This is a genomic window from Alteromonas sp. P256 (genome assembly GCF_036864455.1).
GTDB lineage: Bacteria > Pseudomonadota > Gammaproteobacteria > Enterobacterales > Alteromonadaceae > Alteromonas.
On sequence record NZ_JAZETM010000016.1, the window covers coordinates 1 to 46,567 of the forward strand.

The 46,567-nt window shown below is 44.1% G+C and carries 35 protein-coding genes; 19 read left to right on the forward strand and 16 right to left on the reverse strand.

The genetic code is table 11. The annotated features are described in order from the left end of the window. Positions 1 to 153: 153 nt before the first annotated feature. Positions 154 to 2,394 carry a penicillin acylase family protein gene (locus V7R39_RS17130; protein ID WP_334032156.1) on the reverse strand — a complete coding sequence of 747 codons (2,241 nt, stop codon included), beginning with the start codon at positions 2,392 to 2,394 and terminating at the stop codon, positions 154 to 156. Positions 2,395 to 2,774: 380 nt separating this feature from the next. Between V7R39_RS17130 and V7R39_RS17135 the strand changes: the two genes are divergently transcribed. Then, on the forward strand, positions 2,775 to 3,173 hold the full coding sequence (locus V7R39_RS17135) for a DUF3718 domain-containing protein (protein ID WP_334032158.1): 399 nt from the start codon (positions 2,775 to 2,777) through the stop codon (positions 3,171 to 3,173). 444 nt (positions 3,174 to 3,617) lie between these two features. Here V7R39_RS17135 and V7R39_RS17140 read toward each other — a convergent pair whose 3' ends face one another. After that, entirely contained in the window at positions 3,618 to 5,588 is a 1,971-nt protein-coding gene (locus V7R39_RS17140) for a methyl-accepting chemotaxis protein (protein ID WP_334032160.1), read from the reverse strand. A 372-nt stretch (positions 5,589 to 5,960) separates the two neighbouring features. Between V7R39_RS17140 and V7R39_RS17145 the strand changes: the two genes are divergently transcribed. Next, the gene (locus V7R39_RS17145; protein WP_334032161.1) at positions 5,961 to 6,395 is read left to right on the forward strand and encodes a DUF3010 family protein; all 435 of its coding nucleotides are present in this window, start codon (positions 5,961 to 5,963) and stop codon (positions 6,393 to 6,395) included. A gap of 40 nt (positions 6,396 to 6,435) precedes the next feature. Here the strand turns inward: V7R39_RS17145 and V7R39_RS17150 are convergent, their stop codons facing one another. After that, complete coding sequence (locus V7R39_RS17150; RefSeq protein ID WP_334032162.1) at positions 6,436 to 6,591, reverse strand: hypothetical protein; 156 nt, start codon at positions 6,589 to 6,591, stop codon at positions 6,436 to 6,438. Positions 6,592 to 6,734: 143 nt separating this feature from the next. On the opposite strand from V7R39_RS17150, the gene V7R39_RS17155 reads away from it, so the two are divergent. Continuing rightward, positions 6,735 to 7,298: a DUF1439 domain-containing protein gene (locus tag V7R39_RS17155; RefSeq protein WP_334032163.1), complete on the forward strand. Its 564-nt coding sequence runs from the start codon at positions 6,735 to 6,737 to the stop codon at positions 7,296 to 7,298. An 80-nt stretch (positions 7,299 to 7,378) separates the two neighbouring features. Beyond that, positions 7,379 to 8,590: a saccharopine dehydrogenase family protein gene (locus V7R39_RS17160; protein ID WP_334032165.1), complete on the forward strand. Its 1,212-nt coding sequence runs from the start codon at positions 7,379 to 7,381 to the stop codon at positions 8,588 to 8,590. A gap of 85 nt (positions 8,591 to 8,675) precedes the next feature. Here V7R39_RS17160 and V7R39_RS17165 read toward each other — a convergent pair whose 3' ends face one another. The 3 genes from V7R39_RS17165 to V7R39_RS17175 form a co-directional block, all read right to left on the reverse strand. Next, a complete protein-coding gene (locus tag V7R39_RS17165; protein ID WP_334032167.1) occupies positions 8,676 to 9,830 on the reverse strand; it encodes an acyl-CoA dehydrogenase family protein in 1,155 nt (384 codons plus the stop codon). A gap of 182 nt (positions 9,831 to 10,012) precedes the next feature. Further along, positions 10,013 to 11,221 carry a M24 family metallopeptidase gene (locus tag V7R39_RS17170; RefSeq protein ID WP_334032169.1) on the reverse strand — a complete coding sequence of 403 codons (1,209 nt, stop codon included), beginning with the start codon at positions 11,219 to 11,221 and terminating at the stop codon, positions 10,013 to 10,015. A gap of 156 nt (positions 11,222 to 11,377) precedes the next feature. Then, entirely contained in the window at positions 11,378 to 11,911 is a 534-nt protein-coding gene (locus V7R39_RS17175; RefSeq protein WP_334032170.1) for a retropepsin-like aspartic protease, read from the reverse strand. Positions 11,912 to 12,213: 302 nt separating this feature from the next. Between V7R39_RS17175 and V7R39_RS17180 the strand changes: the two genes are divergently transcribed. Next, positions 12,214 to 12,579, forward strand: a complete 366-nt coding sequence (locus V7R39_RS17180; RefSeq protein ID WP_334032172.1) for a hypothetical protein — start codon at positions 12,214 to 12,216, stop codon at positions 12,577 to 12,579. A 32-nt stretch (positions 12,580 to 12,611) separates the two neighbouring features. On the opposite strand, the gene V7R39_RS17185 is transcribed toward V7R39_RS17180, so the two are convergent. Further along, positions 12,612 to 14,897: a winged helix-turn-helix domain-containing protein gene (locus V7R39_RS17185; protein ID WP_334032175.1), complete on the reverse strand. Its 2,286-nt coding sequence runs from the start codon at positions 14,895 to 14,897 to the stop codon at positions 12,612 to 12,614. Positions 14,898 to 15,136: 239 nt separating this feature from the next. On the opposite strand from V7R39_RS17185, the gene V7R39_RS17190 reads away from it, so the two are divergent. Further along, positions 15,137 to 15,598 (forward strand): hypothetical protein, encoded by a 462-nt coding sequence (locus V7R39_RS17190; RefSeq protein ID WP_334032177.1) that lies wholly within the window; start codon positions 15,137 to 15,139, stop codon positions 15,596 to 15,598. A 156-nt stretch (positions 15,599 to 15,754) separates the two neighbouring features. Here V7R39_RS17190 and V7R39_RS17195 read toward each other — a convergent pair whose 3' ends face one another. Next, a complete protein-coding gene (locus tag V7R39_RS17195) occupies positions 15,755 to 16,873 on the reverse strand; it encodes an adenosylhomocysteinase (protein ID WP_334032179.1) in 1,119 nt (372 codons plus the stop codon). A gap of 125 nt (positions 16,874 to 16,998) precedes the next feature. Here V7R39_RS17195 and V7R39_RS17200 point away from each other — a divergent pair, with 125 nt between their 5' ends. Beyond that, on the forward strand, positions 16,999 to 17,931 hold the full coding sequence (locus V7R39_RS17200; RefSeq protein ID WP_334032181.1) for an AEC family transporter: 933 nt from the start codon (positions 16,999 to 17,001) through the stop codon (positions 17,929 to 17,931). A 24-nt stretch (positions 17,932 to 17,955) separates the two neighbouring features. Here V7R39_RS17200 and V7R39_RS17205 read toward each other — a convergent pair whose 3' ends face one another. Then, positions 17,956 to 18,843 carry a LysR family transcriptional regulator gene (locus tag V7R39_RS17205; protein ID WP_334032183.1) on the reverse strand — a complete coding sequence of 296 codons (888 nt, stop codon included), beginning with the start codon at positions 18,841 to 18,843 and terminating at the stop codon, positions 17,956 to 17,958. Positions 18,844 to 18,941: 98 nt separating this feature from the next. Between V7R39_RS17205 and V7R39_RS17210 the strand changes: the two genes are divergently transcribed. Together V7R39_RS17210 and mmsB are read left to right on the forward strand one after the other, a co-directional pair. Next, positions 18,942 to 20,441, forward strand: coding sequence for a CoA-acylating methylmalonate-semialdehyde dehydrogenase (locus V7R39_RS17210; protein ID WP_334032185.1), 1,500 nt, complete (start codon positions 18,942 to 18,944; stop codon positions 20,439 to 20,441). A gap of 46 nt (positions 20,442 to 20,487) precedes the next feature. Continuing rightward, the gene (gene mmsB / locus V7R39_RS17215) at positions 20,488 to 21,363 is read left to right on the forward strand and encodes a 3-hydroxyisobutyrate dehydrogenase (protein WP_334032186.1); all 876 of its coding nucleotides are present in this window, start codon (positions 20,488 to 20,490) and stop codon (positions 21,361 to 21,363) included. 196 nt (positions 21,364 to 21,559) lie between these two features. Here the strand turns inward: mmsB and dld are convergent, their stop codons facing one another. Then, positions 21,560 to 23,293, reverse strand: a complete 1,734-nt coding sequence (gene dld / locus V7R39_RS17220; RefSeq protein ID WP_334032187.1) for a D-lactate dehydrogenase — start codon at positions 23,291 to 23,293, stop codon at positions 21,560 to 21,562. A 228-nt stretch (positions 23,294 to 23,521) separates the two neighbouring features. Here dld and V7R39_RS17225 point away from each other — a divergent pair, with 228 nt between their 5' ends. Next, entirely contained in the window at positions 23,522 to 24,397 is an 876-nt protein-coding gene (locus V7R39_RS17225; RefSeq protein WP_334032189.1) for a thioredoxin family protein, read from the forward strand. 16 nt (positions 24,398 to 24,413) lie between these two features. Here V7R39_RS17225 and V7R39_RS17230 read toward each other — a convergent pair whose 3' ends face one another. Continuing rightward, complete coding sequence (locus V7R39_RS17230; RefSeq protein WP_334032190.1) at positions 24,414 to 25,862, reverse strand: DEAD/DEAH box helicase; 1,449 nt, start codon at positions 25,860 to 25,862, stop codon at positions 24,414 to 24,416. A 650-nt stretch (positions 25,863 to 26,512) separates the two neighbouring features. Between V7R39_RS17230 and V7R39_RS17235 the strand changes: the two genes are divergently transcribed. Further along, positions 26,513 to 27,757 carry a mechanosensitive ion channel family protein gene (locus V7R39_RS17235; protein ID WP_438823561.1) on the forward strand — a complete coding sequence of 415 codons (1,245 nt, stop codon included), beginning with the start codon at positions 26,513 to 26,515 and terminating at the stop codon, positions 27,755 to 27,757. Between the two features lie 41 nt (positions 27,758 to 27,798). On the opposite strand, the gene V7R39_RS17240 is transcribed toward V7R39_RS17235, so the two are convergent. The 3 genes from V7R39_RS17240 to V7R39_RS17250 form a co-directional block, all read right to left on the reverse strand. Then, positions 27,799 to 28,284 carry a hypothetical protein gene (locus tag V7R39_RS17240; RefSeq protein WP_334032192.1) on the reverse strand — a complete coding sequence of 162 codons (486 nt, stop codon included), beginning with the start codon at positions 28,282 to 28,284 and terminating at the stop codon, positions 27,799 to 27,801. A gap of 256 nt (positions 28,285 to 28,540) precedes the next feature. Next, the gene (gene katG, locus V7R39_RS17245) at positions 28,541 to 30,841 is read right to left on the reverse strand and encodes a catalase/peroxidase HPI (protein ID WP_334032193.1); all 2,301 of its coding nucleotides are present in this window, start codon (positions 30,839 to 30,841) and stop codon (positions 28,541 to 28,543) included. 361 nt (positions 30,842 to 31,202) lie between these two features. Then, on the reverse strand, positions 31,203 to 32,945 hold the full coding sequence (locus tag V7R39_RS17250) for a PAS domain S-box protein (protein ID WP_334032194.1): 1,743 nt from the start codon (positions 32,943 to 32,945) through the stop codon (positions 31,203 to 31,205). Between the two features lie 251 nt (positions 32,946 to 33,196). On the opposite strand from V7R39_RS17250, the gene V7R39_RS17255 reads away from it, so the two are divergent. Together V7R39_RS17255 and V7R39_RS17260 are read left to right on the forward strand one after the other, a co-directional pair. Next, positions 33,197 to 35,404, forward strand: coding sequence for a VTT domain-containing protein (locus V7R39_RS17255; RefSeq protein ID WP_334032195.1), 2,208 nt, complete (start codon positions 33,197 to 33,199; stop codon positions 35,402 to 35,404). Continuing rightward, entirely contained in the window at positions 35,392 to 36,102 is a 711-nt protein-coding gene (locus V7R39_RS17260; RefSeq protein ID WP_334032196.1) for an endonuclease/exonuclease/phosphatase family protein, read from the forward strand. The genes V7R39_RS17255 and V7R39_RS17260 overlap by 13 nt, the downstream gene beginning before the upstream one ends. A 16-nt stretch (positions 36,103 to 36,118) precedes the next feature. On the opposite strand, the gene V7R39_RS17265 is transcribed toward V7R39_RS17260, so the two are convergent. After that, on the reverse strand, positions 36,119 to 37,093 hold the full coding sequence (locus V7R39_RS17265; RefSeq protein ID WP_334032197.1) for a LysR family transcriptional regulator: 975 nt from the start codon (positions 37,091 to 37,093) through the stop codon (positions 36,119 to 36,121). 667 nt (positions 37,094 to 37,760) lie between these two features. Here V7R39_RS17265 and V7R39_RS17270 point away from each other — a divergent pair. From V7R39_RS17270 to V7R39_RS17290, 5 genes are all read left to right on the forward strand, one after another. Next, positions 37,761 to 38,582 (forward strand): sulfite exporter TauE/SafE family protein, encoded by an 822-nt coding sequence (locus V7R39_RS17270; protein WP_334032198.1) that lies wholly within the window; start codon positions 37,761 to 37,763, stop codon positions 38,580 to 38,582. A gap of 47 nt (positions 38,583 to 38,629) precedes the next feature. Then, positions 38,630 to 39,811 carry a pyridoxal phosphate-dependent aminotransferase gene (locus V7R39_RS17275; protein ID WP_334032199.1) on the forward strand — a complete coding sequence of 394 codons (1,182 nt, stop codon included), beginning with the start codon at positions 38,630 to 38,632 and terminating at the stop codon, positions 39,809 to 39,811. Positions 39,812 to 40,104: 293 nt separating this feature from the next. Next, positions 40,105 to 40,470: a response regulator gene (locus tag V7R39_RS17280; RefSeq protein ID WP_334032201.1), complete on the forward strand. Its 366-nt coding sequence runs from the start codon at positions 40,105 to 40,107 to the stop codon at positions 40,468 to 40,470. Further along, the gene (locus V7R39_RS17285; protein ID WP_334032202.1) at positions 40,467 to 41,051 is read left to right on the forward strand and encodes a chemotaxis protein CheX; all 585 of its coding nucleotides are present in this window, start codon (positions 40,467 to 40,469) and stop codon (positions 41,049 to 41,051) included. Before V7R39_RS17280 ends, V7R39_RS17285 begins: the two co-directional genes overlap by 4 nt. Further along, positions 41,051 to 42,361 (forward strand): sensor histidine kinase, encoded by a 1,311-nt coding sequence (locus V7R39_RS17290; RefSeq protein WP_334032203.1) that lies wholly within the window; start codon positions 41,051 to 41,053, stop codon positions 42,359 to 42,361. The genes V7R39_RS17285 and V7R39_RS17290 overlap by 1 nt, the downstream gene beginning before the upstream one ends. Positions 42,362 to 42,449: 88 nt before the next feature. On the opposite strand, the gene V7R39_RS17295 is transcribed toward V7R39_RS17290, so the two are convergent. Further along, positions 42,450 to 43,466: an MBL fold metallo-hydrolase gene (locus V7R39_RS17295; protein WP_334032204.1), complete on the reverse strand. Its 1,017-nt coding sequence runs from the start codon at positions 43,464 to 43,466 to the stop codon at positions 42,450 to 42,452. A 284-nt stretch (positions 43,467 to 43,750) separates the two neighbouring features. Here V7R39_RS17295 and V7R39_RS17300 point away from each other — a divergent pair, with 284 nt between their 5' ends. Further along, positions 43,751 to 46,192 carry a DNA polymerase II gene (locus V7R39_RS17300; protein WP_334032205.1) on the forward strand — a complete coding sequence of 814 codons (2,442 nt, stop codon included), beginning with the start codon at positions 43,751 to 43,753 and terminating at the stop codon, positions 46,190 to 46,192. The last annotated feature ends 375 nt before the right edge of the window (positions 46,193 to 46,567 follow it).

Sequence of the window (46,567 nt, forward strand, 5' to 3'; positions counted from 1 at the left end):
ATCGGCACGCTGGCGTACCGTCCGAGTGTCGGCCCAGTCTAAGTCCGGCCTCTGGTACCATCTCTAAACCAACTATTTAGTTGGTTTTTTTGTATCTGCGGTTTGATTAATCGGCACTCTCGCGCGCCGTTCCTATGCAGTTCTCTAGTTTATTCAGCGCTGCCCTGGTTGATAAGTCTCTTCTGCGTTCGCAGCAATGTCGTCAGCATAAAAATACACATCACGCAATTTACCTGAGACATAGACTGCCGCTTGATCGTTGTAATGTGGAGAACTCGGATCGTTACTCAAGCCACCCGCGGTTATCGCCTTAGCCTTTAGCTTTTCGCCAAATTCAACTGCTGCCACAAAGCTATTTCCACGCGTGCCATAAATTCGTTTTGTTTCACCCTGGCCATAGTTTTGGCCGTAGGCCGCAAGAGCTCCCCACCGGCCAGACGCAAAACCAACGGGTAAGCTTGGTGCATCATCATCGAAATGCTGTCGAATATCGGGGCTAATGCGTTGGAAGCGATTAATTTCTCCCCATGGAGTCTGCCAGGTTCCAAAGTCACGAGCTAGCTTATCAACAGCCGACTTTAGAGAAATAAGGCGCTCATCATTAGAAGCCATGCTCTCCATATAGGTATAAACACTTACATCAGCCGCTCGCGCTCTATTGCGAACGGCCTGCATAAAATCCATGCCCCAGAAAACAGCAACAGAGGTAGGCACGCTCTCAACGCTACTGCGATTATCCCATGCTTGTAAAGCTGCTATAGGCGCTGCCAATGCCTTCTTTCGTGGGTTGGAGCTTGGCAGGTCGTTGAAGGCCTCGAACAAGGGTGGTAGCAATACATCAAAGCCAGTTAGGTGGCTATCGTAAGCGGCATCAATAAGGCTATCGACGTCAAAATCAGTCGTATTTGTGAGTAAATTAATGGCGTGAATACCGCGATAGTTTTCAGTGGTACCCGAATAGTACGCTGGGTAATCCTCCTTTTTAGGGCTGAACTCTGCCGCCGCGCTGTAAGGCCAGTTATTGGTATTTTGAATCCAGCCATTCCCTGGGTTTTTAATATGAATATGCTCTTCTAATGGATGAATGCCCTGCCAATCTGTAGCGGGGTTACTTCCATCTACTGGCTGGGTATAATCGAAAGCTGTATTTCGACGAGGTACAAAATTACCGTGAAAGTAGGCAATGGTGCCATCGGCGTCTGCATACACCGTGTTGTTAGACGAGTTTGTTAAGCCTTTCATTGCCGCATAAAACTCATCGTAATTTTGCGCTTTTGTGCGAATGTACGACTGCACAAGCGCTTTAACTGGCTCTTCCATCAAGCGCACCGACACCCACTTGCCGTTATGTGAACGTACGATTGGACCGCGATGGGTGAAATAAGCAGTGACTTGCTTTTGCTGCATAGTGCCGTCTTTTGCTTTGTAAGGTAGTTCGATAAGTCGCGTTTCGAGCTTGCGATGCTCATCGCCATATAAATAGTACAAACCATCCTCTTTTTCGATAACGGTTTCTGCGTATTCGTCTATAACGTCCACGTAGGTTGATGTGTGCATCCAACCCACACGCTCGTTAAAGCCTTGGTAGATAAAGAATTGTCCCCAGGTAGACGCTCCATAGGCATTTAGCCCTTCCTCTGATTGCACGTGAGCTTCGTGCCTGAAATAAAAGCTGGTATGAGGATTTACTAGAAGAAGCGCATTACCGTTTTTCGTACGACTAGGAGCAATAGCAAAGCCATTTGAACCACCTGGCTCTGAAGTTAATTGGTCAGGTGAATGCGTTGGTTTAGTTGGATACGGTACATTTGCCATATCATTACCATAGAACTCGGCCAATCGGGCCATATTTACGCCGCGCTCAATATCGCCACCTATACTGCCCTCACTAAAGGTCAGCGCCATCCACGGTTCAAAACGTGTTATTACTTTTGGCTTTACCTCGGGGTGCGTGTGAAGGTAATAATTCAAACCATCGGCAAATGCCACCATCAATTTTTTAAGCCACTGTGGGCTTTCTTCATACTGCTTTTTAATTTGCTCAGGCTGAATAAACAGCTTCATGCGAAGATCTCGGTATAGTTCATCCTCGCCGAGATCTTCAGCTAAACGGCCCATGGCATTAATATAATTGCGCTCTATTCGATTAAAGTCATCTTCGGCCTGGGCATACAGCATTCCAAACACTGCATCTGCATCAGTTTTCCCTTTAATATGGGGAATGCCCCAGTTATCGCGAGTAATAGTCACGTTCTTTGCCGTTGCTTCCCAGCGCAAAACGTCCCTTGATTGATTATCAATTGCCTGATCAACTGCGGGCGTCTTATGATCCGACGAGCACGCGGAAATAAACATAGTCACAAATACAGCAAAACAAACCGACAGGCACTTCATGTGCTTTTCCTTATTTTTAGTTGTAAGCAAAACCTACTACTCATTAATTCAACTGTAAAGAAAGCCCCACGCATTGATGTTCAAAGTGCCCTCAATGTCGATGAAAGCGTGTCCAACGCAAATTCAAATGCCTGCGAGATGATAAAAGCGCCCGAGGCTTAGATTAAAAAGCTCGCGGCTTAGATTAAAAAGCCCGCGGCGCTGATTTTTAATGAGCATTATTGGCTTCTCTGCAAAGGGCTTAACCTAAAGTATAGTTTTAAATACCTATATATCGCCCAACATGTTTTTGTTTTTGCGAAGGTGGCGTTTAATACAACTCAAGCAACGACGAGCGAGTTGCAAAAAACATTAAACCATTAACCACAGGAACTTTAACCATGTTGAAAATAGTTAAAACCTCTATCATCATCGCAGCATCTACACTTGCTTTCTCGAACGCAGCACAAGCAGACGGCATCAACGATGCACTAGCTAACATCTGCACTATTGTAGAGGCTGACGACAAAGGTGAGCTTAGAAAGAAAATGCGTAGCGTACAGTCAGATTACCGTTTGAAACTTCGCGATTACTACGCAGGTGTTTCCTGTAACGGTCAAAGCCTTATCCGCACGGCAGTAGTAAACAACGCTGTAGAAGTAGGTACATTATTGGTTAAGAAAATGCCAAGCAAAGACCTACAAGCGCCAGAAGCAGACGGTAAAACACTTCAAGCGTGGATTGCTGAGCAAGGCTTACAAGACTCACCCATTTCGGCTGAGCTTAACGGAAGAATTTAATCTCGTAGCGAACTAAATACATCACACCATGTGAGTAGCAGTTTCAACATGGTCGCGGCTCTTCGCCGCACTAGAGGCCCCTTAACTGGGGCCTCGCCTTTTGCCAAACAATAACCTCATCATACCTTGCAACGCCCCCCTTGCCTTTATGTAATTAATTTGTACCGCTACATATAGGATAGATTTATCGCTGCCTTTAATGTTTACTATGCGCTAGTCCGTATTCGCAGTGAGCGTGATTATAATGCAACTTTCTTCAAGCTCTGACATGAGAAGAATGATACAGGGCACAATCTCAAAAACTGAAATGTTAATAACTAAAGCGTTAAAAACAAGGGTGATAGAGACAGGCAGGGACGCTAAAATTTGAAGCGCTAAAATCTGTAGCTCTTAATAACCAAATACTCAGCGTTATTGCTCAGCATTACGTTAATGCCAAGCAGTTTACGTTTTATATTGCCCGACAACGTCGCGCATTTCTTCGGCAATATCAGATAGCCGTACTGTTGATAACGTGACATTTTTTACACCAGCAACATTTTCTTCTGCCTGGGTATTAATGTTCACTATTTTTTCACCAATTTCTTGTACTGCCATTGTTTGCTCACCCGATGCATGAGACACACTCTCGGCCACGCGTTCAATGGTATGCATTTTCTCTACGATACTATCGAGTACCAAGCGGATATCATCAGCGCCTCTAGCAGAGTCTTCAGCAAGAGAAATACCGCGCTTGATGGCATCGTTTGCTTGTAAGGAGCCCTGTTGAAGCGCAGTTACTATTTGCGAAATTTCCTTTGTCGAGTCGCTGGTACGAGCAGCTAGTGCGCGAACTTCATCAGCAACCACAGCAAAACCTCGCCCCTGTTCACCGGCGCGAGCTGCCTCTATTGCCGCGTTTAGTGCCAATAAATTTGTTTGCTCGGCAATGGCTTCAATTATATTGACCATGGTTGAAATACCTTGTGATTGCGTACTCAGGTTGTCAATACTCGACGACAGCGCCTCAACCTCGGCCGCTAAGACCTCAATGCTTTTTATAGCGTGAATAACTGTTTCATACCCTTTTTGCGTTTCTTCGGCTGCCATCGCCACACTTTCACTGTTTTCCTGCATTGCAGTATTAACCTGATTGGCATTTTCACCCATTTGTTCCGACGCAGCAGAGATGGTAGAAACGTGCTGCTGTTGCCCCACTAAATTCACTTCGGTTTGCTGTATTAAGGTGGCAGTGTCCGCACTTAGTGAAGCAACTTCTTGACTGAAACGTTGAAACTTTACCAAATCATCTTGAAATTGCGCCAAAATAGAATTCACCTCTTCGGCTGCTCGCCCCAAGGAATCATCACTTTTCTTGTTAATGCGAATTGACAGGTCCTTTTGTTTAACTATTTTTTTAATCGCTATCGTCATCTCTGACGACTGTATTTGCGTGAGTCGTAATATTAAAAATAAAATAACGCTAAAAACACCCGATACCAGTAGCAGAACAAACGAAACCGCAAGTGCTCCCTGGTGATGCTGTATTAAGCTTTTCTCGGCTAACAACACACCCTGTAAAAGCCTATCTTGCAATGCTTTTAAGCTGTTTATACGCCGAGTACTTGCAGCAAACCATTGTTCGGCGTCCACTTGAAAGTTAGACGACTGAGTCTCAAGCAACTTTCGATATTGCTCAACGTCTCGTTCGCCTTGGGATTGTTGGAAGGTTGTCAGCAGTGAGGTAGTATCGTTATCAGACAGCAAAACGCTAGCGGCCAGATACGCCGCCTGCTTCGTAGCCAACTGATTCGCACGACGCAGCGCAGCATTTGAAAATGAATCACTGGCGAACCCATTACTTAATACCGCTCTTTCAATACCTGCATTTTCCTTTGCATAGGCAAGGTTAGCAATACTGAACAATTTTTGCTTTATATCATGGGCCTTTGAGAGATTGGCAAACTCTTTATTTAATGCCAGCAATGCAGAGATATTAGACGTGTAATATGATAATGCTTCTGTCAAAGACACGCTAAGTGCGTTAACGCTACGCCTAATAGACGCTAAGCGCTCTAGATTCGAAAGCACGTCATTTATGTGGCGATTGACTTCACCATCAGCTTGCTGGGCTGCTTTTAAATTCTGCAGTTTATTTTTTGCATCGTCGGTTGCGCGTTGTTGTGCGGATAAGGCCGATGCAAACTTTGCCCCCTTAGCGCCAATAAACGCCGCAGACATACCCCTCTCTTTTTGCAATTCATGCACCAACTGGTTACTCAATATTGCTATCGATACTTGGTCTGAAATAGCGCTAGCACGGCGAATTGAAGAAACATCACTGATAGATTGATATGACAAAACAAAGAATAATAAAATTGCAGGAATAAGCGAAAGTGTAACTGTGTATTTTGAAAAAAATCGAGTGATGTTCATAGTTACAGCGTCCTAAATTTTAAATGTCTTTTGCATGCGTATTGAAACCTTGAAATTCTGACTTCAAATACAAAAAAATATCACTTCAATGTATTTTCAACATTTTAGATTGTTATAGATGACAAACCCATCCAACATTGGTCTAATTTACAAGAGTAAATGGAAAACTTACGGGAGCGTAGCAGAGTACAACTCATTTGCACAATCCTAGGGTATACACTAGTCTTGGGCCTTACGGTACTGATTTTAAAGATTGCGACATACACTTTTCTAACACATCACTCGACGTACCACTGCAGGGACCCATAACAGCACGTATGGCTTCCAATGATAATTACGGTACACTGAACACAAATATAAATAGGAAATAGTATGAAAGTTTGTGGTGTAGATCTAAAAGGTAATGAAGCGACAGTATGTCTTTTGTCATTAATAGATGGCTTGTTTCATGTACCCGACTGCCGAACCCGCCGTTTAACGCTGGCCGATACCAGTGCGAAAGGTCTTAAAAGTTTTCAAAGCACATTTGAAAAATTAATGACCGACTATAAAATTGATGCTGTCGTTATTCGTCAGCGCCAGAGTAAAGGCAAATTTGCTGGCAGCGCCATTGGATTTAAGCTTGAAGCGGCTATTGAATTAATTGATGGGTTAGAGGTTGTTGTATTTGGCCCCACCGAAATTAAAGAATCGTTGCGCAGAAACCCGGTTGCAGTGCCATTTTCAGATACAGGGTTAAAACAATTTCAAGAGCCTGCTTTCACCACGGCCTATGCTTGGTTAATGAAACGTGCTCACCAAGAGTAACAGCATTAAGCGCCTGCAATTATTACAGGCGCTTTGCTGATTAATTGACGACTATTGCCCAGTTCGCATCATCTTCTGACGCCGACCAATAGAAGTTTATAGGCACCGCTCCCTCTTCAACAACCCACACTTGAGCCACTAAATTTTCAACATCACCACCTATTGTTAACGGGTACTCAGCAGAGCCAGACGGCAAGGTGGTGCGAAGTTGGCATATTTTGAATCACAGCTGAAACTATTAGCTAATAGGAAAAAGCCTTATGACGTTAAAAGGTAGACCTCACACACCCTTTAATGTCTACTATGTGACAACATGAATGTAATAAGAGAGTAATCGTAATGAAGTTTTTATCCCTATTGGCCGCCATGGTATTTTTGAATGGGTGCGCAGCACTGTCTCAGCTATCTGTGTATACGGTTTCAAATGCAGATGTAGAGCAGGTATTAGGAAGTCAGCTAGATAAACTTCAGCAAAAAGCGTCGCTTGCTGGTATTCCTTTGCTTTTAGAGGTAAATGACATATCAGTAAACATTGGCCCCGAAGGAAGAGATGTTGTTCAGTTGGGCACCGACGCCACAGCCAGCATAAACGCGTTTGGTTTTAGCTATCCCGCCAAAATACGCTTGTCTTTAGAAGGCACCCCTTATTATGACAGTGAGAAAAAAGCGATTTTTGTTCACTCATTGTCGTTGCTTGATAGCACTGTGGATGCGGCGGGATATAAAGGCAACCTCGCACCTTTAGGCAAAGAAGTGATGCAGCTTATCAATGGCTACTTAGTGTCTAACCCCGTGTATAAATTAGACACAACAAATAAAACGGTTAACCTTCTCTCTAGTATTCCCATTACATTATCTGTTGAGCAAGGAAAGCTTGCTCTTCGCCCTCAGCAGGGCAAGTAGAATAGATAGATAAGTAGAGAAACTGACCTAGCTTAGATATTCGTACCTAGATTTTACCACCACATTATTATAAGAAGAATATGAACACGACTATGCCCACAAAAGAATTCGACATACTGTTATATGGCGCCACCTCCTTCGTTGGCAAAATCATGATTTCCTATCTTGCTACCTACGCTGAAGAAACCTTTTCTTGGGCCATTGCAGGAAGAGATGAGCAAAAGCTTCTCGCATTAAAAAAAGAGCATGGCTTAACATCAGTCCCTCACTTTGTTGCTGATGCCAGCGACGAAACCGCGCTTACCGCGTTGTGCGAGAAAACCAACGTTATTATCTCCACTGTGGGGCCTTATGCGCTATACGGTGAGACTCTGGTAAAAGTATGTGCAAACACCGGCACGGATTACTGCGACTTAACCGGTGAGCCTCAATGGATAAAAGCGATGCTCGATAAATATGAGCCTCAGGCACAAGCCTCAGGAGCTCGTATTATTAACTGTTCAGGATTCGATTCAATTCCATCAGATTTAGGGGTTTATTTTTCCCAGCGAAGCGCTATTGAAAAAACGGGAAGTCCTGCCGCGCAAATAAAGATGCGGGTATATAAGATTAAAGGCGCAGCATCTGGGGGCACTATCGCCAGCATGTTAAACGTGCTTAAAGAGGCCAGTGACAACCCGAGTCTGAGAAAGCTTTTGGTAAACCCTTACGTGCTTTGTAATGCTGGACATCCTTTTCATTTACGCCAAAAAAATCATAAGAAAGCAGAATACGACAACGAACTTAGCATTTGGACAATGCCCTTTGTTATGGCAGCCATTAATGAACGTATTGTTCATCGCAGTAATCAACTGCTTGGTACTATGTATGGAGAAGCCTTCAAATACGATGAAGCTATGTCCAGTAAAACCGCAAGCACGGCATGGATAACAACCCTGGGTTTAGGCGCATTTGTAGGGGCGGCCAGTTTTGCGCCCATTAGGAATTTACTCGCAAATCACATTTTACCAAAACCTGGTGAAGGCCCATCGGTTGAAGACCAAGAAAACGGCATGTTCGACATGCGCTTTTATGCTGAATTAGACAATGGCAAGAGACAGGTAGTACAAGTTACCGGTGACAAAGACCCGGGGTATGGCAGTACTGCAAAAATGCTTTCGCAAGCCGCGCTTTGCTTGGCAAAAGATATACCTAATGTCAAAGGGGGCTTTTGGACACCCGCATCAGCGCTTGGTGATGCTTTGATACATCGTTTGGGGAAGCATGCCGGTGTTAAAATAAAAGAACTATAAAAGAACCATACAAGAACCGTAAAAGAAATAAAGCCCGCACAATAAGCGGGCGCATTAAATACGCTAGTTAAACGAAGAAAGATAGTTAACGCCCGAGCATTCCGCGTGCAATGACTTCTTTCATAATTTCGGAGCTGCCTGCATAAATGGTTTGCACCCGTGCATCTCGATAAAAACGTGAAATAGGATACTCATCGGTATAGCCATAGCCGCCGAATAATTGCAGACATTCATTCACCATTTTCAGCTGCATCTCGGTGGCTGCCAATTTAAGCATCGCGGCATCGGTTACCGTCATTTCGTCACGACTAAACTTGTCCATGTGTTTTTCTAATAGCGCTTTACACATTTCAAGTTCAGTCTGACATTCGGCTAATTTAAACCGCGTATTTTGAAATTGCCCTACTGTTTGACCAAACGCCTTGCGTTGGGTTACGTAATCAATGGTAAGGTCGAGTGCACCTTGTGCATGGCCAATAGCTTGCACTGCGCAACCCAAGCGCTCTCTAGGTAGCTCTTGCATTAAATAGGCAAACCCACGTCCCTCTTCGCCCAATAGTGCGTTAGCTGGAATTTTCATATTTTCAAAAAAGAGTTCGCCAGTATCGCTGCTGTGCTGACCTATTTTGTGAATGGGTTTTCCGGTAGAAAACCCAGGAAGACTGGTGTCGACCAAAAACAACGACACTCCTTTAGCACCTGCTTTTGGATCGGTCTTGGCGCAAACAATGATCATATCCGCCTGGTTGCCATTGGTAATAAACACCTTTGAGCCGTTGAGAATGTAACTATCACCCTCTTTCACAGCGTTGGTTTTCATGCCTGCCACATCGCTGCCTGCATTAGGCTCTGTCATTGCTAATGCGGTAAGCACTTCCCCTGTGGCCATTTTCGGCAACCAGTAGTCTTTTTGTTCTTCGGTTCCGATGTTTAACAGATAGGGCGCAACAATATTGGCGTGAATATTATAGCCCGTTGCTAAACTGTGCAGACCGAGACGACACATTTCTTCTTGAATCATCTGACAAACATCAAAACTAGCATCAGCTGCCCCATACTTTTCAGGCATATCAACAAGCAACATTCCCGCTCGTCCCATGGTATGCCACACTTCCCGAGGCATATGATGGTCGTCTTCCCATTTTGAATAATTCGGCAGTATTTCTTGGTCCATAAAACGCAATACCATGTCTTTGAACATAGTAAGCTCTTCATTGATAGCAGCATTATTGTCAGACATCACTTTACCTCATGAGACTTAGTCGGGCGGCAATTCGCCCTTTTAAATTTACAATTTTTTTACAACTTTTTAAATTAGCGTGAGTGTAGAGGATCCCACTGAAGGGTTCGAATGATGTTTATCTAGTATGCGTAATCACTACTACTTATTGACCGGTATGAGACAGGGTTTTAAAAGCCGCTTTAGTCATTAAACGGCTCAGTGATTGATTTACTTGGCTTGGTGAACCATACAGGGCCGGCGTCAGTGACATAAAAATGATCTTCTAAACGAATGCCAAACTCACCGGGCACAACAATCATAGGCTCGTTACTAAAACACATACCGGTCGCTAATTGATGAGGATTGTCTTTTACTAGGTAAGGCCATTCATGAATGTCCATCCCAATGCCATGACCTGTACGATGAGGCAATCCTGGCAGCGTATAATCTGGCCCTAAGCCTTCAGCTTCTAAGCTGTGTCTTGCAGCTGCATCTACGTCGCCGCACGTGCTTCCCACCGTTGCCACATTAAACGCCGCTATTTGCGCTTGTTTCTCACTACTCCACAGCAGCCTTTGCTTTGCACTTGGCTCGCCAAAACAATAGGTTCGTGTAATATCTGATAGGTATCCATGCAGCTTGCAGCCAGTATCGATTAAAACAAGATCGTTGGCTTTTAAAACCTGCGGCTCTTTCACTCCGTGTGGAAATGAGGTGGCCTTGCCAAACAAAACGATACAGAAATAACTTCCACTTGCACCCACTTTCCTGTGGGCTTCGTTAATGAATGCCTCTACTTCCGTAGTTGTCATTCCTTCTTTGAGCATACTTGCGGTTGCCTTATGAACCGCTAACGTCATATCCATGGCTCGCTGAATAAGTGCTAGCTCATGAGGCGATTTGTGCATACGGCAATGGGCAGTCACTTCGCTACCATTGATTATTTCCATGGTTTTAGGCAGGGTTTTACTGAATCCATCCACAATGAAAAACTGTGTTGATTCGTCGACTGCAACCTTGCTGCCATTCGCGGTATCAATGTCGCTCAGTAGCTCTGCGAATAAGGCGTAGGGGCTCTCGTGCTCTTGCCAACCTTCTATGTGTCCAGCAATAAGCTTACGTTCTTCTAAGGAATCAATCTCAAAGGTCGGGGCAATATAAACAACGTCTCCACGCGCTGGCAATATGGCGCCAACTAAGCGCTCGCTGGCGTACCACTGCATTCCCGTAAAATAGGCTAAATTAGTACCTGCATTGAGATAAAGTGCAGCTATATCATTGGCCTGCATGTAGCGCTGCGCTTTTTCTATTCTGCCTGTGTGCTCTGAAACAGAAGTTGGGAACATATCTGTTGTCATGTCGCGCAGTGTTGATAATGCTTCTTGCTGAGTTTTTCCGCCAATTTGCATGAAATGTTTGCCTCGTTACGTCTAATGCAGTGTGGCTAATCTACATGATTGGTAATAGTGCCGATAGGAAAACACCCTAGAGAACAGAATGAAAAAGATAGAACAATGGAAACTGGTTTTTACAACACGCTTTTATTGCACTGTTTATAAAAGCGGCTATAAAACAAGTTTTGCAGGGCTTTTTGCGAGTAATTCTGAGCTGATATCATCGTCGCATTGGTGCAGCGTTAATGTGGGTGGCGACATTTGGATACCAAACGGTGCTGCTCTGCCCAACACTTCCATTCCAAGGATATTGTGCTGATTGTCCATTACGGCCACCTTTACATTATCAAAATGACAGTCTGCACTTAACGCCAATGTAGGTATGGTGTAAAGCTTCACTTTGTGCTTTTTACCGTTCGCTAGTTTTGCAATCACCACGCCCTCTTCAGTCACATCTTGCTGAGCTGCAAAAACCTTAAAGGTGGCTTTATTCAAAATAGTTAGGGAAGAGCCAGTATCAATGAGATAGTTGAATTCGCGCTTGTCCGCATCAAAACTTTGTAAGTACAAGGTTCCGCCACTGCTGCTTGTTAACGAAAACGAATTGGCGTTAGCCACACTACTGCTCAATACATTGCCTGTGAATACTGCAATAAATATCGTCAACAAGGTGCTTATTGAAAGGCGCTTAGTGTGTGTTTTCATATATCGTAATTAGCTTCATTCGCAGCAATGAATTGTATGAAGATAAACACAGCAATAACGAAGCCAAATAATAAGCCTATGATTTTGCAATAGTTACTTAATTTTTCAGCAGCACTTCGCACCAGCAGCGTGCAAAGCAGCACATAAAACGTGCAACCCCCTTATTTGTTGATAAAGCCTTTTTGCTAATACCTTATTAACTGATAGTTTTTGCCTATCGCGAGATAGGGTTATTTTTTTGTCATCAAAAGTTAGACTTTAGACGTACTAACCAGCGATTATTCGCAAAATGAGGGTTTACCATGAAGAAACTTGTACTACCTCTTTTACTGCTATCTTCGATAGCCGCAGTACCGTTCACTTCTGCTGTTGCCAATGAAGGCGCTAACAACGCAAGTGTAACGAAAATGATTATTGTGGATCGTACCGGCAAGCCGCCTTTTAAGCGCAAACTTGTTGAAGTACAGGAGCACGATGTGGCTCAGTTTGAGCTGCTAGGTGCCGCCACTGAATGTGAAAATAGAATGAGCGTGGACATGCGTGGTAAGCCGCCATTTAAACGCTCAGTCGAATGCATCCCAGTTATTGACGTTGCTCAATTTGAAACTATTGAAGAAAACAGCAGCTCAACCAATTTCAGCGGTCACCCTCCATTCAAACGCCGTTAATAGCCTATCGGCTATGTGAACTTAAAGCGGTGTCAATCTGACACCGCTTTTTCAAATCTGTCTTTAAACCCAGTCCGCTTCGCCCATACCGGGTAAGCGTTAATAAATGTGGTCAGCGCTGTGCTAATATTAGGCACTGATTGAGAAGAAAGCTGAAGTAGTGCCAACGCAGCCTCCGCGTTGTGGCTATTTACCATTGGGTTAACTGTGTTGAGCGATGGGAAATGGGCGCGAATGACATCAAAGCCAACATTTTCTTGCTGTGTCGCTATGTATCCTTCGGTGAGCATGGGAATAACACTGAATGCTTGCGTCTGCTTTTGAAGAAGCGGCTCCATAAGCGCGATATCTGTATTGCTTATCGCTTCCCTCTCTAGCCTGTCTCCATGGGTTTTCCAGAATCTGGCCGTGGTGGTATCACCTAGCAATGACGCGGTATGGGTAAACCATTGGTTCGCTTTATTTGCATTGCCCTGTACTGAATAAAGCGTGCCAAGGTATGCGGCGTTAATCGTTGAAAATGGATCGATGGTCAAACAGGCTTCCATAACATCGATGGCGTCATTATTGTTGCCCTGTAACGCTAGCACCCTAGCCTTCCACACATAAGCCCATGTGTAAGCACTATCTAATTCCAATGCGTTATCAAGCGCGGCCAGCGCTTGCGTCGTCTCACCTCGCCAATAGTGAACAATAGCGAGGTTAACATTCACCCATGGTGATAGAGGTTCTATCTCACGCGCTTGTTGTGCAAACGACAGTGCTCTATCGGGTGATAGCTGCGCTAGCGCCAACTCTGAATGTAAGTAAAGACTCGTTGCATTGTTTGCATCTTCGCTCAGAACACGATTTAGCGATGCTGCTGCTTTTTTAAAGTCAAAACTTAAGGTTGCCAAAATAGCAGTGGCATTGTGAGCATTAGCGTCGTTTGGGTTTAAACGCAGTGCATTATTAATAGCAGCCCTTGCCTTAGGCAACGCCTGCTCTTGGGGTATATATAAATCATAAAAATTATAACGCGCATAAATGTACGCAAGACTGCCATAGGCAGCAGAAAACGCAGGGTCGTGATTAACAGCGTCTAAAAACGCGGCTTCAGCTTTATTAAACCACTCGCTGGTAGTGCCGTTCATCCACCAATATGTACCTTTTAGATACGCTTGGTAGGCAGCAGCATTGTCGGTGATCCCTGCCTTTATTGGCGTCTTAGATGAAGAGTGGCTGCTGGAAACCTGCGCAATAATTGCATTGGAAATTTCAAGCTGCACTTTTAATAAGTCATTATTGGTGACATCAAACTGAGCAGTCCACAGGGCTTTGTCTTCAAATGGGGCAATCAGTCGAACGGATATTCTAAAGCTTTGATTAATACGCCTGACGCTTCCCTCAAGGGCATAATTTACGTTTAAGGCCGTGGCAATGTCAGCAAGAGAAAGTCCTTTCTTGGTCAGCGCCAAAGTAGAATATCGCGAAGGTACGTTAAAGCCAGGAGTCGTCGACAAGCTCGAAATTATTTCCTCGGTAAGCCCAAGTGAAATATACGACGAATCGGTATCATTTGAAATCTGGCTAAAAGGCAGTATTGCAATGGAATTGCTCTCAAGCGAAGCTTGCTTGGTGCTGTCTATCAACGGGTTGTCACTCCCTGTGAATACCCATGTGACAGCGGTTGCGATAACAGCAACCACCAGCACACCAGCTAGCAACCAAAGCCTCTGGCTCTTTTTTAATGTGCTCTTCTGACTGGAGCCAGTGTTGGAGTCTCTGCTTGAGTCTTTATTTGCATCTTCATTTACAAGTGAAGCGCTGCCTTCGATAGATGTAGTTGCAGACTTTTGGTTTTGGTTTAGGGCTCGGTTTTGGTCCAGGCTTTGGTCCTCAGTGTTGCCACCGGTTTCAGCATTCATGTTGACTGCTGCTTGCGTCGTTGGGGTGCTCAAAGAGGACTTAATTGCAGACGGTATATTTGAAAGCTGATTATTTGCAGAGCTCACAGCCGCAGATAGCTCAACAGGCGTTACCGTAAGCTTGTAACCTAGTTTGGGGATGGTTTTAATAAGCCGCTTCGATTTATTATCGTTTAGCGCATGACGCAACTGAGAAATAACCCGTGACAGAGCTTCATCAACAACAATTCGTTCTCCCCACACCACCTTGTGCATGTGCTCTCTGCTGACTGCCTCAGGTGCATTTTCTGCCAAAACTTTTAACACTTTTATACATTTCGGCTCAATTTTCACAGTGCTATCGTCGCTGGAGATCGTATTATCCGCGGTATTAACAATATAATTTTCAATACTAAATAGCGTAGACGGCACCAAGCGACCTCATTTCAAAAAACATAAATAATTGAATTATTTGCACTAAAACAGAAAAATAATGAACATTAGGTTTTCATTAGAAAGAAATTTGTTCGTAATTATCTTTTCATCATGTAATTAAATCGAATTTCACTATTCTCCACTCATCGTTTAACAAAACGTTAACCAGCGTCTGACTCACGGCAACGCGATTAGACTAAAAGCAATTCAACTAGCGCGACAAGTGGAAAACTATCATGACTAAACTTTTAACCCTAGCAGCCACACTTCTTTTTGCGACTACTGCGTTAGCGCAAAATAACAATAACGTTTATCAGCTTCGTACTACCGTGGAAAATGTGTACGGCGTTCAGGAAATAGAGAACGGCAATTATACAGATGGCATTCGCAAATTAAATGCGCAACTAGCGCGCACTACGGTAATGACCAAGCAGGCTCCACTGCACACAAACCTATGTGTGGCGCACATCGCAACGGGCAATTTAGAAGCAGCCCAACCCCATTGTGCAAAGGCCGTTGCCCAGTCAGGTAATAAGAGTATCGCCCTAAACAACCTAGCAGTGTTGAACTGCTTAGAAAACAAAGCCACGCTGTGTGTTGAGAATTTCGAGCGTTCGGTTGCAGCAAATAAGCTCAACCGCTTCTCATCAAATAATTTAACGCTTGCGAATACTCGCCTTCAAATTTCTAAAAACTAACACAAGGTTTTGTTTTTCGCTTGAGAAGCTTTTTTTAAAAAACGCGTGAAACAACAGCATAAGGCAACGGCGTAAGCCATTGCCTTTCTTGTACTAGCCCAGCGTTAACGCTTCAACGTAACATACACATTTGAAATGCAGCATTAAAGCAAAGGCCTACAGTGCAGACTTCCAGGCTTTCTCAGGCAATAAGTAAAGCCCGCTTTGATGTGTCGAACCCTCGCCCACAATATGCCCTATGCCTGACGCCATCACAGCCAGTGTGACATCAAACGCATTCAGGCTGTCGCCGTAACCTGCCGTTAAGTTAAACATAGAGCCATCTGCCAATAAGAAGATGGTTTTGTTTTTGAGCTTATACGCATTGACATAAGGCATAGGCTCGCTGTGACTGCTATTGTCTTTTAGATAGGCAACGTCAATCTCTTTAGCCACATGACCCACATTTAAGATAAACGCGTTATCTTTCATGGTATCTAAATGCCTAGCGCCAATAACCCCTTCAGCGCCCGTTGCCGTGGCAATGATGTCAGCGTCTTTAACCGCTTCTTCTAAATCTACCACCGGCCAGCCGTCATATTTTGCCCGCAGCGCTCGAGCTTGATCCAGCTCTGCAACCTGAACTTGTGCCCCAAATGCTTTGGCTGACGCCGCCACACCTTGGCCAACTAAACCGTAACCGACTACTACTACTACTTTTTCGTGCAGCGTTAGGTGTGTGGTTTGAAAAAAGGTTTGCCAGGCGCTAAGCCCTACCATATGCCGATTATGTAGCCCCTCTTTTACAGGTAAGTCGTCCCAGTTGAATATAGGGTAGCGTGGTGCCATACCGTTTAAACGACTGATACCAGAGCCTGTGGCTTCCAAACCCGCTTTTATAGTGGGCGTAGACTCTCCTTTGTCGGCGTTGTCATGTAACCGAGTGGTGAGATCTGCGCCCATCTCGCACAAATGCGTTGGCTGCCAGTTTAATGCTTTATCAAAGGACGCCGACCACTCAGCCTCGCTCATATCACGCCATGCATGTGCTTTTGCCCCCTTTTCAACTAAGTAATTTACCACGTCGTCTTGAACGGTAGTGGGATTACAGGTTGTTAAAAATATCTCGCACCCTTGCGATAGCAGCCCATCCACTAAAGGAGCCATTTTTAAGTCTAAGTGCATATTACAGGCTAGTTTTACATTGCTTAAATCGGGTAATAAAGAAACAGCTCGCTTGGTACGAGGCATATGAAGACATGCCCAGTCTAGCTCGGCTTGAAAATTTTGATACATGGAAAAATACGAGAAAAAGAAATCAAGCATACGCTAGAAAGAAGATTTAAATCAATGCATACAGCCCTCTTGCAAGTCAAAAGTTTGTTATCCTATTCATCACTGTTACTCAATTCACTTTATCAATGCTCTCATTTATTACCAGCACCTTATTTCCCGTTCTCATCCTTTTACTTTTAGGTTGGTACTTTGTTCGCATCAAGTGGCTTAACGATGGCTTTGTAGAATCTGGATCTAAGTTGGTTTTTAACTTAGCTCTACCCGCGCTGCTCTTTCTCTCTATTAGTCAGTCTGACTTTGCCAAAGCGGCTAACCTTCCATTGGTTGCAATCGGTCTTATGGGTACGTTGGCCATGTTTGCTGCCCTTGTGGTTCTTGCTCACTTCACCGTTAGCAATACCAATGCAAAAGGCGTTGTTGTGCAGGGCGGATTTAGGGCAAATATGGGCATTATTGGCCTTGCGTATGCGGCTAATACCTACGGGCAGGAGGGGCTAGCGGCTGCCTCGGTATACATGGGTTGTATTACTATTTTGTACAACGTGTTATCAGTTTTCATTCTCAATTTTTATCAAATAGGCTTGAGTACGCCAATTAACCAAATAAAGGGAATTGCGAAAAACCCGCTCATTTTGTCTATCGTTATGGCCCTGCCATTTTCGTACTATCAATGGCCATTACCCGACGTTGTGCTTAAAACTGGGGAATACTTTGCCCAGTTGACGTTACCGCTCGCGTTAATCTGTACTGGGGCTTCGTTGCAATTTCGGTCTTTCTCTAGTGATTGGTACAACATTGTCGTGACGACAATAAGTAAATGTATTGTCTACCCAGCGCTGTTAGTTGGAATGGCATATATGGCGGGCATAAGGGGGATGAGTTTGGGCGTGCTGCTGTTACTTTCTATCGCTCCTACGGCAGCGGCCAGCTATATCATGGTGCGAAATTTAGGTGGCGATCACCGTTTAGCCGCAAGTATTATCGCAGTAAGCACCCTAGCCTCTTTACCTATTACGGCATTAGGATTCGGCACTTTGTCAGCGCTTGGACTGGTGTAGCTCAAAAAACCAGACAATATTGACCTAGCTATCGCAGAAACGTTTACTTTCCTTTTCCACCTCGTCAGTAAGCCAATTAATAAAGGCTTGAAAACGCGCTTGAGAATGGGTTTCTTTGTGGGTAGCTAACCAAAACGTGCGTTTAATGTGAATATCTTTTTCTAAAAGTCGAGTAAGCCCTTGCTGATGCTCTGCAATGAACTTAGGCAATATGCCTACCCCAGCGCCATTAATTAACATTTGGTATTGAGCATGAATACTGGTACTTCTTAACGCGCTTAGTTGAGATAGTGCGGTTTCCTCGATAAATTTGAGCTGTGGGGCAAATACCAAGTCGGGCACGTAACTGACTAGGTTAAATTGGGCGAGTTCACTCAGAGACTCTGGCTTCTCCTCTTCGACTAAAGACGCTTTGGTATACAAATATAAACAGTATTCAGTGAGCTTTTGAGTAACGAGTAATCCTTTGCTTGGCTTCTCAAGAAGAATGGCAATATCGGCTTCTCGTTTATTCAAGTTTAAAAACCCGCTTGTTGCCACCAGCTCAATACAAATACCAGGAAACAGACGCTTAAATTCGGGAAGCCGCGGGGCTAAAAACCAATTGCCAAACCCTTCTGACACACTGACTCGAATAGTACCCGCTAGATGTGAGCGCTCATCATGTAGCTCATTTTGCGCCTCGAGAAAATAATGTTCTGCTTTCTCGATGTAGTTAACTAGCTTAACGCCATGAGACGTTAAGACATAACCCTTGTTCGTTAACTCAAATAATTTGCAGTTTAAAGAATCCTCAAGCTTTTTTACACGGCGTATAAGTGTAGTGGGATCTAACTCAAGTCCTTTAGCTGCAATTGCTACCCGACCGTTTCTAGCCAGCCCGAGAAACAGCCTCATGTCATCCCAATTCATCAGTACACCTGCATTTTTACAGCACCAAGCTGTAAGTATATGTATTGATCTTGCAAACACAAGGTTTCAATATTGTAAAAAAATCTAGGAGTAATTACGTGAGACAAATTAATCATTATATCGCAGGTAAATCATATAGCGACGAGTCAGAAAGCACTGCGTCGGTTTTCGCACCAAACACAGGCGATGTTCAAGCTGAAGTATTCTTAGCCAATCAAAATACCTTACAAAAAGCTGTCGATTCTGCGCTAGCAGCTCAAACTGAATGGGCAGCGACTAACCCGCAGCGCCGCGCACGGGTAATGTTTAAGTTTAAAGAGCTTCTTGAAGCTAACCGCGACAGACTAGCGCAGCTATTATCAAGCGAACACGGAAAAGTATTAAGCGATGCGCAAGGCGACATTCAGCGCGGTTTAGAAGTTATTGAATTTGCTTGCGGTATCCCTCACGCTCAAAAAGGTGAATATACCGAAGGCGCAGGGCCAGGCATTGATGTGTACTCTATGCGTCAGGCTTTGGGCGTGGTAGCAGGTATAACACCGTTTAACTTCCCTGCCATGATCCCAATGTGGATGTTTGGTGTGGCAATAGCGTGCGGTAACTCGTTTATTTTAAAGCCGTCTGAGCGCGATCCATCGGTACCGGTAGAGTTAGCGAAGCTAATGACAGAAGCAGGTTTACCCGACGGCGTACTCAATGTGGTTCACGGCAACAAAGAAGCCGTAGACGGCATTTTAGACCACAAAGATATCAAAGCAGTGAGCTTTGTAGGCTCAAGCGACATTGCAAACTACGTTTACGAGCGCGGAGCACGCGCTGGCAAACGAGTTCAGGCCATGGGCGGCGCTAAAAACCACGGCATTATTATGCCCGATGCCGACCTTGACCAAGTTGTCGCTGATCTGGTAGGCGCGGCTTATGGATCGGCGGGCGAACGCTGTATGGCACTGCCGGTAGTAGTGCCTGTGGGTGAAGAAACGGCTGAGAAGCTTAAGGCAAAACTCATTCCAGCAATCAAAGACATTATGGTTAGCCATTCTGAAGATCCTAATGCCCATTACGGACCTGTAGTTACCGGCGAGCACAAAGCGCGTATTGAAGGCTACATCGACCTTGCTATTGAGGAAGGCGCTGAGCTTGTTTACGACGGTCGTAACTCGCAAATCCCCACTGACAGCAAAGGCTTTTTTATCGGACCTACGTTGTTTGACCATGTCACTAAAGACATGCGTTCTTACCAAGAAGAGATTTTTGGCCCGGTACTGCAAATTGTGCGAGCTAACGACTTTAATGAAGCGGTTAATCTTGCCAGCGACCATCAATACGGTAACGGGGTAGCCATGTACACCCGTAACGGTCACGCGGCCCGTGAATTTGCCCAGCGAGTCAACGTGGGCATGGTGGGTATTAATGTACCTATCCCTGTGCCTGTTGCTTATCACACCTTTGGTGGCTGGAAGCGCTCTTCATTTGGAGACACTAACCAGCACGGTATGGAAGGCGTTAAGTTCTGGACGAAAGTGAAAACTATTACGCAGCGTTGGCCTGATGGTTCAGACACCAACGATAACGCGTTTGTCATCCCTACCATGGGCTAATGAGATAACACGCCCTCGATAACACGTAGGATAAGGAATTTAAAAAATGACTACAGTTGCAATTATTGGCCTAGGTAACATGGGTTCTGGCATGGCCGACAACCTGGTAAAAGGCAATTTTGATGTAACGGCGTTCGACCTTAGCGAGGCCGCGCTAGACAAAGCGAAAGGGTTTGGCTGTAAGTTCGCATCCTCTGCGGTTGACGCTGTAAAAGGCGCTGAAATCGTAGTAACCATGCTGCCTGCCGGAAAGCATGTGCACGATATCTACGCCAATCAAATACTGGCTAATGTGGATAAAAATACGTTGCTAATAGACTGCTCAACCATTGATGTAGGCACAGCAAAGGCAGTATCTGAATTAGCTGAAAGCCACGGACTGAAAATGCTGGATGCCCCTGTTTCTGGTGGAACAGCGGCGGCAGCGGCGGGAACGCTTACCTTTATGGTGGGCGGTGATGCCGATGCGTTTGAAAAAGCGCAGGGCGTACTCGGTGCAATGGGCAAGAAAATTGTCCATGCAGGAGGCCATGGCGCAGGTCAGGCAGCTAAAATTTGTAACAACATGTTGTTAGGTGCCTCAATGATAGCCACCTGTGAAAGCCTGCAGCTAGCGCAAAAGCTAGGCTTAGACCCTCAAGTGTTTTTTGATATTGCGTCTAATGCCTCCGGTCAAACGTGGTCATTAACCACGTATTGCCCGGTAAAAGGTGTAGGTCCGCAAAGTCCAGCTGATAACGATTTTGCTGACGGCTTTGCCTCAGCACTTATGCTTAAGGACTTAACACTAGCCATGCAGGGCGCTGAAGGAGTTGATGCTCAAGTGCCTATGGGCGAACTTGCGGCCAAGTGGTTTGAGCAACACTGCGATGAAGGCAATGGCTCACTCGATTTTTCATCGATTATCAATAAGCTTGCCTAAGCTAACGCGTAAACTTCACGCTTCAGAGCTTGAAATATTTAAAAACTAGGCCCAAAAAAGCCGATATTGAGTGTCACGTTGTGGACATATCAATATCGGCTTTTTTTATTTTTAGCAGTTTGAAGTCTGTTGTTAAGGCTTCTGGTTAACACCGCTTAGCTAAACCTGCTTCTCTATAACTGTCTTTCATAACTGCCTAGTCGTGACCGCCACAACAACCACCAGCTTGGTCAGCCCAGTTTTTAAACTTCGTGGTTTTACCGATACCCGGGTTGAAGCTATTTGTTGGGTCGAGCTCTCGATAGAAGTTACGCAATGTCTCTTTGGCTGCATACTCATGCCCCACATTGTGCTCTGCTGGGTATTCCGCCTTGCGCTCGTCAAAGGTGGATAATATTTTATTTTTTAGCACTTTTGCATCAGCGCCTTTTTTGACGATGTAATTTTGATGCATCACGTGGCAAAACAGATGACCGTAATACAATTTAGTATCTATCTGTTCATCAATGTCTTTAGGGAGTACTTCAAACCATGCAGGGTCGTTGCGGCGAAGGGCAACATCTATCGTCATCATAGCGCCCACCTCCTTGCCGTGCATAATATGATAACGACCAATTGCACCACCCGCTACAAAACGATGAAGTATGGCCTTATCGGCTTCATCTTCGGTACATTCGAAATAGTCACCTTCGTTGGTTTTGAAAAATTCATTGAGGTATTGGCGAGCTTCATCAACACCCTCATTACTCATTTCTAAAATCCAGTGATGCTGGTATTTATCTCTGAATTCATCCATGCGTTTGGGCAAATGATTTGGAAATAAATAGCTAAAAGCCTGCATAACACGGTCTGACATTTTATTCGGTAAAAAACCTAATTTATCCGCGAACGCATCGAATTTACGTTTAAACGCAAACAGTTGAGGGATAAACTTTGCACCCAGTTTATTGATAACAATAAACATGTCTTTACCGTATTTCTTCGACACGTCATAACAGTCGCGATGCAAATACTCACCGGAATCTGGTAGATGCTTAAAAGTAGAGAGAATATCTCTGCGCACCGAAGTAAATACGTTCGCATCGTTTGACCCCACATAAAACACCTGCTTTTTATCCGGTATGGGGAAGGTGTCTAAACGAACGGCAAATACGGCAAGTTTTCCCGCACATCCAGAGGCATCATGCAGTCTGCGACCATCGTTGTTATAGCGCGATGGTGTGTCTGAATCGACGTCTCGCACCCTAGCATCGTATTCATTGTCCGACGCCCTTGCATCAGGCTGCTCTACATCAGAATCTGTCCAACGTTTGTTTTCTAGATTCTCAAGCATTTCTTCAGGATCATTGCCCAATTTGATGCCGAGGTTATTCACCAATGAGAGCGTGCCGTCTGCGTCAATTTGTGCAAATAAAGCAAGCTCTGTATAGGCTGGCCCGCGCTTAACAAGCGCCCCGCCGGAATTATTACAAATGCCGCCCACTATTGATGCGCCGATGCACGAAGAGCCAATCACTGAATGAGGCTCTCGGCCATAAGGCGCTAGCTGCTCCTCTAAACCGAATAACGTACTGCCTGCAAGGCCAACTATTTGCTTGCCCTCGTTCACTAACTGAATATCGTCAATACGCATGGTGCTGATGATAACAAGGGGTCTATCGTATTCTTTTCCATCAGGCGTAGAACCACCAGTAAGGCCTGTATTTGCTGCCTGCATAATGACTGCTACATCTGCATCGACACATAGCTTTAACACTCGCCAAATTTCTACCAGCGAACCCGGTCTTACTACTGCTAATGCTTCCCCAGAGCCAAAGCGAATGCCTTTACAGTAAGGCTGCTTTTTGGCTGAGTCGGTTAGTAAATAAGCGTGTCCAACAACTTTTTGCATAGACGTAATCAACGACTGGGTATCAAGGTGCGCGGCCATGGGTCTCTCTATGTTAAAACAGGAATTTTTTGCTGGTGAGGAACTATACACGAAAGCGAAATAGAACAAAGAGGCAACCGTTAGGTTCTTAATACAATTTACTTATATTTAATGAGGCTAAAACCGGTAAACCCATGAGCTTTTTTTAAAGGGTAACGTTGAATATGCGGTTCCTAGTTGAGTTGTGATACATTGAATGCAGACAACATATTCATATGACACCAAAAAATGAAATCAACAGCTCAGACCCCTGTACTATCGCTTTTAACTGCACGCCTATTAACCGCACGTCTATTAAGCGCACGCCTGTTAACCGTAATGGTGATAACCGTCCTATCTTCACTGCTATTTGCTACATCAACGATGGCGGGTAATAGCAGAAGTAGTGATAAAAGTACGCTCTCTTATGCGCCTAGTGAATCCCCTTTACAGGATGTGATTGATGCACAAGAAAAGGCAAAAAATAACGACACGCTTTTGTTGGTAGTATTAGGTGCAACGTGGTGCCATGACAGTACAGGTCTTGCCTCACACTTTGAATCTGAAGCACTTCAACCTATTTTAGAAAAATACTACACAACCTTACTTGTGGATGTAGGGTTACTGGAAGATAGACGCAGCATTACCAAGCGGTTTGATTACCCCATTTATTACGCGACTCCCACTGTGATGATTGTTGAACCTAACACAGGAACCTTACTTAACCGCGCCAGTATGGCGAGGTGGGCACATGCTGATAGCATTCCGCTTATTGATTATGTTGAATATTTTACCGCTCATGGAGAGTTAAGTGAGCAAGAAATTGCTGCATTACAGTCTTATACGCCCACGACTGAAGAGATGTCCTATAACGAACAGTATGCTGCTCGTTTACAGGCTGCCTATAAGGAGCTATCGCCTTTGTTAAAGGATGATATCAATGGTGACTTAGAAGGTGACTCAGCCGACAATTTTTACGCTATGTGGAGAGAAGTTCGCCAGTTTCGTGCGACTTTGCAAAAGGAGCTAATGGAACGAACTCAAGCACAGCTAAACAAGGGGGATGTGTCATTGGAAACAAAAAAGGCCACACTCACTGAGCATGGCCCTTTTTCATGGCATTGACGTGCTAAATAGCGCCCTAAGCGTTTTGGGGCTTTGAGCGTCTGGCGGCAGAATGACTGCTGCCGTTACCTTTAGACTGACTTTGGCCCGCAGAATTACCGCGATTGCTACCTTCCGTATTTGATGAGCTGCGTCTCTTGTTTTTAAACTGAGCTCCTGCTTTATTAGAACTGCTTTTATTAGCACCGTTTTTATTAGCCCCGCCTCGATTTGCGCTTCGTCCATTCTCAGAACCTTGAGATCGATTTGCACTATCGGACGTCTTTGCCGCTTTAGGCTTCTTAGGCTTCTTAGGCTTTTTCGGCGCAGACAGTGTGGTGGCTGGAACCGGCACCTGAGGAGCAAACCCCTCTAATGTCTCTCTTGGAAGCAGTTTTTGAATGAGGGTTTCAATATCTTTAAGACTTTGAAGTTCATCCACACTCATAAAAGACCATGCTTGTCCGCTTGAACCTGCGCGTCCTGTTCTACCAATTCGATGAACGTAATCTGCAGGCGTATTTGGCAAATCAAGATTCACAACAATAGGCAACTCACTGATGTCGATGCCTCGAGCGGCGATATCGGTTGCTACCAATACGTTAATGTCGCCTGATTTAAAATCTGATAGTGCTTTGGTTCTCGCACCCTGACTTTTATTGCCATGAATAGCGGCAGCTGGAATCTTCGCTTTCGACAGTTTGTCGGCAACGCGATTGGCACCATGCTTGGTACGGCTAAATACAAGTACCTGACTCCACTTTTCCTGCTTTATAAGGCTAATAAGCGCTGACGTCTTTTTAGACTTATCGACTGCAATCAAATGTTGCTTCACTGAGTCTACGGTGGTGTTTGCTGGCGCCGTAGAGATGTGAACTGGATCGCGAGTAATCGTTTGCGCTAATGCCGTAATTTCTGGCGAAAATGTAGCAGAGAAAAGTAAACTTTGACGCTGGGAAGGCAACAGCTTAAGTACTTTTTTAATATCATGGATAAAACCCATGTCCAACATTCTATCTGCTTCATCTAACACAAGTACTTCTAGCTGAGAAAACTTCACAGCGTTTTGTTGATATAAATCGAGAAGACGACCCGGGGTGGCGATAAGCACATCAACACCTTTTCTCAACTTCATCATTTGCGGGTTTATACCTACACCACCAAATACAACTGCCGTCGTTAACGGCACAAAAGTGCTGAACGAACGAATACTTTCTTCAACTTGGGCAGCGAGCTCTCGAGTAGGCGTTAGCACTAAGGCTCTAATGTTGTTGCCCGACGCTTTTTTACCCTCTAATAGATTGTGCAATATAGGCAGGCCAAATCCTGCCGTTTTTCCGGTTCCGGTTTGCGCAGCAGCAAGTACATCTTTCCCTTCCATCACGACGGGAATTGCTTTTTCTTGAATGGGTGATGGTTTGCTAAACCCTTGTTTCTCGATTGCTTTCAACAACGGCTCGGCAAGCCCTAGCTGGGAAAATGACATTAATTAACTAACTCCTGAAAAATTGTTGCTTTGTCTGATAAAGCAGTAGGTACCTGTGGGTGAAGCGAGAATGCCGTTTTGCTAACCGATGGGCTATTTTGCTAACCGATGGGTTTAAAATATAAAGGGGATGACCAAGACACCGAAGCGACTTAAAAAGCTCTTTTGATTTATAGTACAAGATGGAATAAACGCACGCTACTATCCTGTCAAAGCGCGCGCGAAGTCTATCATTTATAGCATGTGATAACCAGCACACTTTTTAATCATGGCAATTCTGCGCATGGTTATTTAACGCTTTTTCGGCAATTTATTGACTGTGCTAGACTAACGGCTGTTATCTGTGCTGTACGGATTTTGGTAGCTATTTTTGGCAACCATTTTTGGCAACTATGGGCTTTGCGTTCTCGATACGTATTCACAGGTGCAATTATTCTGTATTAATAGCATGCAATAAAAATAAACAGCTACTGTAAAAATAAACCTTTACCAAATCAAAGATACAGTATAAAACGCGTTTGCTGCATACATAGTCGTATGCTTTTGGAGAAATAAACAGAATGAACATAGAGCACTTTTATCAAGCGGTAGAAAGTAAGCTACTCATTATTGAGTCGTCGTTGCTGTCGACTAGCTTTTACATTCAACTGATGATTATTGCTTTTATCTATTTAAGCGCGTTTTTGTTTTCCAGACAGATTGAAAAGTCACTTAGATTGACCAAAAGCAAGCCGCAGCACGGGGCCCATACACTGCATGGTTTTTTGTACAACGCCGGCCGCGCCCTATTCCCTATCATTACTATTAGTTTACTCAAGTTTTCTACTGTACTTGGAGAAAGGTTTCAGTTTGACGCATGGCTATTAGATATCGCCGTTGTAGTTGCCGTGCTCATTTTTGTGAATTCTATTATTAACGGTTTTGTAGAAAATAAATCTACCGCGCGGCTTATGCGAGTTGTGGGTTTGCCTATTTTGTTTTTACACCTTATTGGGCTACTCCCTATTATTAATGAAGCCTTGGCATCTATCGCTATTTCGGTGGGCAATGTTCAAATTTCTGCCTATGGCGTTGCCCGAGTTGTCATTTTCGGCGGGCTGCTTTTCTGGTTAGGCCGAAGCTCCAATGCCATTGGCCAAGATATTATTCGTAACCATAAGTCGCTAGATATAACGACAAAAGAAGTGTTCGCTAAGTTATTTGAAGTTGCACTATTTTGCTTAGCGTTTATTTTATTGCTCAATGTAATGGGCATTAACCTAACTGCTCTTGCCGTATTTGGTGGTGCTGTGGGTGTTGGACTTGGCTTGGGTTTACAGTCTATCGCCTCAAACTTTATCTCCGGCATTATTATTCTACTCGACCGCTCATTAACCGTTGGCGACTACGTAGAGCTAGAGGACGGACGAAAAGGGATAGTTCGCGAATTTAAGATGCGTTACGCAGTATTAGAAACCTTTGATGGCAAAGATATTTTAGTGCCCAACGAAAAATTCATCAGCTCACTGCTTATCAACTGGACGCACAAAGATTCAAAACAGCGCTATCGCATCGATTTTTCAGTGGCGTACAAGACCGATATCCGCGCGATGGTTGAAATTGTGAAATCTGCTGTCGCTGACCACCCGCAGGTGATAGGCGGTGAAGGCATTCCATTTGAAGAACAGCCAGACTGTGAAATTGATAGTTTTGGCGATTCAGGGGTTAATATGTTCATTGAGTTTTGGATGGAAGGGGTAGACGACGGTAAAAATCGCGTGGGTGGCGACTTGCTGTTAACGGTTTTTGAAACCTTGAGAGAACACAATATTGAGATACCTTTCCCTCAACGTGAAGTACGTCTACTCAATGAAAATGACGAAGTGTCTAAGATGAGTATAAAAAGGCCTGAATAACGCTTGGCTCTAGTTAACCTTGTTACCTGCGCGCTACTTTTTTAAAACCGGGCGCGCAGTGTGTCCCACTGCCACTTATCAGCAGTAAGCCCTAGTAAGTTGCAAAACACCTCATAGTCTTGCTTGCCCATAGCCGAGGCCACTGTTTTTAGTTGTGATTTAGCCTTTATTGCCTTCACTTGCAAAAGCTCTAATCTAACATCCGCATTGTTATCAAAGTTATCGTTAATAATTGCATCAGCTTTGAGGGTTGCGTCCCATGCGGTAAGTACATAGTTCAACAGTTTCATGTATACCGTGATCATGGATTTACGGCCAATGGCTTGTTCAAAAAGAGAGCCGACAAAGAGGCGTTTCATTGCAGCTTCCGATTCTTGCTGCACACTATCGTTTAATTGATTGAGCTGTACTAAGAAATCGCTGAGTAATTTAAAATGAAGTTCACTGTTAACCTGTGAGTCGTTCAGTAGGTTTATATCGTCACTCAACATGTCTAGCGCGACGAGCGTACGCTGTGGGCTTGTCATAAATTTATTGCCTATTAACTACCAAACGCACCGGATGCAGTGCTGCCTTCGACCTATTAATACAGCAGGCCTTAAATAAATGGATGAATAATGACTGATAATCGTAACTATCATGCATTTAGCTGTAAAGCGGGTTAACTGAAACCAGAATACACCGTTTGAAAAAGCAGTTTAGTATTGTATAAGAAATACAGTGTTCAAGAACAAGAAAACGGGGCTTATGCCCCGTTTTTACTGCTTAGTGTTTAGTGTTAAATTACATTTCTAGCTTTGCGGTAACATCGTGACGCAAGTCAAATCTGTCTAGCGTCATGACCTTTGTCCATGCATCGACAAAGTCAGTCACAAAACGCTCTTTGGCATTGTCATAAGCATAAGCTTCTGCAACTGCGCGTAATTCACTGTTTGAACCGAACACAAGATCAACTGGCGTACCTGTGAATACCACTTCACCTGAGCTGCGATCTACGCCTTCGTAAACAGCTGGATCATCGGTCTTTCTCCACTTAGTCGACATGTCGAGCAAATTAACAAAGAAGTCGTTGCTTAACGCGCCAACGTTGTCCGTAAATACGCCGTGCTTGCTATCTCCAGTATTAGCGCCAAGTGTACGCATTCCACCGATAAGTGCCGTCATCTCTGGCACGGTCAAGCTTAGCTGATCTGCTTTGTCTACTAGCATTTCAGTTGGCGAGCGATAGCTTGCTTCTGCATCGTAGTAGTTTCTAAATGCATCTGCTGTTGGCTCAAGCAATGAGAAAGCATTCACATCTGTTTGCTCTTGCGTCGCGTCGGTACGGCCTACCACAACAGGCACTTCTACACTAACACCTGCATTCGATGCTGCTTTCTCTATAGCGGCAGCGCCACCGATAACAATCAAATCGGCTAACGATACTTTCTTTTTCGAAAACATTTGAGAATTAAAGTCGTCTTGCACTTCTTTAAGCTTAGCGATAACCGACTTCACCAATTCTGGCTCGTTCGCTTCCCAACTTGCTTGAGGCGCAAGCGCTAGGCGTGCACCGTTTGCACCACCACGATAATCTGAAGCCCTGAAGCTAGCTGCTGAGGCCCACGCTGTTTTAACAAGCTCTTGTATTGAAAGACCAGTATCCAAAATTTCGCCTTTCAACTCTTTTACATCATCCGCTGAAATGGCTTTGTAATCTGCAACTGGTACCGGGTCTTGCCAAGTGAAGTTTTCTTCTGGAATATCGTTACCCAAGTAGCGAGCCTTCGGCCCCATATCGCGGTGCGTAAGTTTAAACCAGGCTTTCGCGAATGCAGTTTGATATTCTTTTGGATCTGCTAAGAATCGTTCTACAATTTTGCGGTACTCAGGGTCGTATTTTAATGCAAGGTCGGCAGTGGTCATCACTGGCGCGTGCTTTTTGCCTTCAACGTGTGCATCTGGAACAGATTGATGGGCAGATTCGTCTTTAGGGATCCACTGTACTGCACCTGCTGGGCTGCGCGTTTGCTTCCACTCAAAGCCCATCAAGTTTGACAGATACAAGCTAGTCCAGCGAGTTGGCGCCTGTGTCCAAGCTCCTTCCAAACCACTGGTTACTGTATCTTCAGAATGCCCTTTGCCACAGTTGTTTTTCCAACCTAAGCCCTGCTCTTCTAAACCCGCAGCACCTGGCTCGCCTTCTAGGCAATCGGCAGGTTTGTGCGCACCGTGCATTTTACCGAAGGTGTGACCACCGGCGATTAGCGCTACCGTTTCTTCGTCATTCATCGCCATGCGCTTAAACGCAGTTCGAATATTTTTCGCTGAGCCCATTGGGTCAGGGACACCCTTGGGACCTTCTGGGTTTACGTAAATAAGGCCCATATGCGTTGCGCCTAAAGGACGCTTTAGCTCGCCATTACTTTCTTCACGATCACTTGCCAGCATTTCCACTTCAGGACCCCAATATACCATATCTGGCTCCCAGTCATCTGTGCGACCGGCTGCAAACCCGTATGTGTCAAAGCCCATGTTTTCCATACCAACGGTACCAGCAAGTATCATTAGATCACCCCATGAAAGGCTTTCACCGTACTTTTGCTTAATTGGCCATAGTAAACGGCGCGCTTTATCGAGGTTACCGTTATCTGGCCAGCTGTTAAGCGGGTTGAAGCGCATTTGACCGCCATCACCGCCGCCTCGACCATCTAATGTGCGGTAAGTACCAGCGCTGTGCCAAGAAAGGCGAATAAAAAACGGACCATAGTTACCGTAATCTGCTGGCCACCAGTCTTGAGACGTCGTCAATAATTCATTAACGTCTGCTTTTACTTGGTCTAAGTCCAGTTTTGAAAATGCTTCTGCGTAATTAAATTCATCACCAAGGGGATTAGATCGGCTGTCGTGATCTCTAAGCGCAGACAAATCTAGTTGATCTGGCCACCAGAATTGGTTGGTTTTCGCTTGGAATGGTTTCGTCATTCCAGTGCCTTTTGCCCCTGCTGGCTTGCTGATTTCTTGATTAGCAATGGCGCCTGTTGCACTTAACGATAATGCTACTAGTGCAGATAGCGTTGTTCTTTTAAACCTTATCATGGTCATATTTTCATCCCGTTGGTGCTAGTTGTATCAAAACGAAAGAAGAGAATTTTGCTTTCGAAATTCAATTAACAAATTTTTTACTCTAAACGACGATAAAGATAGTCAGAAGTTTCAACTTGCGATAGTTAATAAATTGGATTCACTCAATAGTATTTTCCAATCAATAAATTTGTTGTTTATTTTCAATTAGTTTTAACAATCTCAACCTAATGAATCGCGTAAACCTCACGTTCTAATTGAGCCTATCGTTTACAGATTGGTATCAAGTAGATTACGCGTAACAGCAACTTGCTTGTTCTTGCTTACATCTAATAATGAGAGGTAAAAGCGAAAACGGCGTGCTTAACACGCCGCGACAGGTCTATCCGTCGATGCCTTTGATTAATTTTGCGAGTTCTTCAATTTTCGACACCGTCGTTTTAACAAGGTTGTCGATTTCGTTTGATGAGGATTGAGAGTTACCAGCTAGCGTTCTTACCTCATCGGCCACCACTGCAAAGCCTCTCCCCATCTCACCAGCCCTTGCTGCTTCTATAGCAGCGTTCAGTGCCAGTAGGTTTGTCTGCTCCGATATAGAGTTAATCGTGCCTACAATAGTACTTATAGTCTGACTTGTGGTGAGTAGCTCCTGCATTGCCCCTTGCGTATCGTTAACCGCCTGTTTGCGAGAAGATACGTTAATTGCAAAAAATACATATCGGGTAATTTGCCCATTAAAGTTTTTCAAGGCACTCACTCTTGAGTCAAACGCTAGATACTTGCCATTGTTTTCAAATTCCAGAATTTTAGATGCAAAGCCTGTTGAATTTAGCTGCGCTTGGTCTTCAGTGGTAAGGCGAGACATAAGCTCTCGTGCAAAATCTTTAGAATCATAAGCACCTTTAATCGTCTCTTTGAGTAACTTATTGGCCTCTATTAATTTGCCATCTGGCTCCATTTCTAAGAGAACAAGCGCACTACCGATGGCATTGAGTTTATTGGTGAAGTCGAGCGCCATTTGTTTAACGCGAGTGATGTCGGCCTGAACGGCAATAAAGTTAACTAACTGGCCTTCTTTGAAAACCGGATTGATAGACAGTGACGTCCAATAAGGTGAACCGTCTTTGCGATAGTTGAGGATTTCATCGTAAAACGCCTCGCGATTTTTAAGCTTCTGCCGAATAACGTCTACGGTTCTTTGGTCGGTCTCTTCGCCTTGTAAAAAAGATCCTGGTTTTTTACCTTTGACCTCGTCCAAGCTCCAGCCTGTAAGGCGATAGAAACCGTTATTAACATACTCAATTAGCCCATCGGCGTTTGAAATAATAACCGCGTTATCCGTCTCATTAGCCACTAAAGACAGCATGCGCTGCAATTCACGTTGCTCTACTTCTTCAGTAACGTCTCTGACAAATGCGGTATACAGCGTTCTATCTGCTAGCCGAACCTTGGAAAGAGACAGTCTGCCCCATAATTCTTTACCGTCTTTTCGCTCTATCCGTACTTCACGACTAGTACCAACAATTTTATCCTGTCCGGTCTCTCTGTTTGCGTTCAGATAGTTGTCGTGATTTGCCTGAATGGCTTGGGGAACCAACATTTTGACGTTTTTCCCAATCACTTCCTCACGACGATATCCCCAAAACTTTTCAGCCGATGCGTTAAACAACGTTACCTCGTTGCGTTCATTAATACACACCACAGCATCAAGGGCCTGCTCTAGGGTTTGCTCTACAATTTCTCGCGCTTCTCGCTCTTCTGTAACGTCCCGTACGAATGCGGTGTAGTGTTTCTTTCCACCAACAATGACCTGAGAAAGCGCTAATTGAACCCATATCCGCTGCCCAGACTTAGTCTCAAGCTCTACTTCTCGCGAGCTTCCAACTATATTGTTCACGTTTGTATTACGGTGGGTATTAACATAGCTGTCGTGATTTGACTGGTGCTCTCTTGGCACGAGCATTTTAATGTTTTCGCCCAGTACTTCAGAGGGAGAGTACCCCCATAACTGCGCCGCTGCGTCGTTGTAGAATGTAACATTATTATTTTCATCTATCGTTACAACAGCAAGTATTGACTGGGATAATGCCTGTTTAGCCGCATTTTCTCGGAAAAAAAAAGCCATCTCTGTAAACCTCCGATATTTGACCAAAGAAGTTTATAGACGAAGAAATTAGTTTGCGCGAACGAAAATACGCTCAACAGCGTGAAATTATTACAAAATTTCACCGTAAACGCAGATCACCTAAGTACCTAGTAATAATATTAATTTTAAGAAAAACAGTTATTTGTTTGATTATTTTCGACTGACAGTAAACGGAATGATTTCTGCAACCGTCACTTCTTAGAAAAAGCAATTAGTCAGAGGGTAACGCAATGACATCGCAAAATAATATATTTGAACCGGGTGAAAACTGTTGGGTAAAAAGCAATGCCACTTTTGCTGCGCCCTTGATTGACTGCGGGAATTATTACAAAGCGTTGCACAGTGCGATTGTCAAAGCAAAGCACAGCGTTTTTATCGTTGGCTGGGACATTGATAGTCGTATTCGCCTCCTTCGTGGTGAAGATGAAGAACAAAGCGAAGCACCGAGCAGAATAAGCGACTTGTTAAAATGGAAAGCTGAACAAAACCCTGACATGAAGATTTACCTGCTCCGCTGGGACTCTTCTTTAGCATTTTTTGCTCAGCGAGAAATGTGGGCAAAAGAGGCGTGGGATGAAAAGACGCCTGACAATGTAAAAACCGAACTTGACGACACTATTCCAATGGGCGGAAGCCAGCATCAAAAAATTGTCCTTGTTGATGATGAACTGGTTTTTTCTGGCGGAATGGATGTATCTACCAACCGTTGGGACACAAGGGATCATCCTGTTGTATCTGAAGAGCGTGACGGACCAGATGGCGAATATGGCCCTCTGCATGACGTTCAAATGGTATCAAGCGGCCCTGTAGTGGCCGACTTCTCTAAACTAGTTCGTTGGAGGTGGCAACGAGTAGCAAACGAAACGCCTATTATGGTGAGGGAAGATGCAGAGGTAAGTATAGATGCCCCTATTCCAAAATCATGGCCGCAAGATTACCCACCCATTCTCGAAAATGTTGAGTGTGCACTTGCTAGAACTATTCCATTTATGGACGAAGTAGAACCCGCGCAAGAAGTACGCAACATGCTGCTTGACCTTATCAACGAAGCTGAATCGATTATCTATATCGAAAATCAGTTCACCACACGTCAAGAAATTGCAGAAGCATTAAATAGGCAGCTAAAATTAAAGCCTAATTTAAGCGTGTGTATTGTGAGTTCTTATGAGCCCAAGGGAAAGTTTGAATGCGAGGCGTTCTGGGCAAGTAGAATACAGTTTAAATCTATTTTAGAAAAAGGTATCGCCCCAGAGCGAGTAAAAGTGACCTATTCTTCTATTGAAGATATGCAGGGCCGGCGCGCCTACAAGCGTATTCATTCAAAGGTAATGACCATTGATGATAAGTATCTCGTTATTGGCTCATCAAATTTAAGCAACCGCTCAATGACCTTAGATACTGAAATTGACACCATACTGTTTGGCAATACACCTCAAAATAGACAAAGCATCGCCCATGTGAGAAATGATCTTCTAGCAGAGCATACGGGCAGAACGATTGAAGATATGGAAACAATTCTCAAAGAGTCGCAGCCTGTTGACGCCCTTATGCGCGGTCAAATCGCACACGGGTACGTTTTAACTGAAGTACGAGACGAAATATTTACTGAGCAGTCGAGTAGCAACCTTTTTCGGTCATTGTCAGACCCTGAAGAGCCGCTTATTTCTATTCCCACTTTAGGCGGCGCTGTGACACCTGCTAGAAACCCAAGACGCCGCAGCATAATGATCGCCATCGGCTTAACCGTATTGGCAGTACTTGGTGGTCTTATGTTTTGGGCCAGCCAATCTATTTCATGGCTAAGTGCCGATAGCATCAATGCATTCTTAGAAGAAAGTCGCGGCACCTATTTTGCTCTGCCCACGGTGCTGCTTGTTTATGTGATAGGCGGTATTCTCTTTTTCCCGGTTACCGTATTATCTCTCGCCGTAGCAGCTATTTTTGGTCCTATTTGGGGCCCCATTTACGGAATGATAGGAGCATTGTTAAGTTCAGCCATATTGTTTGGTATTGGTAAGCTTTCGGGCAATGCTGGCTTACGAAAACTGGGGGGACCGAAAGTTGCTGCTGTTGATGAAAAACTCAAGCGCAGCGGCATAGTAGGTGTTGCAGCCATACGTATGCTGCCTGTAGCTCCTTTTAGCTTAGTGAACCTAGTAGCGGGTATTTCATCTATCGGTATTTTTCAGTTCTTGGTGGGTACCTTTCTTGGTATGTTTCCACCGATGATAGCAAAAGGCCTAGTGGGAGACTCGATTACTCAGATTTGGCGTAATCCGTCTATTGAAACGATTAGCTACCTCGTAGCAGGCATATTACTTTGGGCATTTCTGATATGGGGCTCGCAAAAATTTGCACGCTTCTATCAGCAGAAGAAACAGGCTAATGCTTCTGACAAACAATCGGAAAACAGCGAGAGTGAAGAATGTGCCGCATAGTTTCTTATAATATTCACGGTGGCATAGGGACAGATAAGCAGCATGACTACAAAAGGATTGGGCAGTATTTAACACAACTTGGTGCCGACATTGTGTTATTGCAAGAAATGGATACCCGCCCAAGTGACAGGGATACGGCGCAGGATATTAATGATATCTGCGCCAATAATGCGTTTAGTCTTACAGCATCTCCGGCGCTGACTGAGCCCGATGGATGGTACGGCAACGCAGTATTGAGCCGGTTTGACGTTATGTCTACAGAAACATTAGATGTGAGTCAGGACGGTAGGCAACCGCGAAACGTTCAGTTAGTTGAGCTCCAAACGGAAAAAGGCCCATTAACAGTGGTGAATACGCACAAAGGGCTTAAAACGAAAGAGAGGAAATCTCAGTTTTCGCTGTTGCATACCTATCTTAAAAAACGGTTAAAGAGCCACCCAACACCTATGGTTCTTGCCGGCGACTTCAACGAGTGGCAGTTTTTCTCAAAGGCGTTTACGTCATTAAATTCATTGCTACACCAGCAAAAAATGGGTGCAACATTTCCTAGTGGCTTCCCTGTTTTTTCTCTCGACAGAGTGTGGGTATCACGTGATATTCGCGTGCAAAAGTACGGTAAAATTAAAGACAAGAAAACCGCAGTCATGTCTGACCATCTTCCTGTGCTTATCGATATTGAATTGCCGGAACAAGGTTAATAACCAGTTATAAATACTATCCGCACTGAGTAACTGTTGTGGCAAATTCAAGCTTGCCGCACCAGTGCTGAAGGTCATATTCGACACTAACCACCTTTTTAATGGTATCCAAAGCTTGCTGAATATGCCTTTGGTTAACTGCATTTTTGTCTGCAAATGCGAACACCGTGCGATGCATATCTGGCTCTACGATTTTAACTGACTCAACTAAGCCTGACTCTTTGAGATGAAAAATAGCGGATGTAGGCAAAATCATCACGCCTTCGCCATTAATAACTTGTCGCAAGCCTGTCATTAATTGTCCGGAATAAGCGTGATCGTGATTTAACATTACACCTGTTTTTTGTTCGTAATACGCAATTAACTGCCCTAGTGAATCTCTTATTCCCGGCGAGAGTAATGGAATCTCCCGCAACTCACAAAACGAAACATCTGCTCGATGGCGAAGAAATTCAAATTCACGCTTTTCAGTGGATGCAGAAAAGACCAAGTGCATTTCTTCTTGAATCAAAGGGGTAGCATGTACGCTTTTATCATCAACAGCTTCTCGATAAGTTAATGCGATATCGATGTGCTTTGATTCAAGCCAGTCTTTAATGGTGTAGGAAGGGCCTGTACTTATTTCTACTTTTAATCTTTCACCCGATTTCCCCATTTCAGTAAGCAGCGGCAGCGAGACCACATTTCCTATAGAGGGAATAACGCCAATTTTAATCACTTTGTTTGGGGCGTGACTGTCTTCGCTTACGGCATTTTTGGCAATATCCATTTGCTCTAAGAGTGCCGTTGCATGAGTGAGAAAAATTTCACCAGCAGCAGTGAGAGTTATGCCAGCAAAACTGCGGTTAAATAAGGTGGCTTTAACCTCTCTTTCTAAGCTTGCCAATTGCTGACTCACCGCAGGTTGAGCAATATTGAGCGCTCGTGCTGCAGACGCAATACTGCCCTTCTTCGCGGCGGTAACGAAATATTTCAACTGTTTTGAATGCACAACACCACCTCGGTGAAATTCATGAATCTACACACAGACGCATACTTACTTACGCGCTCGCTGTGTTGAATAGGTAGTAATAAGCCGGCAATTCATAACTAATTCGGTTATAGCCAGAGGCTGTATACAGTTAGGCTGTTTAAAGCAAGCATGCTTATCAGTACTTCTTATACAGGTAAAAAAGCAAAGTATATGCCACCAGATTTGCTTTCAGATTTACTCACAAGAGACTCACATGCACAGCAGTATCTATTGACGACTACATACCACATGATTTTTTCTGGCGTCTCATCCAAAAAAAATAAAGAATCGATTTAAATAGCCACAGACCAATAACAACAGTGGTTCGAGGACAGGCTCAATCCTTTTTTTATACCCCTAAATAATGTTCTTTCTTCCTTGCTGGTTAAAGAGCTCTTAGCCTACGAATAGTGAATTTATGTTTTTAAGAGAGCGGTGGCGAAAATAGTTGCGTTGCATAGCGCCTTTATTGTGCATTGTATTGCTTAAAATAAGTGCATGAACACGTTGTAAATCACAACACATAAAACAGCAAATATAGAAACGCATACAAGAACGCATATGAGAACGCCAAGTCTGGCCGCTGTGAAACGCTCTAGCTCATCAGTCTATCAGTGCAATAACTTTCAATGGAGTAAAAGCGTTAATGGAAATAGAACTACTGCTGTTTGTAGTTACTTTATGTGCAACAGGTGCAATTGCGGGAATAACTGCAGGCCTGTTCGGCAATGGTGGAGGCTTTGTTGTAGTGCCCGCCCTTTTAGCCGTATTTCCTTTCTTCACTCCTCCATCAGAGGCATTGGTAAAAGTGGCCATTGGAACCTCGTTAGCCTCTATTGTTGTTTCAAGTGCTCGTTCTGTCATGGCCCATAAAGCTAAAGGCGCCGTGGACTTCGACATACTTCGCTCGTGGAGCATTTGGCTTGTGCTGGGTGTAATAGGTGGAGTGGCGGTAGCAAGTTATACCAGCGCTAACGGCCTCACCGTAGTGTTTGCGGCCGGAGTATTATTGTACTCGGTGTACTTTTTATTTCCTGAATTCGTCGTTCGACCAGGCCTTGTATTCGCGATGCCTACGGGAAAGGGTAAAGCGTTGCTTGCCTTCGTGCTAGGAGGCTTTTCTGCATTGCTGGGTATTGGTGGCGGCACACCAACCGTTATTACCATGGTGATGTGTAAACGCAGTATTCAGCAAGCGGTAGCTACCGCTGCAGGCGTTGGCTTTTTAATTGGGTTGCCCGGTGCTATCGGCTTTTTATTTATGACGCATTCCCAAACCGGTGCATTGCCGTTTGGTACCGTAGGCTACATTAATCTACCTGCCCTTGTGGCTATAAGCATTGGCGCTATTTTTACTGCGCCTATGGGAGCAAAAATGGCTCATAACTTTAGTGAAAAAAGACTGAAGCGCTTATTTGGTATCTATCTCGTCCTTGTGTCTAGCGCTATGTTTTATAAAGCAATGTAGGCGTTTAACAAACAAATTAATGATGAAGAAGAAAAAGGAATAACACCATGACTATGAATCGCTCAAGACGTTCATTTCTTGGCGGAAGCGCCGCGGCCACAGCTGTAGGCGCAAGCGGCATTATTACCACTCTAGGCGCTCAAGCAGCTACCGCTCAGGCATTAAAAAATCAACCGCCACTTCGCTACGGTCCTAGACCTGGCGTAGCTAAGCTTAATGCCAACGAAAATCCATTTGGACCGAGCCCCGCTGCACTTAAAGCCATATCGGATGCTGCAGCGCAAGGTGGTGCATACTATGCCTACCCTGCCGCCATGAGATTAATAGACATGATTGCAGAGCGACACGGCATTGAAAAAACAAACATATCATTGAGCGCAGGCTCAAGCCCAATTTTATCTTATACCGCGTTAGCAGCTAGTCAAAAAGGCAATATTTTAGGGCCTGATCTATTTTGGGATACCACATCGAAAGCGCCCGAAAAACAAGGGGGACATGAAATTATCCGCGTAGCTAATACGGCTGCGCTAGATATTGACTTAGATGCTATTTACAACGCTATCGATGACTCTATTGGTATGGTGCACATATGTAATCCGAATAACCCAACTGGAAAAATTTTAGACCCTAAAGCGCTGAAAGAGTTTTGCATTAAGGCCTCTAAGAAAACGCTGGTACTGGTAGATGAAGCATACAATGAACTTACCGATAATCCATCAGCACATACTATGATTCCGTTAGTTAAAGCTGGCCACAATATTGTCGTGGCTCGTACTTTCTCGAAAATTTATGGCCTTGCGGGTATGCGGGTGGGTTACCTAATAGCATCAGAACAAAATACTGAATGGGTAAATCAATATGGGATGGGCAATTACACGTTGAACCAAGCCGGCCTAGCTGCAGCGATTGCAAGCTACAACGACGAAGCATTTCTCACGTTTTCGAAAGATAAAATTCTACAGGGACGCACTATGGTGATGGATGCTGTTAAAGCTAACGGTTTGACAGCCGCATCATCGAGTACTAATTTCGTATTTGTAAATTTAGGGAGTGGAAACGCTGAACATTTCAGACGCGCAATGGCCGAAAAAGACATATTGATCCGCGGTATTTACAGAAGTTACAACAATTGGTCTCGGGTTAGTATGGGCACAATTATCGATGTGCAAAGGTATATTGATGCAATGCCCGAAGCCCTAGAAAAGATGGAAAAATCGCAAGTCAGCTAACCAATTTCCCCAGCTTATGTGCGTCAACTACTGCGGCGCACGCATCTCTATCTCATAAACCACCTATCTTTAGCTCCCTTTAGACTTAAAGTATAATACGCATAAAAGTCACTTTTGCCATATACTGAGTTAAGTGCGTGTCAACCGATGCAGTGTCTAGTATTGCGGTTAACACGCCCTAGACGAGGACTGCCAACTACTAATTTTTTCTCAAAGATTATTGCAGTAACGCTAATCTTGCACATACTTTACTACTGTGCAGACATAACGGATGCCATCTAGGAGATTTTTTAATGTCAATATCTGTTTTAGTTGCTGATGACTCTAAGCTGTCTAGACGCAGCGTAATTCGTGCATTGCCAGAAGATTTAGACTATACCATCAGTGAGGCAACAAATGGTCAAGAGGCGATAAATTTGCTAGCAGAAACAACGTTTGATCTACTATTGCTCGACCTCACTATGCCTGAGGTAGATGGCGTTGGCGTGTTGGAATACCTTCACAAGCAAGCAAGTTCACTTAACGTCATTGTTATCAGTGCTGATTTTCAGCCAGAGAAACAAAGGATTGTGATATCCCTTGGCGCAAAACGCTTTTTGAAAAAACCACTAGACAAAGAAGAGCTTGCTATGGCGATGTTCGAATTGGGGTACTTATGAGTATTGTGTTACCACTTGACGAAGATCAAAGAGATGCGCTGCAAGAGTTGCTCAATATATCAATGGGGCAAGCTGCAAATTCACTGGCTCAACTCATTGAAACGAAAATTGACATTTCTATCCCCAAAATCTCAACGGTGACCCCAGACGAACTGTATGGGTTGCTGTTTGAAACAAAAGACGCCTTTTATACGCGTCAGTCATTTTTGGGCGATATTCATGGCGAAGTCATGTCCGTGTTATCTCAGTCTGGATTGGCTGAGGTGGCAAAACTGATGGATTATGATGAACCTCTTACGAAAGAAGATATTCAAGAAATTATTCTAGAGCTTTGCAACATTCTTGCAGGTGCTTGTTTAGCGGGACTGTCTGATCAGTTAGAGCTGACCACTAATTTAAATATGCCAACCCTATTTCAACCTGAAAAGTCTAACTTCAGCGACTTGAAATGGCAGCATACATTAGTGATGGAAGTGCAATTTATTATTGCCATATCATCATTCAGTATGCGCGTTGTCTTTTGTTTAGACGATGAATCTCTCATTAGAATGAAAGACACACTGGATGAGTTACTCGGGTAATGTTCGAGCAACTCGTTAGTAAACTTCCCGTCGGGATCGGCATTGTTGACGAAGCATTCAACGTGGTTTACTTGAATGACTTTTTTTTAGACCGCTTGCCACACGAGTTGCGAAAAGGTTACACAGAACAACCTGTTACTGAATTATTCAAAGGCCAGGGAAAGTTCCTTAAACGGCGACTTAAGTCGGTGTTTGTGTTGCAACACCCCAGCTTTAGCTATTGGGAACAACGGCCCCACATTTTCCCGTTTAAAAGTAGCCGCCCTATTACGGGCGAAGAAACCCAGATGTATCAAAATATGGAAATTATTCCCATAAAAGATAATACATCTGATAGAAAGTTAGCCTGTATATTCCTTCAAGATGTAACGGCCCAAGCCAGCTATTTTCGTGCGCAGCAGAAGCTCTCTCAAGCGCTTAAAAAAGAACACGCTGAGCAGCGCAAACTCATCAGAAAACTGGATACCGCTCAAAGCCAGCTTATTCAAGCTGAAAAAATGGCCTCTACGGGACAGCTAGCTGCAGGTATCGCTCATGAAATAAATAATCCTATTGGCTTTGTTACTGCAAACTTAGATACCTTGTCTCAATATGCCTCTCACCTTTTAGCGATATGCGATGGTGTAGAATCGCAAATCACCCACTTTACTGAAGAGATGCAAGAGCAGATGCAATCTCTGTTTGAAAGTAACCATTATGCTCTGCTAAAAGACGATATTACTGAGCTTATTGATGAGTCGAGCGAAGGCTTAAGTCGTGTGAGAGACATCGTTGAGAATCTTAAGAACTTTTCTTTAGAGACCGCTGATGGCTATCAAAACATTGAAGTCTGCAGCGTGGCAAAACAGCTTATTACGTTAATATCGGCGCAGTATGCAAAGCCTGAGTATAAGTTTGAATGTGCTAAGGAAAAGCTAGAAGTCATCGGCGACCCTGGCACGCTTAAGCAAGCACTAATGAACGTGATGGTTAACGCAGCCCAAGCCATTGAAGATAAGGGCTTTATAAAGCTAAGCATTATCGAAAATGACAATGATATCGCGTTTAAAATTTTAGACAGCGGGTGTGGTATTGCCGAACAAAACCTAAAGCGTATATTTGAACCTTTCTTTACTACAAAACCGGAAGGGCAAGGCCAGGGATTGGGTTTATCCGTTGCCTATACCGCAATAGAGAAACACCAGGGAAAAGTGTCTATCAGTAGTAAAGAGGGAAAAGGCACCGTTGTGCAAATTACAATTCCAAAAAGCCCCCCGCAATCTTCCTCTACTGCTCATTCAGAGCCCGCGACTGAAGCGCTTTCAAAATAGCGCTAAAGAAAAACAAACACGCAATGATCATTTTTCTTATTATACATTCGCCGGTTAGTTTAGTCGCTCTCAGTGAGTTGCTGTTAGTTTAGCGGCCGAGCACTGAGTAAACTAATACACTGTCATCTACTAGCGTTTTTGTTAGCTCTCCCTCGGCAACCAAATAATTTAAATGGGCGTAACACTCTGCCACGGCAAACACCATATTTCTGCTTGAGAGCTTTCGCTTGAACATCACGGGCAATAGCTCAGCCACTGTTTGAGGGGTAGCGCACGCACTTTTTAATGCACTCAGATGTTGATGATGATGAGCAAGTAATTCATCAATGCGTTGGTGCAAGCCTACAAACGGGAGCTTGTGAGCGGGTAACACAACTGTATCTTCTGGGAGCGCTTTGAACGGAGGGAGCGTGGTGAGGTAGTCATTCAAAGTAAGCGCGTCAGGCTCGGTAGAGTAAGCGCCAATATTTGGCGTTATCATAGGTAGTATGTGATCGCCTGAAATCAACACCCCTTTACTTTCGCAGTACAGACAGGCGTGCTCTGGAGAATGTCCCCTTCCAACCAATACTTTCCACTCGTTACTATCAAATGACAGCACATCGTTGTGCTTCAACCGCGTATAACTCACTGGAATGGGCGATACCACCTGGCTAAACCCCTTGCCGTCTCCCTGAGTAAGCTTCTCAACTAACTCACTGTCTAGTCCCGCTTGACTAAAATAACGGACATCTCTTTTATTCGACGCACCATTCTTGCCTGAACAAAAAGCTCTAGCAGTGAAGTACTCTGTTTGTGACATGTAAAAAGGAACATCAAATTCGTCGGCAATCCAACCCGCTAACCCGATGTGGTCGGGATGAAGGTGGGTGACGATAACAGCGGATATATTGCCATCGAGCTTTTCAAATATCTGTTGCCACAACGCTTTCGTTGTCGACGTACCAATACCCGTGTCAACAACCACCCAGTTGTCTCCATCTTTAATGAGATAAAGATTAATGTGGTCAAGTTCGAACGGCAAAGGCATAGTTAGCCACATAACGCCGTTCGCAATTTCAACAAGTTCACCAGGCTGTGGCTGTTTGTCTGCTAGATATTGCATGGCATACCTCTTTTAAAGATACAAAATCGATTATACGGGATGTTACTTCTAACGCGGCTTAAACGTAAAAACAAACGTATCTCTCGAATGGACATCTATAGTAGTAAGTTATAACAATGTGCTGACTTTGTAGTTAATGGAACGCGGATAACCAACAGCGAGGTGCGGTATACTTAGCTTTTTCTGGCTGAGCACCTGGTTTCTGATACCTAATTTGCACCAATAGGTTTTAAGAAGTGCTGGTAGCTAATTACTTAACGTTGATAAACAAAAGAAAGCATGGCGTGATTAAACAAGGTTATATTCTCAATAAAAGTACGTTTACCGAAAAGGGGAAAGCGTTCGTTGAGCTATGGGTGAAAACACACGAAAAGACGATAAGGTTAGTGTCTTCGCCTCAGCAGCCCACTTGTTTTGTTGCTATGGATAATAAAGACAAACTTGTTAGTGCCTTAGCCGCCTCAGGTGTATTGCGCCGTGATGTGTCCTTTCCCTCTGACCACTTTAAAACGCTAGAGCAAATACCGGTTGTTACTGTAAAAACAAACACCGAAAGCCAAATGCACAAGCTCAGAAAAATTGCGACCGAAAATAGTATTACGCTTTATGAAGCCGATATACGGTTGGCCGACCGATACCTTATGGAACGTTTCATTTATGGCGCTATAGAATTTGTTTCTCCTAACAACGACAATGAAATTATCAATGCTCGAATTAGACCGTCTAACTATTTGCCAATATTTACGTGGATAAGTATTGATATTGAATGCGATGAGAACGAATCGTTATTTAGCATTTCTATCGCAGGAGAAAGTCATAACGAAGTCATCTTAGTTAGGCCCCCAACTTTCGAAAATAAGGTATTAGCATCAACGAGTCAGCATTACACGTTGACGGTGGTTGATAGCGAGAAAACGCTACTCAACCTGTTTTTCTCCCGTATTTGTAGCATCGATCCAGATATTATTTTGGGCTGGAATGTGAAGCAGTTTGACTTTGCTGTCATAACACGACGTGCAAAACGCCTGAACGAAAAACTATTGATGGGCCGACAAGGCAGAGAGGCCACGGCGAGAGAATGGGATGACCAAGTACTGGTTAATATACCGGGCCGCTGCATTGTCGACGGTATAGAAGCGCTAAAAACAATGACATATCACTTCGATTCGTTTTCTTTAGACAATGTAGCCGAGCAGCTTTTAAACGAAAATAAGCTTATTCAAGAAGACGATAAACTCAAGGCAATCAAGCATCAGTATTTACACGCGCCCTTATCTCTTGCCAATTACAATTTTAAAGACAGCGAACTTGTAAACAGTATCCAACAAAAAACCCAGTTTATTGATTTCTTAACGCTGCGAGGCACGTTGACGGGACTTGAGTTAGGCAGACCCGGTGGATCAGTTGCCGCGTTTTTAAACGTATATTTACCTAAGCTGCATAGAGAGCATTACGTTGCTGGCGTGCGACCGTCAAATGGCGGGCTTGCAAGCCCTGGTGGATACGTAATGCGTTCCTTACCAGGGCTGTATGATGATGTACTGGTTTTAGATTTTAAAAGCCTTTATCCGTCAATAATACGCACATTTAATATCGACCCTTTAGGTTTAGCTGAAGGTTTACTCTCTCCCGAAAAAGCCATTCCTGGCTTCAAGGGAGCTGTTTTTAGCCGTACCAAACACTTCTTGCCCGACATTATCAAAAGTCTATGGGCCCAACGTGACGAAGCAAAGCGTCAAGAAGACAAACCCCGCTCTCAGGCTATCAAGATTATAATGAACTCGTTTTATGGCGTTTTAGGTAGTGGCGGTTGCCCTTTTTACGACCCAAGGCTTGCTAGTTCAATTACCCTTCGTGGCCATGACATTATGCAAACCACTGCGAAATGGATTGAAGAATTAGGGTATACGGTTATCTATGGTGATACAGACTCAACCTTTGTTCACCTAAATGACAATGTTTCTCTCGGTACGCCAAAGGAGACAGGTAAGCAGCTAGCTACCATTATCAATAAAAGATGGCAGACACTCATCGCTGAGGAATTCAACCTTACCTGTGAGCTTGAAATTGAATTTGAATCTCACTTTACCAAATTTTTTATGCCTACTATCAGAGGTTCATCAGAAGGTAGCAAAAAGCGTTACGCCGGCATTAGAGATACGGGTATAGAACAGATTAAGCCTCAACGAGCATCTAACGACGATGACGGTACCACTTTCTCTAAAGGTAGCGTCATTGGGAGTAATAAAAGCGAGGAGTTAGTGTTTAAAGGGCTAGAAAACGTTCGCTCTGATTGGACACAATTAGCAAAAGACTTTCAATATGAATTGTATAGTAAAGTATTTAAACAGCAGCCTGTGAAACAATTTATACGAGATACCATTGATAAAATAAACAGCGGGGAAGCGGACCAACAGCTGGTCTACAAGAAGCGTTTAAGAAAACCGTTATCGTCTTATACAAAGTCTCATCCCCCTCATGTGAAAGCTGCTATTTTGGCCGATAAGTTAAATGCAGAGCGTCAAGCACCATTACAATATCAACGTAATAGAACCATCGCTTATGTTATTACACTAAACGGCCCTCAAACCAGCGATATGGTGAGCTCCCCTCTGGATCATAGCCATTATATCGACAAGCAAATCCGCCCCATAGCAGAAAGTATTCTGCCCTTAATCGGAATAGATTTTAGCGACATCGTCGACGACCAACTCATGCTCTTTTAATAATCAGGGTCAGGTCCACATTCTTTGGCAATAAATCGATAGTTGGAGTCAGATTCACATTCTTTGACCGTTTGTGTGGTTAACGCGTTATGGCAGATACTTGTGGAGATCTGCCCCCATCTATTTTGTTCGACAACCACGCTTAATCACTATGCGCTGCAAGAATCAAACGATAACTAGGGTCAGAATCACGTTCCTTGATCGTTTGTCTGCTGTAAGCAATGTGGATAATGCTTAATAGGGATCTGACCCTGAGTATTGAGTCGGATGTAGTGAATGTAGTTGAGGATTAATGTTGACCTGCCCCCCATTTATTTTTTTGGGGCCAGAAAACAAAAAACCCGCCGTTAGGCGGGTTTTTCTTAATGGGACCTA

Bases quoted from the DNA above. Each gene is read 5' to 3' on its own strand.
- V7R39_RS17130 (WP_334032156.1), bottom strand. From the start codon at position 2,394: ATGAAGTGCCTGTCGGTTTGTTTTGCTGTATTTGTGACTATGTTTATT.
- V7R39_RS17135 (WP_334032158.1), top strand. From the start codon at position 2,775: ATGTTGAAAATAGTTAAAACCTCTATCATCATCGCAGCATCTACACTT.
- V7R39_RS17140 (WP_334032160.1), bottom strand. From the start codon at position 5,588: ATGAACATCACTCGATTTTTTTCAAAATACACAGTTACACTTTCGCTT.
- V7R39_RS17145 (WP_334032161.1), top strand. From the start codon at position 5,961: ATGAAAGTTTGTGGTGTAGATCTAAAAGGTAATGAAGCGACAGTATGT.
- V7R39_RS17155 (WP_334032163.1), top strand. From the start codon at position 6,735: ATGAAGTTTTTATCCCTATTGGCCGCCATGGTATTTTTGAATGGGTGC.
- V7R39_RS17160 (WP_334032165.1), top strand. From the start codon at position 7,379: ATGAACACGACTATGCCCACAAAAGAATTCGACATACTGTTATATGGC.
- V7R39_RS17165 (WP_334032167.1), bottom strand. From the start codon at position 9,830: ATGTCTGACAATAATGCTGCTATCAATGAAGAGCTTACTATGTTCAAA.
- V7R39_RS17170 (WP_334032169.1), bottom strand. From the start codon at position 11,221: ATGCAAATTGGCGGAAAAACTCAGCAAGAAGCATTATCAACACTGCGC.
- V7R39_RS17175 (WP_334032170.1), bottom strand. From the start codon at position 11,911: ATGAAAACACACACTAAGCGCCTTTCAATAAGCACCTTGTTGACGATA.
- V7R39_RS17180 (WP_334032172.1), top strand. From the start codon at position 12,214: ATGAAGAAACTTGTACTACCTCTTTTACTGCTATCTTCGATAGCCGCA.
- V7R39_RS17190 (WP_334032177.1), top strand. From the start codon at position 15,137: ATGACTAAACTTTTAACCCTAGCAGCCACACTTCTTTTTGCGACTACT.
- V7R39_RS17195 (WP_334032179.1), bottom strand. From the start codon at position 16,873: ATGTATCAAAATTTTCAAGCCGAGCTAGACTGGGCATGTCTTCATATG.
- V7R39_RS17200 (WP_334032181.1), top strand. From the start codon at position 16,999: ATGCTCTCATTTATTACCAGCACCTTATTTCCCGTTCTCATCCTTTTA.
- V7R39_RS17205 (WP_334032183.1), bottom strand. From the start codon at position 18,843: ATGAATTGGGATGACATGAGGCTGTTTCTCGGGCTGGCTAGAAACGGT.
- mmsB (WP_334032186.1), top strand. From the start codon at position 20,488: ATGACTACAGTTGCAATTATTGGCCTAGGTAACATGGGTTCTGGCATG.
- dld (WP_334032187.1), bottom strand. From the start codon at position 23,293: ATGGCCGCGCACCTTGATACCCAGTCGTTGATTACGTCTATGCAAAAA.
- V7R39_RS17225 (WP_334032189.1), top strand. From the start codon at position 23,522: ATGAAATCAACAGCTCAGACCCCTGTACTATCGCTTTTAACTGCACGC.
- V7R39_RS17230 (WP_334032190.1), bottom strand. From the start codon at position 25,862: ATGTCATTTTCCCAGCTAGGGCTTGCCGAGCCGTTGTTGAAAGCAATC.
- V7R39_RS17235 (WP_438823561.1), top strand. From the start codon at position 26,513: ATGATTATTGCTTTTATCTATTTAAGCGCGTTTTTGTTTTCCAGACAG.
- V7R39_RS17240 (WP_334032192.1), bottom strand. From the start codon at position 28,284: ATGACAAGCCCACAGCGTACGCTCGTCGCGCTAGACATGTTGAGTGAC.
- katG (WP_334032193.1), bottom strand. From the start codon at position 30,841: ATGACCATGATAAGGTTTAAAAGAACAACGCTATCTGCACTAGTAGCA.
- V7R39_RS17250 (WP_334032194.1), bottom strand. From the start codon at position 32,945: ATGGCTTTTTTTTTCCGAGAAAATGCGGCTAAACAGGCATTATCCCAG.
- V7R39_RS17255 (WP_334032195.1), top strand. From the start codon at position 33,197: ATGACATCGCAAAATAATATATTTGAACCGGGTGAAAACTGTTGGGTA.
- V7R39_RS17260 (WP_334032196.1), top strand. From the start codon at position 35,392: ATGTGCCGCATAGTTTCTTATAATATTCACGGTGGCATAGGGACAGAT.
- V7R39_RS17270 (WP_334032198.1), top strand. From the start codon at position 37,761: ATGGAAATAGAACTACTGCTGTTTGTAGTTACTTTATGTGCAACAGGT.
- V7R39_RS17275 (WP_334032199.1), top strand. From the start codon at position 38,630: ATGACTATGAATCGCTCAAGACGTTCATTTCTTGGCGGAAGCGCCGCG.
- V7R39_RS17280 (WP_334032201.1), top strand. From the start codon at position 40,105: ATGTCAATATCTGTTTTAGTTGCTGATGACTCTAAGCTGTCTAGACGC.
- V7R39_RS17285 (WP_334032202.1), top strand. From the start codon at position 40,467: ATGAGTATTGTGTTACCACTTGACGAAGATCAAAGAGATGCGCTGCAA.
- V7R39_RS17290 (WP_334032203.1), top strand. From the start codon at position 41,051: ATGTTCGAGCAACTCGTTAGTAAACTTCCCGTCGGGATCGGCATTGTT.
- V7R39_RS17295 (WP_334032204.1), bottom strand. From the start codon at position 43,466: ATGCAATATCTAGCAGACAAACAGCCACAGCCTGGTGAACTTGTTGAA.